Annotated in this window: 58 protein-coding genes (1 of these 58 cut by a window edge); 28 read left to right on the top strand and 30 right to left on the bottom strand. The window is 72.5% G+C overall.

Features of this window, described 5'->3' with window-relative positions:
• Positions 1–644, bottom strand: partial view of a GNAT family N-acetyltransferase gene (locus tag K933_RS09305; protein WP_023394471.1) — the 5' portion only. Its footprint begins 577 nt before the window's first position; the window shows 644 of its 1,221 coding nt (coding positions 1–644); its start codon is at positions 642–644; its stop codon lies beyond the left edge, outside the window.
• Between the two features lie 135 nt (positions 645–779).
• Between K933_RS09305 and K933_RS19475 the strand changes: the two genes are divergently transcribed.
• The 3 genes from K933_RS19475 (at position 780) to K933_RS09290 (ending at position 2,474) form a co-directional block, all read left to right on the top strand.
• Complete coding sequence (locus K933_RS19475) at positions 780–1,229, top strand: hypothetical protein (RefSeq protein WP_023394470.1); 450 nt, start codon at positions 780–782, stop codon at positions 1,227–1,229.
• 30 nt (positions 1,230–1,259) lie between these two features.
• Positions 1,260–1,505, top strand: coding sequence for a hypothetical protein (locus K933_RS09295; protein ID WP_023394469.1), 246 nt, complete (start codon positions 1,260–1,262; stop codon positions 1,503–1,505).
• A 93-nt stretch (positions 1,506–1,598) separates the two neighbouring features.
• The gene (locus K933_RS09290) at positions 1,599–2,474 is read left to right on the top strand and encodes a homoserine kinase (protein WP_023394468.1); all 876 of its coding nucleotides are present in this window, start codon (positions 1,599–1,601) and stop codon (positions 2,472–2,474) included.
• 2 nt (positions 2,475–2,476) lie between these two features.
• Here the strand turns inward: K933_RS09290 and K933_RS09285 are convergent, their stop codons facing one another.
• From K933_RS09285 to K933_RS09270, 4 genes are all read right to left on the bottom strand, one after another.
• Positions 2,477–2,977: a thiol-disulfide oxidoreductase DCC family protein gene (locus K933_RS09285; protein WP_235063438.1), complete on the bottom strand. Its 501-nt coding sequence runs from the start codon at positions 2,975–2,977 to the stop codon at positions 2,477–2,479.
• An 83-nt stretch (positions 2,978–3,060) separates the two neighbouring features.
• Entirely contained in the window at positions 3,061–3,354 is a 294-nt protein-coding gene (locus K933_RS09280) for a hypothetical protein (RefSeq protein WP_023394466.1), read from the bottom strand.
• 73 nt (positions 3,355–3,427) lie between these two features.
• Positions 3,428–4,345, bottom strand: a complete 918-nt coding sequence (pdxS, locus tag K933_RS09275) for a pyridoxal 5'-phosphate synthase lyase subunit PdxS (RefSeq protein WP_049947738.1) — start codon at positions 4,343–4,345, stop codon at positions 3,428–3,430.
• Between the two features lie 120 nt (positions 4,346–4,465).
• The gene (locus tag K933_RS09270; RefSeq protein WP_152529791.1) at positions 4,466–6,697 is read right to left on the bottom strand and encodes a hypothetical protein; all 2,232 of its coding nucleotides are present in this window, start codon (positions 6,695–6,697) and stop codon (positions 4,466–4,468) included.
• A 141-nt stretch (positions 6,698–6,838) separates the two neighbouring features.
• On the opposite strand from K933_RS09270, the gene gpmI reads away from it, so the two are divergent.
• On the top strand, positions 6,839–8,386 hold the full coding sequence (gpmI, locus tag K933_RS09265; protein ID WP_023394463.1) for a 2,3-bisphosphoglycerate-independent phosphoglycerate mutase: 1,548 nt from the start codon (positions 6,839–6,841) through the stop codon (positions 8,384–8,386).
• A 148-nt stretch (positions 8,387–8,534) separates the two neighbouring features.
• Here gpmI and dnaG read toward each other — a convergent pair whose 3' ends face one another.
• On the bottom strand, positions 8,535–9,953 hold the full coding sequence (dnaG, locus tag K933_RS09260; protein WP_023394462.1) for a DNA primase DnaG: 1,419 nt from the start codon (positions 9,951–9,953) through the stop codon (positions 8,535–8,537).
• A gap of 185 nt (positions 9,954–10,138) precedes the next feature.
• Between dnaG and K933_RS09255 the strand changes: the two genes are divergently transcribed.
• The 7 genes from K933_RS09255 to K933_RS09225 all read left to right on the top strand — a co-directional run bounded on the left by K933_RS09255 (position 10,139) and on the right by K933_RS09225 (position 16,665).
• Entirely contained in the window at positions 10,139–10,948 is an 810-nt protein-coding gene (locus K933_RS09255; protein WP_023394461.1) for a YqcI/YcgG family protein, read from the top strand.
• On the top strand, positions 10,948–11,631 hold the full coding sequence (locus K933_RS09250) for a cysteine hydrolase family protein (protein ID WP_023394460.1): 684 nt from the start codon (positions 10,948–10,950) through the stop codon (positions 11,629–11,631). The genes K933_RS09255 and K933_RS09250 overlap by 1 nt, the downstream gene beginning before the upstream one ends.
• 200 nt (positions 11,632–11,831) lie before the next feature.
• A complete protein-coding gene (pyk, locus tag K933_RS09245; RefSeq protein ID WP_023394459.1) occupies positions 11,832–13,592 on the top strand; it encodes a pyruvate kinase in 1,761 nt (586 codons plus the stop codon).
• A 180-nt stretch (positions 13,593–13,772) separates the two neighbouring features.
• A complete protein-coding gene (locus K933_RS09240; RefSeq protein WP_023394458.1) occupies positions 13,773–13,985 on the top strand; it encodes a DUF7312 domain-containing protein in 213 nt (70 codons plus the stop codon).
• Between the two features lie 23 nt (positions 13,986–14,008).
• Entirely contained in the window at positions 14,009–14,605 is a 597-nt protein-coding gene (locus K933_RS09235) for an NfeD family protein (protein ID WP_023394457.1), read from the top strand.
• A 130-nt stretch (positions 14,606–14,735) separates the two neighbouring features.
• A complete protein-coding gene (locus tag K933_RS09230) occupies positions 14,736–15,932 on the top strand; it encodes an SPFH domain-containing protein (RefSeq protein ID WP_023394456.1) in 1,197 nt (398 codons plus the stop codon).
• A 115-nt stretch (positions 15,933–16,047) separates the two neighbouring features.
• Positions 16,048–16,665: a winged helix-turn-helix transcriptional regulator gene (locus tag K933_RS09225; protein WP_023394455.1), complete on the top strand. Its 618-nt coding sequence runs from the start codon at positions 16,048–16,050 to the stop codon at positions 16,663–16,665.
• An 18-nt stretch (positions 16,666–16,683) separates the two neighbouring features.
• Here the strand turns inward: K933_RS09225 and K933_RS19010 are convergent, their stop codons facing one another.
• Positions 16,684–17,010, bottom strand: coding sequence for a DUF7123 family protein (locus tag K933_RS19010; protein WP_023394454.1), 327 nt, complete (start codon positions 17,008–17,010; stop codon positions 16,684–16,686).
• A gap of 195 nt (positions 17,011–17,205) precedes the next feature.
• Here K933_RS19010 and K933_RS09215 point away from each other — a divergent pair, with 195 nt between their 5' ends.
• Entirely contained in the window at positions 17,206–19,107 is a 1,902-nt protein-coding gene (locus K933_RS09215) for a flippase-like domain-containing protein (RefSeq protein WP_023394453.1), read from the top strand.
• Here the strand turns inward: K933_RS09215 and K933_RS09210 are convergent.
• Complete coding sequence (locus K933_RS09210) at positions 19,104–19,763, bottom strand: DUF84 family protein (RefSeq protein ID WP_023394452.1); 660 nt, start codon at positions 19,761–19,763, stop codon at positions 19,104–19,106. The genes K933_RS09215 and K933_RS09210 overlap by 4 nt on opposite strands.
• 79 nt (positions 19,764–19,842) lie before the next feature.
• Positions 19,843–20,640, bottom strand: a complete 798-nt coding sequence (locus K933_RS09205; RefSeq protein WP_023394451.1) for a helical backbone metal receptor — start codon at positions 20,638–20,640, stop codon at positions 19,843–19,845.
• A gap of 190 nt (positions 20,641–20,830) precedes the next feature.
• On the opposite strand from K933_RS09205, the gene K933_RS09200 reads away from it, so the two are divergent.
• Together K933_RS09200 and K933_RS09195 are read left to right on the top strand one after the other, a co-directional pair.
• The gene (locus K933_RS09200; RefSeq protein ID WP_023394450.1) at positions 20,831–21,811 is read left to right on the top strand and encodes a transcription initiation factor IIB; all 981 of its coding nucleotides are present in this window, start codon (positions 20,831–20,833) and stop codon (positions 21,809–21,811) included.
• Positions 21,812–22,133: 322 nt separating this feature from the next.
• Positions 22,134–22,823 carry a type I 3-dehydroquinate dehydratase gene (locus K933_RS09195; RefSeq protein ID WP_049947750.1) on the top strand — a complete coding sequence of 230 codons (690 nt, stop codon included), beginning with the start codon at positions 22,134–22,136 and terminating at the stop codon, positions 22,821–22,823.
• 74 nt (positions 22,824–22,897) lie between these two features.
• On the opposite strand, the gene K933_RS09190 is transcribed toward K933_RS09195, so the two are convergent.
• Complete coding sequence (locus K933_RS09190; RefSeq protein ID WP_023394448.1) at positions 22,898–24,088, bottom strand: 3-dehydroquinate synthase II; 1,191 nt, start codon at positions 24,086–24,088, stop codon at positions 22,898–22,900.
• 123 nt (positions 24,089–24,211) lie between these two features.
• Between K933_RS09190 and K933_RS09185 the strand changes: the two genes are divergently transcribed.
• Entirely contained in the window at positions 24,212–25,567 is a 1,356-nt protein-coding gene (locus K933_RS09185) for an MFS transporter (RefSeq protein ID WP_023394447.1), read from the top strand.
• Positions 25,568–25,663: 96 nt separating this feature from the next.
• Here the strand turns inward: K933_RS09185 and K933_RS18355 are convergent, their stop codons facing one another.
• The 6 genes from K933_RS18355 to trpC are packed head-to-tail and all read right to left on the bottom strand — an operon-like array spanning position 25,664 to position 30,020.
• A complete protein-coding gene (locus K933_RS18355) occupies positions 25,664–25,849 on the bottom strand; it encodes a hypothetical protein (RefSeq protein WP_161631414.1) in 186 nt (61 codons plus the stop codon).
• Positions 25,842–26,249 carry a type II toxin-antitoxin system death-on-curing family toxin gene (locus tag K933_RS09180; RefSeq protein ID WP_023394445.1) on the bottom strand — a complete coding sequence of 136 codons (408 nt, stop codon included), beginning with the start codon at positions 26,247–26,249 and terminating at the stop codon, positions 25,842–25,844. Before K933_RS09180 ends, K933_RS18355 begins: the two co-directional genes overlap by 8 nt.
• 24 nt (positions 26,250–26,273) lie before the next feature.
• Positions 26,274–27,086 (bottom strand): 2-amino-3,7-dideoxy-D-threo-hept-6-ulosonate synthase, encoded by an 813-nt coding sequence (locus K933_RS09175; RefSeq protein ID WP_023394444.1) that lies wholly within the window; start codon positions 27,084–27,086, stop codon positions 26,274–26,276.
• Between the two features lie 50 nt (positions 27,087–27,136).
• Positions 27,137–27,973: a tryptophan synthase subunit alpha gene (trpA, locus tag K933_RS09170; RefSeq protein ID WP_023394443.1), complete on the bottom strand. Its 837-nt coding sequence runs from the start codon at positions 27,971–27,973 to the stop codon at positions 27,137–27,139.
• Positions 27,970–29,238, bottom strand: a complete 1,269-nt coding sequence (gene trpB / locus K933_RS09165; protein WP_023394442.1) for a tryptophan synthase subunit beta — start codon at positions 29,236–29,238, stop codon at positions 27,970–27,972. Before trpB ends, trpA begins: the two co-directional genes overlap by 4 nt.
• A complete protein-coding gene (gene trpC / locus K933_RS09160; RefSeq protein ID WP_023394441.1) occupies positions 29,235–30,020 on the bottom strand; it encodes an indole-3-glycerol phosphate synthase in 786 nt (261 codons plus the stop codon). Before trpC ends, trpB begins: the two co-directional genes overlap by 4 nt.
• Positions 30,021–30,165: 145 nt before the next feature.
• Between trpC and K933_RS09155 the strand changes: the two genes are divergently transcribed.
• Positions 30,166–30,657 carry an MGMT family protein gene (locus K933_RS09155; protein ID WP_023394440.1) on the top strand — a complete coding sequence of 164 codons (492 nt, stop codon included), beginning with the start codon at positions 30,166–30,168 and terminating at the stop codon, positions 30,655–30,657.
• A gap of 9 nt (positions 30,658–30,666) precedes the next feature.
• Here K933_RS09155 and K933_RS09150 read toward each other — a convergent pair whose 3' ends face one another.
• Positions 30,667–31,017 (bottom strand): hypothetical protein, encoded by a 351-nt coding sequence (locus K933_RS09150; protein WP_023394439.1) that lies wholly within the window; start codon positions 31,015–31,017, stop codon positions 30,667–30,669.
• 197 nt (positions 31,018–31,214) lie between these two features.
• Here K933_RS09150 and K933_RS09145 point away from each other — a divergent pair, with 197 nt between their 5' ends.
• Entirely contained in the window at positions 31,215–31,409 is a 195-nt protein-coding gene (locus K933_RS09145) for a cold-shock protein (RefSeq protein WP_023394438.1), read from the top strand.
• 224 nt (positions 31,410–31,633) lie between these two features.
• On the opposite strand, the gene K933_RS09140 is transcribed toward K933_RS09145, so the two are convergent.
• On the bottom strand, positions 31,634–33,442 hold the full coding sequence (locus K933_RS09140) for an SLC13 family permease (protein WP_023394437.1): 1,809 nt from the start codon (positions 33,440–33,442) through the stop codon (positions 31,634–31,636).
• A gap of 172 nt (positions 33,443–33,614) precedes the next feature.
• On the opposite strand from K933_RS09140, the gene K933_RS18705 reads away from it, so the two are divergent.
• The 3 genes from K933_RS18705 to K933_RS09130 all read left to right on the top strand — a co-directional run bounded on the left by K933_RS18705 (position 33,615) and on the right by K933_RS09130 (position 36,601).
• Positions 33,615–33,788: a hypothetical protein gene (locus K933_RS18705; RefSeq protein ID WP_023394436.1), complete on the top strand. Its 174-nt coding sequence runs from the start codon at positions 33,615–33,617 to the stop codon at positions 33,786–33,788.
• Positions 33,789–34,110: 322 nt separating this feature from the next.
• Entirely contained in the window at positions 34,111–34,884 is a 774-nt protein-coding gene (locus K933_RS09135) for a sulfite exporter TauE/SafE family protein (protein ID WP_023394435.1), read from the top strand.
• A gap of 442 nt (positions 34,885–35,326) precedes the next feature.
• Positions 35,327–36,601: an NRAMP family divalent metal transporter gene (locus tag K933_RS09130; protein WP_023394434.1), complete on the top strand. Its 1,275-nt coding sequence runs from the start codon at positions 35,327–35,329 to the stop codon at positions 36,599–36,601.
• Between the two features lie 64 nt (positions 36,602–36,665).
• Here K933_RS09130 and K933_RS09125 read toward each other — a convergent pair whose 3' ends face one another.
• Both K933_RS09125 and lonB read right to left on the bottom strand, forming a co-directional pair.
• Positions 36,666–37,559, bottom strand: coding sequence for a CPBP family intramembrane glutamic endopeptidase (locus tag K933_RS09125; protein WP_023394433.1), 894 nt, complete (start codon positions 37,557–37,559; stop codon positions 36,666–36,668).
• A gap of 19 nt (positions 37,560–37,578) precedes the next feature.
• Positions 37,579–39,693, bottom strand: coding sequence for an ATP-dependent protease LonB (gene lonB, locus K933_RS09120; RefSeq protein ID WP_023394432.1), 2,115 nt, complete (start codon positions 39,691–39,693; stop codon positions 37,579–37,581).
• Between the two features lie 166 nt (positions 39,694–39,859).
• On the opposite strand from lonB, the gene K933_RS09115 reads away from it, so the two are divergent.
• The 3 genes from K933_RS09115 to K933_RS09105 are packed head-to-tail and all read left to right on the top strand — an operon-like array spanning position 39,860 to position 41,875.
• Positions 39,860–40,417, top strand: coding sequence for a nicotinamide-nucleotide adenylyltransferase (locus K933_RS09115; RefSeq protein ID WP_023394431.1), 558 nt, complete (start codon positions 39,860–39,862; stop codon positions 40,415–40,417).
• 16 nt (positions 40,418–40,433) lie between these two features.
• The gene (locus K933_RS09110; protein ID WP_023394430.1) at positions 40,434–41,261 is read left to right on the top strand and encodes an SAM hydrolase/SAM-dependent halogenase family protein; all 828 of its coding nucleotides are present in this window, start codon (positions 40,434–40,436) and stop codon (positions 41,259–41,261) included.
• Positions 41,258–41,875, top strand: coding sequence for a trimeric intracellular cation channel family protein (locus K933_RS09105; protein WP_023394429.1), 618 nt, complete (start codon positions 41,258–41,260; stop codon positions 41,873–41,875). Before K933_RS09110 ends, K933_RS09105 begins: the two co-directional genes overlap by 4 nt.
• Before the next feature lie 312 nt (positions 41,876–42,187).
• On the opposite strand, the gene K933_RS09100 is transcribed toward K933_RS09105, so the two are convergent.
• Together K933_RS09100 and K933_RS09095 are read right to left on the bottom strand one after the other, a co-directional pair.
• Positions 42,188–43,099, bottom strand: coding sequence for a glycosyltransferase family 2 protein (locus K933_RS09100; protein WP_023394428.1), 912 nt, complete (start codon positions 43,097–43,099; stop codon positions 42,188–42,190).
• A gap of 93 nt (positions 43,100–43,192) precedes the next feature.
• Positions 43,193–43,465, bottom strand: coding sequence for a helix-turn-helix domain-containing protein (locus K933_RS09095; RefSeq protein ID WP_023394427.1), 273 nt, complete (start codon positions 43,463–43,465; stop codon positions 43,193–43,195).
• 126 nt (positions 43,466–43,591) lie between these two features.
• On the opposite strand from K933_RS09095, the gene K933_RS09090 reads away from it, so the two are divergent.
• Positions 43,592–43,984 (top strand): PPOX class F420-dependent oxidoreductase, encoded by a 393-nt coding sequence (locus K933_RS09090; RefSeq protein ID WP_023394426.1) that lies wholly within the window; start codon positions 43,592–43,594, stop codon positions 43,982–43,984.
• 82 nt (positions 43,985–44,066) lie between these two features.
• Here the strand turns inward: K933_RS09090 and K933_RS18350 are convergent, their stop codons facing one another.
• The gene (locus K933_RS18350) at positions 44,067–45,731 is read right to left on the bottom strand and encodes a hypothetical protein (protein WP_023394425.1); all 1,665 of its coding nucleotides are present in this window, start codon (positions 45,729–45,731) and stop codon (positions 44,067–44,069) included.
• 193 nt (positions 45,732–45,924) lie between these two features.
• Here K933_RS18350 and K933_RS09080 point away from each other — a divergent pair, with 193 nt between their 5' ends.
• Positions 45,925–46,629 carry a class I SAM-dependent methyltransferase gene (locus K933_RS09080; protein ID WP_023394424.1) on the top strand — a complete coding sequence of 235 codons (705 nt, stop codon included), beginning with the start codon at positions 45,925–45,927 and terminating at the stop codon, positions 46,627–46,629.
• Positions 46,630–46,885: 256 nt separating this feature from the next.
• Here the strand turns inward: K933_RS09080 and K933_RS09075 are convergent, their stop codons facing one another.
• Both K933_RS09075 and K933_RS09070 read right to left on the bottom strand, forming a co-directional pair.
• The gene (locus K933_RS09075; protein ID WP_023394423.1) at positions 46,886–47,290 is read right to left on the bottom strand and encodes a TRAM domain-containing protein; all 405 of its coding nucleotides are present in this window, start codon (positions 47,288–47,290) and stop codon (positions 46,886–46,888) included.
• A 96-nt stretch (positions 47,291–47,386) separates the two neighbouring features.
• On the bottom strand, positions 47,387–48,193 hold the full coding sequence (locus K933_RS09070; protein WP_023394422.1) for a YkgJ family cysteine cluster protein: 807 nt from the start codon (positions 48,191–48,193) through the stop codon (positions 47,387–47,389).
• Positions 48,194–48,381: 188 nt separating this feature from the next.
• Between K933_RS09070 and K933_RS09065 the strand changes: the two genes are divergently transcribed.
• Positions 48,382–48,594: a DUF7511 domain-containing protein gene (locus tag K933_RS09065; RefSeq protein WP_152529790.1), complete on the top strand. Its 213-nt coding sequence runs from the start codon at positions 48,382–48,384 to the stop codon at positions 48,592–48,594.
• Positions 48,595–48,718: 124 nt separating this feature from the next.
• Here the strand turns inward: K933_RS09065 and K933_RS09060 are convergent, their stop codons facing one another.
• Positions 48,719–49,495, bottom strand: coding sequence for an MBL fold metallo-hydrolase (locus tag K933_RS09060; RefSeq protein WP_049947749.1), 777 nt, complete (start codon positions 49,493–49,495; stop codon positions 48,719–48,721).
• Positions 49,496–49,527: 32 nt separating this feature from the next.
• Positions 49,528–51,333 (bottom strand): radical SAM protein, encoded by a 1,806-nt coding sequence (locus K933_RS09055; protein WP_023394419.1) that lies wholly within the window; start codon positions 51,331–51,333, stop codon positions 49,528–49,530.
• Between the two features lie 344 nt (positions 51,334–51,677).
• Between K933_RS09055 and K933_RS18700 the strand changes: the two genes are divergently transcribed.
• Complete coding sequence (locus K933_RS18700) at positions 51,678–51,836, top strand: DUF7559 family protein (RefSeq protein ID WP_023394418.1); 159 nt, start codon at positions 51,678–51,680, stop codon at positions 51,834–51,836.
• On the top strand, positions 51,833–52,477 hold the full coding sequence (locus tag K933_RS09050) for an Hsp20/alpha crystallin family protein (protein WP_023394417.1): 645 nt from the start codon (positions 51,833–51,835) through the stop codon (positions 52,475–52,477). The genes K933_RS18700 and K933_RS09050 overlap by 4 nt, the downstream gene beginning before the upstream one ends.
• A gap of 45 nt (positions 52,478–52,522) precedes the next feature.
• Here the strand turns inward: K933_RS09050 and K933_RS09045 are convergent, their stop codons facing one another.
• From K933_RS09045 to K933_RS09035, 3 genes are all read right to left on the bottom strand, one after another.
• Positions 52,523–53,755, bottom strand: coding sequence for an NAD(P)/FAD-dependent oxidoreductase (locus K933_RS09045; protein ID WP_023394416.1), 1,233 nt, complete (start codon positions 53,753–53,755; stop codon positions 52,523–52,525).
• Positions 53,752–54,516 carry a creatininase family protein gene (locus K933_RS09040; RefSeq protein ID WP_023394415.1) on the bottom strand — a complete coding sequence of 255 codons (765 nt, stop codon included), beginning with the start codon at positions 54,514–54,516 and terminating at the stop codon, positions 53,752–53,754. Before K933_RS09040 ends, K933_RS09045 begins: the two co-directional genes overlap by 4 nt.
• A gap of 156 nt (positions 54,517–54,672) precedes the next feature.
• Positions 54,673–55,333, bottom strand: a 661-nt coding sequence (locus tag K933_RS09035; protein WP_023394414.1) for a phosphotransferase family protein, incomplete at its 5' end; no start/stop codon positions are given.

The raw sequence follows: 55,333 nt of genomic DNA, 5'->3' as shown, positions 1-55,333 counted from the left end.
TCCTCCCGCTCCCAGCCGTACGCGAACGGGTCGGTCTCCCACCCCTGGAACACGCGCGTGCGCCACCACTCTTCGGTGCGGTCGAGCGCGAGCGCCTCCGTCGCCGCCTCGGCGTGGACCGCGTCGAGCCGTTCCCAGTCGTCGGGCGCGAGGCGGACGAACTCGCCGGCCGCGGGCGGACACGCAGGGCCGAGGTCGCTCGGTGGGACGTCGACCCGGGCGTAGTCGTTCGCGCGCGCGTAGCCCAGTCGCGCGTAGAACGGGTACTCGAACGGCCACAGCGCCGCGAACGCGACGCCGTCGTCGCGGAGTTCGGCGTGGAGCGCCGAGAGCATCTCCCGGACGAGCCCCCGCCGGCGGAACTCGGGCGGCGAGGCGACCGCGGAGACACCGCCCACGGGACGGAACCCGCCGCGGATCCGCGCGGAGAAGTCGTGGTAGCCGCAGACGACCGCCAGGTCGGCCGCGTCGAGGTCCGCCTCGGGCGTCCCCGGCGGGACGTCGTAGAGGCCGCGCCGGGCGTAGCCGGCCGGGCGGTCGGGGGCGTCGCGGTCCGGGTCGGGACCCCGCTGGGGGGCGAACGCGTACGAGAGGGCCGCGCGATACGTCTCCTCGTGGTCGTCGGGGACCGGTCGGTACTCCATGCAGTGGGTGGCGCGAGCGGGGGCAAAACGGTTGCGCGTCCGTCCGGCGGGGCGACGCCCGTCGCGGGCGCGGGCGGCGGCGGGCCGACGGGGTCGGACCGAGGGGTTGACGGCGCTGGGCGGCCGAGCGGACGTATGGGCGAGACCGACGAGCCGACCGACTCCGGCGGGGACGACGGCCTGTTCACGCGCGGCAACCTCCTGCTCGCGCTCGTGCTGTTCGTCGGCGTCGCCGGGACGGGTGTGGTCCGGCGGGAACTGGGCGTGCTCGGCTACAACGAACTCGGGCGGATCGTCTTCATCCTCGGATACGGCGGGACGGTGCTGGTCGTCTGGCTCGGCTGGATCCGCCCGCTCGACATCACGGGCCCGACCGGGAACGTGGGGAGCGACGAGGTGGACGGTCCGTACGGGGCGGCCGACGACGGCGGGGCGGCCGGGGAGTCGGAGTCGAACGCGGACGCGAATGCGGGTGCTGACGCGAATACGGGTACTGACGCGGACGCGGGGACGGACGGAGGGACGGCCGAGGGTGCGGGAACCGCGGGAGCGGAGCGCGACGCGACCGGGAGAACGGAACGTTAATGCGAATCCCGGAGCCACGTCGGTGTACGAATGCTCCCGCTCCAGGTCATCGACACGTTCCTGGTCAACTACAACGTCGGGCAGGCCGTCCTGCTGCTGTTCGCCCTGACGACGGTGGCGACGCTGATGATCTCGAAGAAGATCTTCGCGCTCAACACCGTCCTGTTCGGCGTCCTCTTCGTCCTGCTCCCGCAGACGCTCGTGCCGGTCCACTACCTCTTCCTCGGCGTCACCCTGCTCGTGGTCGGTCCCCTCGCGTTCACCGTCACCGACTGAGGCGGTGACCGACGCGATGGACGGCGGAGGCGGGCGGGGCAAGCGTCGGGACGAGCGCCACCCTTTTGCCGGCCGCAGTCGGAGGGGAGCCGCATGGTGACCGCCCGCGCGCCGGCGACGAGTGCGAACCTGGGGAGCGGGTTCGACACGTTCGGCGTCGCGCTCGACCGACCGGCCGACACGGTCACGGCCGAGCGGGCCGACGAGACCACCATCGAGGTGACCGGCGCGGGCGCGCAGTTCATCCCGGAGGAGCCGGAGAAGAACACCGTCGGCGCGGTGGTCGACGCGCTCGACGCCCCCGCGCACCTCCACATCGACAAGGGGATCCGTCCGTCGTCGGGGCTGGGGTCGTCGGCCGCCTCGGCCGCCGCCGCGGCGGTCGCGCTCAACGAACTGTACGACCGGGGGTACAGCCGCGAGGAACTCGTCCCGGTCGCCGCCGAGGGCGAGGCGGTCGTCTCGGGCGACGCCCACGCCGACAACGTCGCGCCGTCGCTACTCGGCGGGTTCACCGTCGTCCGCGACGAGGGCGTCACCCGGATCCGCGCGGACGTGCCGCTCGTGGTCTGTCTGCCGGAGATCGCCGTCTCGACCCGCGACGCCCGCGGGGCGGTGCCCGACTCGCTGTCGATGGACGACCACGTCGAGACGGTGGGCAACGCCGCGACGCTGACCGCGGGGATGTGCCGGTCGGACCCCGAACTCGTGGGCGCGGGGATGGACGACCCCGTGGTGACGCCCGCCCGCGCGGAACTCATCACGGGGTACGCGGCGGTCCACGACGCCGCGACCGATGCGGGCGCGACGGGCGTCACCGTCAGCGGCGCCGGTCCCGCGGTGCTTGCGACCTGTCCGCCCGACCGCCGGCGCGCGGTCGCCGGCGCGATGGTCGAGGCGTTCGAGACGAGCGGCGTCGGCGCGCGCGCCTACCAGGGCGGCGTCGGCGACGGCGCGACGCTGCTGTAGCGTCAGACCCCGTCGAGCGACCGCTCGGCGAACCGCTCGCGGAGCTCCGGCGGCGGGATCTGACACTCGTCGGACCGGCCGAACACGCGGTAGCGGTTGGCCGCGACGACGTCGTAGGCGGCGTCGCGGAGTCGGCGGGGCAGGAGCGTGAGGGGGTACGCCAGCGGCCACGGGCCGTCGAGTCGCCGGGCGACCCGGAGTACGGCGTCCGACTTCTCGTAGGCGACGCCGTCCTCGACCAACACCACCGAGTCGAGCGCGTCGCCCGACAGCGAGCGGCCGTACCGGTCGAGCAACGCTTGCCCCACGTCGGACTGCAGCGGCGCGAACCGGAACGTCCCGGCGTCGTCGAACCGGACGACGAACCGCACCGCGCCGTTACACAGGTTGCACACCCCGTCGAACAGGAGGACCGGGTGGTCGTCGAGGTCCACGCCCGCGAGCGGGTCCGCCGGGTCGTCGGCGCCGTCGGGGTCGCTCGCGCCGTCGGTGTGGTCGCTCACGCCCGACCGTACGTCCGCCGCGGCCATCAACCCACCGCGGTGCGGAGGCGCCGGACGCCGACGGGGCGGCGCGTCACGGGGAGTTACAGGCCGCCCGACGACGCCCGCTCGCGTTCGTACTCCTCGTACATCCCCCACGCGAGGAGGGCGAGGCCGACCGCCAACAGCAGCCAGAGCAGGAGCCGCGTGCCGAGGAAGATGCGCACCGTCTCGGGGTCGGCGTACCGACCCGGGTCGAAGCTCCCCGTCCACTCCAGCGCCTCGCCGCGCGCGACGTGGAACGCCGCGAAGAAGAAGTGGCGCGCCCACGCGTTCACGACGGCGGCGAGCAGACACAGCCCCGAGAGGACGCTCCCGGCGACGAGTTTCGCGTTCACGACGGCGGGAGGTCGTCGGCCCGGATACGGGTTACGCCCCGGAGGCTCGCGGTCGCGTCCGGCCGTGTGGACCTCAGACGCCGCGGCCCTGGAGCTTCTCCTCTTCGGGCATCGTCTCGTTCGCCTGGCCCTTCATCCCCTTGCCGATGTCCTTGGCTATCTCCTTGAGCGTCTCGGGGTCGTCGTAGTTGTTGACCGCGCTGACGATCGCCTCGCCCATCTCCTGTGGGTCCTCCGCGCCGAAGATGCCCGAGCCGACGAAGATGCCGTCACAGCCGTGCTGCATCATGAGCGCGGCGTCGGCGGGCGTGGCGATGCCGCCCGCGGCGAAGTTCACGACGGGGAGCCGCTCCATCTCAGCGGTCTCGTGGACCAACTCGCGCGGCGCCTCGTGTTCGCGCGCCCACTCGTCGCGCTCCTCGTAGTTCATCCCCGACAGCTTCCGGATGGAACGCTGGATCGCGCGCTGGTGGGTGACCGCCTGGTTCACGTCGCCCGTGCCCGCCTCGCCCTTGGTGCGGATCATCGCCGCGCCCTCGTCGATCCGGCGGAGCGCCTCGCCGAGGTTGCGCGCGCCGCAGACGAACGGCGCGGTGAACTCGCGTTTGTCGACGTGGTAGCGCTCGTCCGCCGTCGTGAGCACCTCCGACTCGTCGATCATGTCCGCGCCCGTCGCTTCGAGGATCTGGGCTTCGGCGGTGTGGCCGATCCGGCACTTGCCCATCACCGGGATCGACACCTCGTCGATGATCCCTTCGAGTAGCCCGGGGTCGGCCATGCGCGCGACGCCGCCGCGCTTGCGGATGTCGGCCGGAACCGCCTCCAGCGACATGACCGCGACCGCACCCGCGTCCTCTGCGACGCGGGCCTGTTCGCGGGTCACCACGTCCATGATGACGCCACCCTTCTGCATCCGGGCGAACCCCCGCTTCACCAGGTCGGTCCCCCGCTTGAGTCCCTCGAGGTCGGTCTCGCTCTCGCTGTCGCTCATATCCTCGCTTGCGCCCGTGTCCACTTAACGGGTATCCTTCCGGCGGTCGGGCCGTCGGACCCGCCGCGCTCCGACCGGGAGACCGGTCCCGCCCGACGGGTCCGAGCGGGCGTCGCGCGGCTACAGTTCGGTATCGATGGCCGCCTCGGCGCGCGTGCGTGCGGTCGACAGCCGCGCCGAGACGAGCGTCCGGAACGCCGCCCGGGGCTGGCTGCCGGCGGCCGCGAGCGCCTCGCGGGCCGACGCCACGTCCGCGAGCGCCCCCCGGAGCGCGTCGTTCGCGGCCGCCGCGTCGCCCGTCGCGGCCGCCTCGCGGGCGGTCCGCGCGGCCTCGACGGCGTCGGCGACGGGACCCAGCGTGCGGACGTAGACGCCCTCCTCCTTCAGCCGCGCCGGGAACCGGCCGGCGGCCGCCCCGTCGACCAGGTCGTCGACCGTGGTGCGCGCGCCGTCGACCGCCTGGTCGTCGCCGTCCGCCGTGTCGGTCCCGTCTACCTCCCCCTCGCCGTCGCGTTCCCGTCCGCTCTCGGCCGTGTCGTCCGGGAGCTGTAGGGCGTCGAGGTCGACCCCGAGCGCGAGCGCGAGCCCCTGCTCGAACGTCTCCGCCAGCAGCGTCGCGAGGAAGCGCGCGGCCGCCGCCTTCCCCGTCTCGACGTTCGCGACCGTCGCGGTGGTCTGGTCCGGGGCCGGGTTCACCCGGTAGGTGCCCGTCCGGCCTTCCCCGTCGGTCACCTCCGCGGTGTACGCGCCCGCCCGGTGGACGTAGACGCCGACCCGGTCGCCGTCCGCCGGCCGGCCGTCGTACACCGTGCCGCCGAAGTCGTCGGTCACGGCGAGGGAGGCGACCGACGGCGCCTCGGGGTCGCTCGCGTCGAACCGGAGCTTCACCGCGTCCTCGTTGGCGCTCACGACCACGTCGCCGTCCGCGCCCGCGGTGGTCGTCCCCGCGCCGTCGTGGTCGAGACGCTGGGCGTACGGCGCGACGCCGGCGGCGTTGACCGTGAGGCGGTGTTCGCCAGCGGCCACCCCCCGGAGCGCGACGACGCCGTTGAACGTCGGGACCGCCGTCGGCTCCGATTCGAGCAGCGCGACCCCCTCGGCTCTCGACTCGCGCGTCTCGATGCCGTTGCCCTCGGGGGCGTCGGCGGCCGGACGGGCCTCCCGGACCGCCGCGACCACGAGGTCGGTCGGCCCGTCGCCGGCGTCGAGTCCGAACCGGTCGACCATCGCCCGCCGGTGGTCGAGGTCGGTCACGTCCGCCAGCGGGTCCGAAAAGCGGGGCTGGTCGAACGGGAGCGACGACGCCGTGATGTGCGACGCGATGGCGTCCTCGGCGAACGAGGGGACGGAGAACTCGAAGCTGAGGCGTGGCCCGGTGGTGTCGTCGAGGTCGGCCGCCACGTCCGCCATCGGCGCGAGCGCGTACGTGTGGTCGGCGTCGCCCGCGCCGTCGCCCCCCTCGAACGCGAACTGGCGGCCGGGTTCACGCGCCGGCAGGTCGACCGGCGGCGAGGGGAGCCCCGCGAACGAGCGGACGGTGAGTTCGTCCGGCAGGAGGTCCTCCCGGTCGACGTTGGGCAGCCGCGGGTGGTCGTACATCGGCGCGCCGTCGAGTTCCGGCAGGGCGAACGGGAGCGCGAACCCCTCGTCGCGCGGCAGGCCGTACGCCGCCGGCAGGTCGACGAGGTCGAGCAGTCCGTTGTTCACGTCCGCGATGTCGGCCGCCCCGGGGAGCCGTTCGAACGCGTCGCGGGTCCGGTTGACCCCGAGCGCCGACGAGTGGCTCCCCACCTCGCTGATGACGCTCGCGCGGTCCGTCTCGGGGTTGATGAACTCGTTGTTCGGCACCGACCGCGAGTGCGCGCTCGCGACGAACAGCGCCGGCGCGCCCACCTCGCCGTCGGCCGAGAGGTCGACGAACACCTGCAGCAGTTCCCAGTCGTGCCAGTGGAAGTTGCTGGTGAACTGGTCGAACACCGAGTAGAACCAGAACTGCACCACCGCCAACTCCGTCCCCCGGTAGCGCCGGACGTTGTAGAAGACGGTCGGCGCCGGCGGCTCGCCGGTCGCCTCGAACTCGGCGGTGTAGCCGTCGAGCGCGTCGAACCCGTCGACGACCGTCTCCCCGCCGCGCTCGCTCGCGTACCGCCGGGGGTCGGTCGGGTACCACCGCTCGCCGACCCCGAAGTAGAGGTCGGGGGCGTACGCCTCCGCGAGCCGCCTCGCGTCCGCCGCGTCGGGCTGGCCGGTCGGCGGCCGCTCGTCGGCGCTCGTGACGAACGCTCCCGCTCCGAGCGCCGCGACGCTCGCGCCGACGCCGCCGAGCAGAGCCTGCCTCCGTGTCACTCCCATGCTGTGATCCCCGCGTTGGCGGAGAGTCCCCGCCGTCGCGCATATAGCTGCGGCCCCGATTATCACTCGATGTGACTGGAGGCGGGCCACGCGGCCGCCGGAACCGACGGAGTGATGCCGACGGCCCGGGTGGGTTCGCACATGCGAGCGGCACTCGTTATCCTCGACGGGTGGGGTCTCGGCGACCACGACCGGCGCGACGCGGTGAAGGCCGCCGACACGCCGACGTTCGACCGCCTCCGGGCGACCGGAGCGTTCGGGACGCTCACCGCCTACGGCCGAGATGTGGGGCTGCCGAACGACCAGATGGGCAACAGCGAGGTGGGCCACGTCAACATCGGCGCCGGCCGGACGGTGTACCAGGAGTACACCCGGATCAACGACGCCATCGAGTCGGGTGCGTTCGCGGCCAACGAGGCGATAGCGCGGGCGTTCGACCACGCCGAGGAGACGGGCGGGCGGGTCCACTTCCTCGGCCTGGTGAGCGACGGCGGCGTCCACTCCGACCAGCGGCACCTCCACGCGCTGATCGACGGTGCCGCCGAACGGGGACTCGATGCGGTCACCCACGCGTTCACCGACGGCCGCGACACCGCCCCGCGGTCGGGGGTCGACTTCCTCGGCGAGTTGGAGGCGCACGCCGCCGAGCGCGGGACGGGCGGCGTCGCGACCGTCTCGGGCCGCTACTACGCGATGGACAGGGACCAAAACTGGGAGCGGACGAGGCGGGCGTACGACGCCGTCGTGAACCGCGAGGCCGAGTACGAGGCCGGGTCGGCCGTGGCGGCGGTCGAAGCGAGCTACGAGCGCGGCGACACCGACGAGTTCGTCGAGCCCACGCTGGTCGCGGGCGGTCCCGCGCTCGAAGACGGCGACGCCGCGGTGTTCTTCAACTTCCGGTCGGACCGCGCGCGCCAGTTGACCCGGATGCTCGCGGACATCCGCTCGGACGGCTGGGAGCGCGAGGGCGTCGAGACCCACGCTCCGGAGGTCGAACTCGTGACGATGACCGAGTACGACGCGACGTTCAACCTGCCCGTCGCGTTCGAGCCTCACCAGCCCGAGGACACGCTGGGGGAGGTGCTGTCGGCGGCCGGGCTGACCCAACTCCGGGTCGCGGAGTCGGAGAAGTACGCCCACGTGACGTACTTCCTCAACGGCGGCCGCGAGGTCGAGTTCGACGGCGAGATGCGGCGCATCGTCGAGAGCCCCGACGTGCCGACGTACGACGAGACGCCCGAGATGAGCGCCGCCGAGGTGACCGACACCGCGGTCGACCTGATCGAGTCGGACGACCCCGACGTGCTCGTCCTCAACTACGCCAACCCCGACATGGTGGGCCACACCGGCGACTACGACGCCGCCGTCGCGGCCGTCGAGGCGGTCGACACGCAGTTGGCGCGGCTCGCGGAGGCGGTACAGGGGGCGGGCGGGCACCTGCTCGTGACCGCCGACCACGGCAACGCCGACGACATGGGGACGCCCGCGGAGCCGCACACGGCCCACACGTTCGCGCCCGTCCCGTTCGTCTACGTCGCCCCCGACGGCACCGACGGCGGCCGGCGGGTCCGCTCGGGCGGGTCGCTGGTCGACATCGCGCCAACCATCCTCGGACTGGTCGGGGTGGACCGACCGGAGGCGATGACCGGCGTCCCGCTCTTGGAGGCGGCCGACGACGCCGAGGAGTGAGGCGAGCGACCGGCTAGAACCCGTCGAACCGGTAGAATCCGGCCGCCCCCGTCGAACCGGTCGACCCCGTCGAACCTATCGGACCGAGCCGCCGGTCAGTTTCCCGAGGGCGCCGACCCCGACCCGCGCTCGTGAGCCCGTGTGGCGATCACGCCGACAGCATGCGGTCGGCCGTGAGCACGCGGACCGAGGTGGGGCGTTTGACGAACTCCCCCTCGCGGGCGGCGACGACCTGTTCGACGCCCCGCTGGGCCGCCACGTCGAGCAGTTTCTGGGAGAGTTCGCCGTCGACGACGAGCGCGACCGGCGAGCCGTCGTACTCCGCCGCCGAGAGCGCGTCGAACGCCCCGGCGGCGGGCACCTCCGCGAGCACGGCGTAGTCGGCGTCGAGCACCCGCGCGCGGTTCGTCGACGACTCGACGACCGCCCGGACGTGCCCGCGGAGCGTGGCGGGTTCGCCGTCCCCGTCGGTCCCCTCCGCCTCGGCGTCGACGGCTGCGTCGGGGGCCGCCTCGTCGTCGGCCGGGTCGGTCGACTCCGGGGGCGCGGACGGCTCCGCCGAGTCCGACCGGTCGGGCGACCCGACCGTCGGGGCGTCCGCGGAGCCCGAGGACCCCGAGGAGCCGGGGGAGTCGGGCGCCTCCGTCGACTCCGGTCCGTCGGTCCCGGCGGGGTCCGCCGCGTCGGGGGCGGGACGCGTGCTCCCGTCGGTGGCGGCGACCGGCCCGGACGACGCCTCGTCGGCCCCGGCGGCCGAGCCGTCGACGTCGACCGCCTCGAACGGCGCCTTCTCGCGGAGCGCCGCGAGCAGGCTGCTACGGGAGAGGTCCTCCACCGACTCCCCCTCGGGCGCGAACGCGACGTAGTCGACGTCGCCGACCTGCGCGAGTTCGCGCAGGATGAGCCGACCGCCCCGGTCGCCGTCGAGGAACGCGGTGACCGTCCGCTCGCTGGTGAGGTCCGCCACCGCGTCGGGGACGTTCGTCCCCTCGACCGCGACGCCGTTCTTGATGCCGTACCTGAGCAGCGTCAGCACGTCCGCACGCCCCTCGACGACGATGACGGCGTCGGAGTCGTGGACCCGCGGACCCGCGGGCAGCCCGTCGTACTCGTCGATGCGTTCGACCCGGTGGGCCTCGCGCACCTCCTCGAGGATCCCGGTCGACTCCATGACCGGCTCGTCGAACGACGTCGAGAGCAGTTCCTTCGCGCGCTCGACCACCTCGCGGCGCTGTGCGGCGCGCATGTCCTCGATGTCGGTCACCTCGACGCGGGCCTCACAGGGGCCGACGCGGGTGATCGCTTCGAGGCTGGCCGCGAGGATCGACGTCTCGACCTTGTCGAGGCTCGACGCGATCGTGATCCGGCCGAAGCTCTGGCCGTTCTCGGAGTCGACGCCCACGTCGATCCGTCCGATCTTCGAACTCTGCTGGAGGTCGCGGAGGTCGAGTTCGTCGCCGAGCAGTCCTTCCGTCTGTCCGAACACCGCGCCGACGACGTCGCTCCGTTCGACGACGCCGTCCGCGGTGAGCCGGGCGTGAATGAGATATTTCGCAGTGTCGTCCATTGAGATCCCCTCCTTGGGGTGTGATGGTGATGAGGTGAAGGTGGACCGTACCACCGTTCCATATATAAGTCCCTCAGCCCGGATATACCTATCGTACCGTCGGCGTCGCCGCGGATCACCGATCGCACGTCGACTCGACCGGGCGCGACGAAAGACACATCCTCGCTCGGTCCGACCCCCCGACCATGAACGAGTCGGGGACCGGATCGCTTCTCGACCACGGGACGATGGCCGCCCGCGTCGACGCCGGCGAGGCGCCCGGGTGGGCGGCGCGCCACTTCGAGACGTTCGTCGACGGCCTGACCGGCGAGCGGAACGGGACGCCGTTCCCCTGTCACTTCGGGACGTACGCCGTCGAGAACGGCCACCTGCTGTACACGTCGGTGCCGTCGTTGACCGACCCCGAGGCGCTGTTCGACCTGCGGGACGCGACGCTGGAGTACCTCGACGCGTACCGCGAACACGCCGACCGCGCGCCGTTCGTCGTCTTCTTCGCACCGCCCGACGACGAGTTCGCGGAGGCGGACTGGCACGAGGCGATGTGGCACGTCCTCCAGTTCCTCCACGTCAACGACCCCGAACCGTGGCCCGACGACATCCCCACGGACCCCGACGACCCGTACTTCGAGTTCTGCTTCGGCGGGACGCCGATGTTCCCGACGTGCCGCGCCCCCTTCTACGAGGACCGGGCGAGTCGCTACTCCCCGGTAGGGCTGGAGATCACGTTCCAGCCGCGCGACCTGTTCGACGGGCTGACCCACGACACGGACGCGGGGCGGGCCGCCCGCGAGACCATCCAGGGGCGGCTCGAACCGTACGACGGCGTCGCCCCCCACGACGACCTGGGCGACTGGGGCGTCGAGGGCGACCGGGAGTGGCGGCAGTACCTCTTCGCGCGCGACGAGTCGCAGTTCCCCGACGAGTGCCCGCTGTACGTCACGCCGGAGGTCACCGCGCCCGACGCCGAGGCGGCGCGACAGGCGGGGGCGGACTGATGGGCGGGGCGGACGACGGCGCGGCGGACCGCGCGACCGGCGCGGATGCGGGCGTCGGCGCGGGCGGCGACGCGGCACCCGACGCGAACGCCGAGAGCCGACTTCCGGCGCTCGTGCTCGTCGACTTCCAGGCGGGGTTCGACGACCCCTCGTGGGGCACCCGGAACAACCCGAACGCGGAGTCGAACGCCCGACGCCTGCTCGCGGCGTGGCGCGAGCGCGGCGGCGACGTGTTTCACGTCAGACACGACTCGACGGAGCCGGACTCGCCGCTCCGGGGCGACCGGCCGGGGTTCGCGTTCGCCGACGGTCTCGAACCCGCCGACGGCGAGGCCGAACTCGTCAAGTCGGTCAACTCGGGGTTCGTCGGAACCGACCTCGAAGCGCGGCTCCGCGAGGCGGGCCACGAACGGCTGGTGGTCGCGGGGCTGACCACTGACCACTGCGTCTCCACGACGGTCCGGATGGCGGAGAACCTCGGGTTCGCGCCGACCGTCGTCGCCGACGCGACGGCGACCCACGAGCGCGCGTACGGCGGCGAGACGTTCGACGCCGAGACGGTCCACCGGACCGCGCTCGCGGGGTTGGAAGGGGAGTTCGCGGCGGTGGCGACGACGACCGAACTCCTGTCGGGCCTCGGCGCGCCCGACCCGGCCCGCACCCGGACCGCGGACGCCGAGTGAGCCGAACGGGCCGAGCGAGTGAGCCGAACGGGCCGAGCGAGGGGGCCGGGCGGGTCGAGCGAGGTGCGCCCCCCGACGGCCCGCCGTCGAGACCGGACGTGACCCGGTGACAACGTACCACTACGGAGCGGGCGGGATTCACTCGTACCCGACTCCATCGTCGTACCTTTATCCCGGCCGAGCGAGAAGCACCGACAAGAATGCGACGCGCGAAGATCGTCTGTACGCTGGGGCCCGCCTCCGACGACCGGGGGACGATACGGGGGTTGTCGGACGCGGGGATGGCCGTGGCGCGACTCAACGCCAGCCACGGCGACACCGACCACCGGGGGAACGTCATCGACCGCATCCGCACCGTCGACGGCGCGACCGACCGACCGCTGGCGGCGATGCTCGACCTCCAGGGACCGGAGGTCAGGACCGCCGAGACCGACGAGTCGGTCCGACTCGAAACCGGGTCGGAGGTGCGGTTCGTCGAGGGCGACACCACCACCCCCGAGGAGGTGGGGGTGAGCTACCCGATCGCGGCCGCCGAGGCGGGCGACGTGGTGTTGCTCGACGACGGCCGGATCGAGGCGACCGTCGAGCGCGTGACCGACGACGGCGCGGTGGTCGCGCACGTCGTGTCGGGCGGCGAACTCGGCTCGCGGAAGGGGGTGAACGTCCCCGGGGTGGACCTGGGGCTGGACACGATCACCGAACGCGACGAGCGGGAACTCGACCTGGCGGCCGAGAAGGGGGTCGACTTCGTCGCGGCGTCGTTCATCCGCGACGCCGACGACGTGTACGCGGTGTCGGACGCGCTCGAAGAGCGCGGCGCCGGCGAGATCCCGATCGTCGCCAAGATCGAACGCGCGGGCGCCGTCGAGAACCTCGAAGGCATCGTCGAGGCGGCGTACGGCGTGATGGTCGCGCGCGGCGACCTCGGGGTGGAGTGCCCGCTGGAGGACGTCCCGATGATCCAAAAGCGGATCATCCGTCGGTGTGTCAACACCGGGACGCCCGTCATCACGGCGACCGAGATGCTCGACTCGATGGTCCACGCGCGCCGGCCGACCCGCGCGGAGGCGTCGGACGTGGCGAACGCGGTGCTCGACGGCACCGACGCGGTGATGCTGTCGGGCGAGACCGCGATCGGCGACCACCCCGTGCGGGTGGTCGAGACGATGGACCGGATCGTCCGGCAGGTCGAGACCAGCACCGAGTACGACGAGACCCGCGAGGAGCGCGTCCCCTTCGCCGACGGCGACTCGCGGACGGAGGCGCTCGCGCGGTCGGCGCGCTACCTCGCGCGCGACACCGACGCCGCGAGCGTCGTCGCCGCCACCGAGTCGGGGTACACCGCGCGGAAGGCGGCGAAGTTCCGCCCGGGCGTCCCCGTCATCGCGACGACGCCCGACAACCGTGTGCGCCGCCAACTCGTGCTCTCGTGGGGCGTGCGGCCGATGTACACCGACTACTCGCCGGGCATCGAGGGCGTGATGGACTCCGCCGTCTCCGCCGCCCTCGACGCGGGCGTCGCGTCGTCGGGCGACACGCTGGTCGTCCTCTCGGGGATGATGACCGAACTGGAGGGGACGAGCACGACCAACACGCTCAAACTCCACGTCGCCGCCGAGACGGTCGCCACCGGCCGGAGCGTGGTCGCCGGACGGGCCGCCGGCCCGGTCTACCGCGTGCGCGACGGCGACCTCACCGACCTGCCCGCGGGCAGCATCGTCTACCTGCCCGCCGACTTCGACGGCGAGTTCGACGGCGACACCGCGTCGATCGGCGGCATCGTCGACGCGCGCGCCGGGATGACCGGCTACCCCGCGCTGGTCGCCCGCGAGGTGGGCGTGCCGATGGTGTCGGGCGCGCCGCTCCCCGACGACCTCCGAGACGGGACGACGGTGACGCTCGACGGCGAACGCGGCGTCGTCTACGAGGGCGACGTGGTGTCGCCCGCCCGCGAACACTGAGGCGCCGGGGACGAGGACCCGATCCGTCGGATCACCCGCACCCGGGGCCCGGCAGCGTGACGCCCCGACGGCCACAGACGTCCCGGCGGCCGCGAGACGCTCCGCCCCGGCGGGGACGCGACGGTCCGGGACCACCGTCACCCGACACCCCTTTATCGCGGACGGGCGTACGCTACGGGTATGAGTGACCGGTCAGACGCCGACCGCGTGACGGCCGACGACGACGGCCGGGACGACGAGTGGCGGTTCGGTCTCGACGACGTCGACGAGAACGGCGTGGTCGGCCCGGAGCCGACGCCGATCGAACCCGAGTCGGTGTCGACCGAGAACGCGCTGTTCGTCGTGCTCGGAGCGCTCGGGACCCTCGCGGTGTTGCTCTCGGCTACGCTTTAGTAGCCGCCGACCGACCACCTCCCATGCTCCAGACCGACCTCCTCGGTCCCGACACCCTCCCGCTGCTGTTGATCGCGTCGGGGCTGGTCGTCTCGCTGCTCGAAGCGCTCGCGCCGGGTGCCCACCTGGTGGTCCTCGGGGTCGCGCTGCTCGCCGCGGGGCTGGTCGGACTCCTCGGCGGACCGCTCGCGACGCCGTTCGTGCTCGGATTCCTGGTGCTGTTGTTCGGCGCGCTCGCCTTCTACGGCTACCGGGAACTCGACATCTACGGCGGCAAGGGCCAGGCGCAGACCTCCGACTCGGGGTCGCTCCGCGGGGCGACCGGCCACGTCACCGAGACCGTGACGCCGCGGGGCGGCGAGATCAAACTCGACGAGGGTGGGTTCAGCCCCCACTACTCCGCGCGCTCGGTCGACGGCGAGATCGCCGTGGGGACGGACGTGATGGTGGTCGACCCCGGCGGCGGCAACGTGCTCACCGTCGAGTCGCTCTCCGGCGGCGTCGACGACATCGACCGCGAACTCGCCCGCGAACGCCAGCGGCGCGAGGCGACCGACCGGGGGGAGCGCGAGCGCGAGACCGACCCCGGGGAGGACGGACGGGAGCGCGAACTGGAGTGAGACCGCGGCGCCCCGACCACCCGGGGGACCCGCCCGGCGGGAACGCGAACCGGGCGGGGTGACGGCGCGAAAACCGGCCGCCCGCGGCGGTGCGAACCATTAAGACCGGAGGGAGCGAACTCGCTAGGGAATGGTCCTCATACTCCAGACAGCCGGCCTCGCCGCGGCCGTCGTGGGACTGCTGTTCCTGCTCGTGGTGGTGGTGGCGGTCTACCAGGCGATCGTCATCGTCGACGCCTACGAGAAGAAGGCGCTCACGGTGTTCGGCGAGTACCGCAAACTGCTCGAACCGGGTATCAATATCGTCCCGCCGTTCGTCTCGCGGACGTACACGTTCGACATGCGGACCCAGACGCTGGACGTGCCCAGACAGGAGGCGATCACCCGGGACAACTCCCCGGTGACCGCCGACGCCGTCGTCTACATCAAGGTGATGGACGCCAAGAAGGCGTTCCTCGAAGTCGAGGACTACAAGACCGCGGTCTCGAACCTCGCCCAGACCACGCTCCGCGCCGTGTTGGGCGACATGGAACTCGACGACACGCTCAACAAGCGCCAGGAGATCAACGCCCGGATCCGGAAGGAACTCGACGAGCCCACCGACGAGTGGGGGATCCGCGTCGAGTCGGTCGAGGTGCGCGAGGTCAACCCCTCCCAGGACGTCCAGCAGGCGATGGAGCAGCAGACGTCGGCTGAACGCCGCCGCCGCGCGATGATCCTCGAAGCGCAGGGTGAACGGCGCTCCGCCGTCGAGAGCGCGGAGGGTGAAAAGCAGTCGAACATCATCCGCGCACAGGGGGAGAAACAGAGCCAGATCCTCGAAGCGCAGGGTGACGCCGTCTCGACCGTCCTCCGCGCGAAGTCGGCGGAGTCGATGGGCGAACGGGCGATCATCGACAAGGGGATGGAGACGCTCGAGAGCATCGGGCAGGGCGAGTCGACGACGTTCGTCCTCCCGCAGGAGCTCACCAGCCTCGTCGGCCGGTACGGCAAGCAGTTGACCGACAGCGACGTACAGGAGTCCGCGGGGCTCGACTCGCTGGAGTTCGACGAGGAGACGCGCGAACTCATCGGTCTCGACGACATCGACGAGATCCTCGGTCAGATCGACGAGGCCGCCGAGATGGACACCGAGCAGCTCGAACAGGAGGCGGAGGCGGTGAAGTCGGGCGACATGCCCGACATCAAGTCGGCCGACGAGGTGATCGAGGAGGCCAACGAGGACGACGAGATCAGGCCGGCCGACGAGGTGGTCGACGAGGCCGACGTCGGCGACGGCGCGCCGGCGGACGACCGCGAACGGGAGCCGGAGCCGGAGAGCGAGTAACGACGGGCCCGGCCGGGGCGGCGCGTAGCCCTCCAGCGGTCCGACCGCCCCCCGGGGTATCGGTCCCGATACCGGCTGCGATACCCTTTTGCCCGCCGTCCGAGTACGGTGGTTCGTGACGCGCGAGGTCGACCCCGACAAGCGGGCGACGCTCCGGCGGTTCGCCGCGCTCGGGACCGCGACGCCGCTGGTGGCCAGCGGTCGCGCCGCGGCGGACGACGGCGACGAGGACAGCTCCGACGTCCGCGACGCCATCCGCGGCTACCTGGCGACGACGCCGGGCGCACACTTCTCGAAGCTCCGGGACGACCTCAAACTCGGCACCGGCGAGACCCAACACCACCTCCGGCGGCTGGAGCGTGACGGCGCGGTCGTCTCGGTGAAGGACGGCGACTACCGGCGCTTCTACCCCGCCGGGCGGTTCTCGCCGTTCGAGCGGCGCGCGCTCGGCTACCTCCGCCGGTCGACGCCGCGCGGGATGTTGCTCGCGCTGTTGCGCGACCCCGAGGCGACCGGTGCGGACGTGGCGCGCGCGCTCGACGTCTCGCGAGCGACCGTGAGCAACTACGCGGGCGAACTCGACGACGCGGGCCTGCTCGACCGCTCGGACGGCTACCGGGTGGCGCGCCCGGAGGCGGTCATCACGCTCGTCGTCCGGTACGCCGACTCGTTCGGTCCCGACGCCGTCGCGTTCGCCGACGAGGCGGCGTCGTACATCAGCTACGACGGCTGACCGCCCGACCCGCTCGGGTCAGGCCGTGACCATCCACGTCGTGCCCGAACTGTACCCCCACTTCTCGACCGTGAGGTCGAACTCCCCATCGCAGATGGGTCCCATGTTCGCGCCCACCTCCTTCGCGCTCATGTCGAGGTCCTCCGCGATCAGCCGCGACTTGAAGTAGGTCTGGGTCGCAGAGCGGTCGCGGAGGTACGCGAGGATCCGCGCCTGCTTGTCGGTCAGGTCGACGGCCGCCGGGGCGTCGGCCGACTCCGCCCGTTCGGTCGTCCCGGTCGCCTCCGTCGCCTCGGTCGTGTCCGCCGCGGCCGCCTCCGCCGTCGTGGTCTCGGTCGCGCTCATACCCGGACGGATGGGTCGCCGTCCCATAGGGGGTTTGGTACACGGGGTTAACGCGCCGCAGTCCGGCGATTACGCCGCTCGAACCCCGTGTCGACCACCCCCCGCACCCCCGCGGGCGGTACGGTCGTCAAACACCGCGTCGCCGGTCCACGAAGACAGAAGCTACTTACCCGTCGACGGCCCACGTGCGGCGTAATGAGTGGCGTCGGCGACGGGGGAGCGGGCCCCGGGGCGGCCGTCGACCGGACCCGCGACCGCGAGGCGTCGGTCGAGGTGAGCGTCGTCCTCCCCGCGTACAACGAGGAGGAGAGCCTCGAGTCGACGGTTCGGACGACCATCGAGGCGCTCGAACGGTTCCTCCCGGCCGACGCCTTCGAGGTGGTCGTCGCCGAGGACGGCTGCGACGACCGCACCCCGGAGATCGCGGACCGACTCGCCGCCGCCGACGCCCGGGTGCGTCACCTCCACAGCGACAGCCGCCTCGGGCGCGGCGGCGCGCTCTCGTTCGCGTTCGAGCGGGCGGCGGGCGACACCCTCGTCTACTTCGACACCGACATGGCGACCGACGTCCGCCACCTGGAGTCGCTCGTCGAGCGGGTCCGTTCGGGCGGGTACGACGTCGCGACCGGGTCGCGGTGGATGCCCGGCGCGCGCGTCGACCGGCCGACAAAGCGGAGCGTGCCGAGCCGGGGGTTCAACGCCATCGTGCGGACGCTCCTCCGGTCGGACGTCCGCGACCACCAGTGCGGGTTCAAGGCCGTCTCCCGGGAGGCGTTCGAGGCGCTCGCGGACGACATCGAGGACGACCACTGGTTTTGGGACACGGAACTGCTGGTGCGCGCCCAGCGGGCGGGGCTCCGGGTCGACGAGTTCGCGGTCGACTGGGAGCCGAAGGACGACTCGAAGGTCGACCTGGTGCGGGACGTGTTCGGCATGGGGAGCCAGGTGGTGCGGCTGTTCTGGCAGCTGTCGGTGTCGCCGCACATCACCCGCGGGCGCACCGTCGGCGCCGGGGTGGTCCTCACGCTGGCCGCGCTCGCGCTGATGACGGTGTATCTCGACCCGAGCGCGGTCGTCGAGGCGTTCACCGAGGCCGACCCCCGGCCGGTCGCGCTCGCGGCGGTGGTGTACGCGCTGTCGTGGCCGCTCCGCGGGATGCGCTACCGGGACATCCTCTCGGAGTTGGGGTACGACGAGTCGGTCGGCTTCCTGACCGGCGCGGTGTTCATCAGCCAGACGGGGAACCTGGTGTTCCCCGCGCGCGCGGGCGACGCCGTCCGGGCGTACGTCGTGAAGGCGCGGCGGGCCATCCCGTACCCCACGGGCGTCGCCTCGCTGGCCGCCGAGCGGGTGTTCGACCTGCTCACCATCACCGCGATGGCCGGGACGGTGCTGTTGGGCCTGTTGGTCACCGGGAACACGGCCGACATCGCGGCCGCCGTCTCGGGCAACGTCGGCGGCGAGTTCGTCACGCCCGGCGCGGTCCGCACCGCGGTTCGGGTGGCCGCGGTCGTGGGTGTGGTCGCGGCCGCGGGCCTGCTGGCCATCGTCGCCTCCGCGCGGACCGACCGGAACTACATCCGCGCGGTGGTCTCGCGGTTCTCGTCGGACTCGTACGTCGACTACGTCGTCGGCGTCGTCGAGGAGTTCGTCGCGGGCGTCCAGACGGTCGCGGGGCGGCGGTCGTCGTTCCTCCGGGTGGGCGCCGCCTCGGTCGCGGTGTGGACGCTCGACGTGGTGACCGCGCTGCTCGTACTCGGGGCGTTCCCCGACGCGCTGGCGTCGATGGCGCCCGTCCAGTTCCTCGCGGTCGGCTTCTTCGCCGTCTCCGTCGGCAACCTCGCGAAGGTGCTCCCGCTGTCGCCCGGCGGCATCGGACTGTACGAGGCGGCGTTCACCGCGTTCGTCGTCGGTCTCGGCGGCGCGCCCCCCGCCGTCGCGTTCGCCGCGGCGGTGCTCGACCACGCGGTCAAGAACGTCGTCACGGTGGTCGGCGGCGTCGGCTCGATGCTCGGGCTGAACGTCTCGCTGACGGCGGCCGTCGACGGCAGCGAGGAACTCGACGCCGACGCGGACGTGACGCCCGTCGACGACTAGTCGTACAGGTCGGTCACGAACGGCCCGAGCGCACCCGCCACCGCCGTCGCGAGCGCGTCGGCCCGGTCGACGCGCCCGCCGGTGAGCGCGCCCGCCGCACCCTGCCGGCGGGCCACGTCCTCTTCGCCCAGCAGGTCGTCCATCACCGGGCCGAGTTCCGCGCCGTCGCGGACGCGCCGGGTCACGGCTCCCGGGAGCGGGAGGCTCGGTCCCGCGGCCGCGCCCCACCGCTCGCCGTCGGTGACCGCCGCCCACATCACGAGCAGGAGCGAGCCGTCGCCCCCGGCCGGCGCGCGCGTTCGCTCGCTCGCGTCGCCGTCCGCGCCGGCGTCCGCACCCGCGCCGGCGCCGGCGGCGGGGTCCGTCGGCTCGGCCACGCCGCCCTCGATACCCACCCCGAGGTCGTACCCCTCGTCGAACGCCCGCGCCGCGCGGTTCTCGGCGCCGCGGCGCGTCTCGGCGCGCCCCCGCGGCTGTTCGGGGACGCCCGAGGGGACGGGACACGCCTCGACGGTCGCGCCGCGGAACCGCTCGGCGCCGGCGACGCCGACGGCCTCCGCGTCGGCCGCGTCGCCCGCGTCGTCGGTCCCGACCGCGAGCGCACGTTCGGTCGCGTCGACCTTCACCGGGTTGCCGGATCCGACGCCTACGCGCATCTGTGGGCGGTCGGGCGGCCCGAGCGGCCGAGAAGCTGTCGGTCCGCGGTCGACGCGGCGCGTGGGTCGCCGCCGGCGCTCAGTCGGACTCGACGCGCGCCGCCCCGCCCGCGTCGACGCCGTGAAACAGGGACGCGAGCGTCTCGATACCCTCCACCAGCGGCGGGCCGGGCCGGTTGAGCAGGTCGTCGTCGACGGTGTGGACCGCGGCGTCTAGGTCCCACCCGCGGCCGTCGAGCGCCGCGGGGTCCGAGCGCTCGCCGCGCCCGCAGACGTGGAGGACGACGTGGTCGGGGTCGGCGGCGGGCACCTCCCCGTCCTCGACCGGGCGGGAGCGCTCGCCGCTCCCGACGAACGGGTAGCGGCCGCCCGCCGCCCGGACCGCGTCGGGCACCCAGTTGCCCGCGGCCATCGGCGGGTCGGACCACTCCTCGCAGTAGACGACCGGCCGCTCGGCGGGGTCGTCGGGGACGGCCGCGCGGACCCGGTCGACGCGGCGGCGGCAGTCGGCCGCGAGCCGTTCGCCCGCGGCCGGACGGCCGACGGCGTCCGCGAGCGTCCGGAGGGAGTCGAACGCGCCGTCGAGCGTCGCGGGTTCGACGTGGGTCACCGGGAGTCCCCGCTCGCGGAGCGCCTCGGCGGTCTCCCGCTGGAGCGGGTCGCAGGTCAACACCGCGTCGGGGTCGAGTTCGACCACCCGGTCGCGGTCGGGGTCGGGCCACCCGCCGACGACGGCGGGACCGGCGCCCGCGTCGGCCGCGCCGCCGGGGTCGCAGTGGTGGGTGACGCCGACGAGCGCGTCGGCCGCGTCCACCGCGCGGACCGCCCCGGTGGCGCTCGGTGCGAGCGAGACGACGCGGCGGGGTTCGACCGTCACACGCACCCGTGGGTCGCGGGCGCACAAATAGCTCCCGTCCGGGCGTTCGCCCCGCCGACCGGAGGTGAGACCCGGTCGCACTACACCGCCGGATTTAAACGTTACGCCCCCATCTACTGTTCTCACGGAAACACCGCCCAGGCGTTTTTAACCGAAGCCACCTGGGAGCACCCGCCCTCACGATTCACGAATGAGCGAGAAAACCCACACCAGAGACCGAATTGGAACCAGCGAGACGGAGACGGAGACACAGACGGAGACGACGGCCGACGAGGGGCTGTCGTGCCCCGAGTGCGGCGGCCACGTCGTCACGGACGAGGAACACGGCGAGACGGTCTGTGCGGACTGCGGGCTGGTCGTCGAGGAGGACTCGGTCGACCGCGGGCCGGAGTGGCGCGCGTTCGACGCCGCCGAGAAGGACGAGAAGAGCCGGGTCGGCGCCCCGACGACGAACACGATGCACGACAAGGGGCTGTCGACCAACATCGACTGGCGCGACCAGGACGCGTACGGCCGGTCGCTGTCGAGCAACCAGCGCCAGAAGATGCGCCGGCTGCGCAAGTGGAACGAGCGGTTCCGCACCCGCGACTCGAAGGAGCGCAACCTCAAGCAGGCGCTCGGCGAGATCGACCGCATGGCCTCCGCGCTCGGCCTGCCGGACAACGTCCGCGAGACCGCGAGCGTCATCTACCGGCGAGCGCTCGACGAGGACCTCCTGCCCGGCCGCTCCATCGAGGGCGTCTCGACGGCGTGTACGTACGCCGCCGCCCGGATGGCGGGCGTCCCCCGGTCGCTCGACGAGATCGCCGACGTCTCCCGCGTCAGCAAAGACGAGGTGGCGCGGACGTACCGCTACGTCGTGCGCGAACTGAAACTGGAGGTGAAACCCGCCGACCCCGAGCAGTACGTCCCGCGGTTCGCCTCCTCGCTCGGCCTGTCGGACGAGGCGGAACTCCGCGCGAAACAACTGCTGCGGAACGCCAAAGAGCAGGGCGTCCACTCGGGTAAGTCGCCGGTCGGGCTGGCCGCGGCCGCGGTGTACGCCGCCGCGCTGCTCACCAACGAGAAGACCACGCAGGCGGCCGTCTCGGAGGTGGCCGACATCTCCGAGGTCACGATCCGCAACCGGTATCACGAACTGCTCGAAGCCGAGGAAGGCCTCGCGGCCTGAGCCGGAGCGGAGTACGGCCGGAGTCGGAGACGACCGCCGCGACTCGGCGCGGGTCGACGCCGGCCGACCACACCCGTATCGCGTCGCCTCCCCAACCGGCGAGCGATGGGTCCCCGCTACGACCTCGCACACGGCGTCCCGATGGTCGCCCTCGCGGCGCCGCTCTCGGGGCCGTCGGCGTCCAGTCCGACCCGCTGTCGGCCGCGAGTTGGACGCTGTTCGGCGTCGACATCCCGCTCCGCCGGCCGACGTTCGTCCCCGAGATGCGGGGCGCGTGAGCGGGCGAGTTTTCACCCCCGGGGGCGCAACCCCGGTCGTGAACCTGGAGTTCGACGAGTTCCGGCTGGCGGCGTCGACCGCCGACCTCTCGGAGGAGCCGGCCGCCCGCGAGCACGCTGACTGCGTGGAGTTCCGGATGGACCTCGCGGACGCGCCGCTGGACGCGCTCGCGGCGTACGACGGCAGCCTCCCGCTGCTCGTCACGAACCGACCGCGGTGGGAGGGCGGCGAGACCCGGCCGGACGGCCGGCTGGACGCGCTCGCGGCCGCCGTCGACCACAAGGCGGTCGCGGCCGTCGACGTGGAACTCGCGACGCTGCGCGGCCGGCCGACCGGCGAGAACGACGCCTCGGTCGCGGACCTCGTCGGGCGGGCGCGCGAGGCCGGCGTGACCGTCGTCGCGTCGGTCCACGACTTCGCGGCGACGCCCGACCCGCGGACGCTCGACGCGCTGTCGGCGGCGGCCGCCCGCGCGGGCGACGTGGGCAAACTCGCCGTGACCGCCTCCGACCGCGACGACGCGCTGGCGCTGCTGTCTGCGACCCACCGCGCGACCCGCCGGGGCGAGCGGGTGGCGACGATGGCGATGGGCGAGGCCGGGCGACACACCCGCGCGGTCGCACCCGTCTACGGCTCGCGCATCGGCTACGCGCCCGTCCGGCCGGAGGCGGCGACCGCGCCCGGCCAGTACGACCTGGCGACGCTGCGGGAGTTGGTCGAGTCGCTGGCGTAGCGGCGGTCGCCGCCGACCGCGAGCGGTGAGCGGAGCGGGAAGACGGACACCCCGACCGCGGCCGGGTGCGCCCGTTACTGTTCGATGATGCTCTCCTCGACCGCCTCGCCGAAGTGGCGCGCGACGTCCTCGTAGTAGACGACCGTCTCGTCGCCCGCCTCCAGGTCCGTGACGGCCTTGCGTCCCTCGCTCGTCGCCACCTTCACGGTCTCGGCGTTCTGGACCAGCGTGGCGATGCGGTCGACGCCGTCGTCGGTGTCAACCTCCGCGGTCACCCGGAACATGGGGCGCTTCTCTATCTTGACGCGGCCGACGATGGCCTCGCGGGTCTTCCCGTTGGTGTCGACGACCTGGACCGTATCCCCCGAGCGGAGTTCGCTGAGGTACTTGGTGCCGCCGTCGGGCGTGCGGACGTACGCGTGGACCGCGCCCGCGTTCACCCGGAACGGCCGGGAGGCGACGTACGGCGACTCCGCGGTCTCCGCGTGGACGAAGAACAGCCCCCGCGACATCGACCCCACGAGCATCCCCTCGTCGTGGTCCATGATGCTCCCGGTGTCGACGCAGACCCGGTCGGCCGACCCCGCGCGCTCTATCTCCGTTATCGTCGCGGTCGTGAGGTCGAGCGACTCGCGGGCCGCCTCGTCGCGCACCTCCACCGTCCGTCTGATCTCGTCGGGGTCGTCGGCGTCGAGGAGCACCGCGTCCGCGCCGAGTTCGAGCGTCTCGAAGGCGGTCCGCGCCTCGTCGGCGGCCGTGACGCCCGCGACCAGCGTGGTCTCGTCGCCGATGCGCGCGATCAGGTTCTCCAGCGGGATGATCTTCCAGTTCTCGCCCACCGTGATGAGGTACTCCGCGTCGCGGGCGGCCGCCTCCGCGAACGCCTCGTACTCCTCGTCGAAGATCCGGACGTACGCCCCCTGCGCGCGGTCGTCCGACCGGCGGAGCGTCGTGAGGTCCGCCGACCCCGACAGGTCCGCGGGCAGGTCGACGGTGCCGTCGCCCTCGCCGTCCTTGCCGACGACGTACGCGTCCGCGACCGCCCCATCCCCGCCGTCCGTCTCGCCGAGGACGTCCACGTCCGCGTCCGAGCGGAACGCCGCCACGTTCACGTCGCCGAGTTCGCGCACCCGCTCGACGTCGCGTTCGTCGACGAGCACCCAGTCGACGCCCGCCTCCAGTCCGGCCGTGATCCGTCGCTTCCGCCGGTCCCAGTCGCCGACGCCGTCGTCGGCGCGAAGCCAGACGCTCCGCTTTCGTTCCATTGTAGCGTCCTCTCAGTGGCGGCCCGCTTGAACCTGGCGGATGGACGACCGGGAGAGGGGACCGGATCGGCGATACTGTCAGCGCGGAGAAAGTATATCACGGCGGCCGTTCCCGGAGGTGACGTGCACCTCGCGCCTCTCGGGGGGCTCCGACGACACCCCCTCGCGGACCTGTTCTCGAACCGGGCGTTCCGGCTGCTGTTCGGCGGCCGGGCGGTGAGCCTCGCTGGCGACGCGCTGTACGCGGTGGCGGCGACGTGGCTCGTCTACGAACTCACGGGGTCGACGGCGTACGCGGGGCTGGCGAGCGCGCTCGCGTCGGCGCCGGGCGCGCTGCGGGCGTTCGTCGGCCCGCTGGTCGACCGGTCGCGGCTGGACCGCGTGCTGGTCGGCGCGGAACTCGCGCAGGCGCTCGTCGTCGTGGTCGTCCCGCTTGCGGCGTGGGCGGGCGCGCTCTCGGTCGGCGTCGTGCTGGTCACCATTCCGCTGGTCGCGTTGGCCGGGCAGGCCGGCCCGCCCGCCCAGAACGCCGCGCTCCCCCGGGTCGTCGACGGCGACCGTCTCGCGCGGGCGAACACCGCGTTCCAGGTCGCCTCGCGGGGGGTCGGCTCGCTCGGGCGGGCCGCCGGCGGCGCCGCCGTCGCGGCGGTCGGCGCCGTCCCGCTCTACCTCGCGGACGCGGTGACGTTCCTCGTCGCCGCGGCCGCGTTCCGGGCGCTGGTCGTGCCCGCGGCCGCCGAGGCGGGCGGCGCGGGCGAACCGGGGTCCGACGGCGACGGGGCCGCCGACGACTCGTCCGGGCTCCCGTCGCTCGGCGCGTACGTCGCGGAACTCCGGGAGGGCGTCGCGGTCGTCCGCGAGTCGGCGGTGGGCGCGATGGTCGCGGCGGTCGCGGTGACGACGTTCGCGGGGGGCGCGTCGGTGGGGGTGCTCCCGGGGTACGCCGACGCCCTCGGCGCGCCGTCGCTCCCGCTGGTCGGCGCCGGCGACGCGGGCACGTACGGCCTGCTCGTCGCCGCCAACGGCGCGGGCGCGTTCGTCGGGTCGCTCGTCGCCACGCGGTTTGAGGGCGTCCCGTTCGGTCGCATGACCGCCGCGGGGTTCGGCCTCAGCGCGGCGTGTTGGGCCGCGGGCGTCGCCGTCTCCGCGCCGCTTCCGACCGCGGCGCTGTTCGCGCTCGCGTACGTCCCCGCCGGGGTGTACAACGTGCTGGTGCTCACGGTGGTCCAGACGGGCGTCCCCGACGGCCTCCTCGGCCGGGTCACCGCGGTCGTCGGGGCGGTGTCGAGCGTCGTCGGACCGGTCGGGACGCTCCTCGGCGGCGCGGCCGGCGAGGCGGTCGGCGCGGGCCGGGTCGTCGCCGCCGCGGCGGTCGGGTTCGTCGGCGTCGCGGCCGCGTGGGTGGTCGTCCCCGCGCTCCGGCGGTTCCCCGCGGCGAGCGAGGTGGAACCGGGGCGGTTCGGGCCGGGAGCAGCCTGAAGAACGAACGGGTCTCCCACAGTGGCCGTCGCAGTCGGCGAACGGCGACGAGCCGACTCACGAGCTGTCGTTTCGGACTCTCACGTGAGAACGAACCTACTCGTTCGCCAGCTTCTCGTACGTCTCGCGGTGCCGGTCGATGTTCCGCTTGGCGAGTGCTCGCACCGCCTCACGACGCTCTTCGGGTGTTTTCGCGGAGCGGATCTGCTCTACGAGCCGTTCTCGCTCGGCGGAGTCGTCAGCCGATTCGGCCATGTTCTCGCCCACACGTAGGTCACTCACGAGTATAGTGCTTTGCCCATCCCTCGAAGCGTCGGACGATAGCGGCCATTTCGAGTTCCGAACCTTCTGTCGCAAAGTCCCGGAGGATGTACCGCATCCAGCGGTCCTCCCAGTCGAACTCGTATCCGTTGAGGTTGTACAGCATCGTTGCGGCCGCGAGCGCAGTCCGCTTGTTACCGTCCACGTACGGGTGTTCAGTGGCGAGGAGGCGCGCGAGATGCGCTGCCTTCTCGTGAATCGTCTCGGGGACTTCACCGAAGTACCCTTCCGAGACGTACACTAACGCCGACCCGACAGCGTCGGGGTTCCGGGTACCGGCGTCGGTATCGCGGTTCTCCGCCACGATAGTATCATGAAGCGCGTGGACGTCGTCAGCGGTGGGGTACTCGATATCGGTCATCTCCCGGGGGCGAACTCGACCGCGCTACTCGGCTTCCTCGCCCAGTCCGGACTCCGCGAGCGCGTCCGCCGCCGGCGCGTCGTCGTGGACGACGGCCGAGACGGCGCGCGTCATCGCCCCCGGGTCCCGGTGTTGGAAGATGGTCCGCCCCATCGAGACGCCCGCGGCGCCCGCGTCCATCGCGCCGCGGACGGCGTCGAGGGTGGCCTCGTCGCCGACGGGCGACCCGCCCGCGATGATCACCGGCAGCCGGGTGGAGCCGACGACGCTCTCGAAACTGTCGGCGTCGCCGGAGTAGGCCGTCTTGACGAGGTCCGCGCCGCACTCCTCGGCGAGCCTGACCGCGTGGCCGAGGTACTCGGGGTCGTGTTCGGGGTCGTCGCCCTCCAGGTTCGCCCCGCGGGCGTACGCCATCGCGAGCGTCGGCAGGCCGTAGTCGCTCGCCGTCTCGGTCACGTCGGTGAGGAACTCGACCTGTTCGGGTTCGTAGTCGGAGCCGACGTTGACGTGGACGGAGACGGCGTCCGCGCCCGCGCGGATGGCCGCCTTCACGGTGCCGGTCCGGCGTTTGTCGTTCGCCTCCGGGCCGACGACGGTCGAGGCGTTGAGGTGGACGAGGTAGCCCGCGTCGTTCTTGTTCGGGTGGACCCGGGGCGCGATACCTTTCTGTGTGAGCACGGCGTCGGCGCCGCCGCGGGTCACGGCGTCGATGGTCGACTCGATGTCGCGCAACCCGTCGACGGCGCCGAGCGTGATGCCGTGGTCCATCGGCACCATCAGCACGCGGCCGTCCGTCGAGATGCGGTCGAGTCGGGCGTCGAGTCCTGCGTGTTCCATCGTGCGAACGTCTGGCAATCGGCGTAAAAGCGTTTCCGAACCGCTCGGCCTCAAGAGCCTTCGGTTCGCGGCGGGCGTCGCGAGAACCCGCGCTCGACGCCCTCCTTCAGCTCACGGGCGAGCGATTCGAGTCGGACGGCCACCTCCTCCGTGGGGTCGCCGTTCTCGTGGCCCTCGGCGACGATGTCGACGAGCGCCGAGCCGACGATGACGCCGTCGGCGCCCGACGCCACCACCTCCGCGGCCTGCTCGCCCGAGGAGATGCCGAACCCGACGGCCTTCGGCAGGTCGACGCCCGACAGGCGGTCGAGCGACGCCGCGGTGTCGCTCGACACGTCCGACCGTGCGCCCGTCACCCCAAGCCGCGCCTGCACGTAGAGGTAGCCCGACGACACCGCGACCAGTTTCTCCAGCCGCTCGTCGTCGGTCGTCGGCGCGACGATGGAGACGAGGTCGAGTCCGAACTCGTCGCACGCCTCCCGGAGCGGTCCCGCCTCCTCGGCGGGCAGGTCGGGGACGACGAACCCCGACAGCCCCGCGTCGGCCGCCCGTTCGACGAACGGCCGCGGACCGGGCCGCTCACCGTACTGGTAGACGAGGTTGTAGTACGTCATACAGACCAACGGCGTGTCGGTGTCGAGTTCCTCGACGAACTCGAAGAAGCGGGTCGGCGTCATTCCCCCCTCCAGCGCGCGCACCACGGCGCCCTGAATCGTGGGTCCCTCCGCGACCGGTTCCGAGAAGGGGAGACCGAGTTCGATGGCGTCGGCGCCGCCCCGGTCGAGCGCGCGGACGTACTCGAGCGACGACTCGTAGTCGGGGTCGCCGACCGCGAGGTAGGGGACGAACGCCGGGCCGTCGGCGAACGCCTCGCGCAACCGGCTCACAGCCCGCCCTCCCGTTCGAGGACGTCCATGTCGGGCGCGTTCGACAGGTCGCGCCTGTCGGTCTCCTCGATGACGGATTCGAGGTCCTTGTCGCCCCGTCCGGAGACGTTCACCACGACCACCTCGCCCAGGTCGTCGGCCGCCGAGTGGAGGTACGCCAGCGCGTGGGCGGACTCGAGCGCGGGGATGATCCCCTCCTCCTGTGAGAGCCGGTGGAACGCTTCGAGCGCGGCGTCGTCGTCCTCGTTGACGGGCGTGACGCGCCCCTCGTCGACGAGCGCCGCGAGTTCCGGGCCGACGCCCGCGTAGTCGAGCCCCGACGACACCGAGTGCGACTCGACGATCTGACCGTCGCGGTCCTGGAGGAGTTTGGTGCGCGCGCCGTGGAGCACCCCCTCACTGCCCGTCGACAGCGACGCCGAGTTGGGCGCGACGCCGGTCTCCTGGTCGACGTCGAGGGAACTCCCGCCGGCCTCCACCGCGTACAGGTCCACGTCGTCGTCGCCGACGAACTCGTGGAACGTCCCCATCGTGTTCGACCCGCCGCCCGCACAGGCGAGCACCGCGTCAGGGAGCCGCCCCGCCTTCTCCCGTATCTGCCCGCGCGCCTCCTCGGAGATGACCGCCTGGAAGTCCCGCACCATCGTCGGGAACGGGTGGGGACCGACGACCGACCCGATGACGTAGTGGGTGTCCTCGACGTTGGTCGCCCACTCGCGCATCGTCTCCGAGATGGCCTCCTTCAGCGTCCCCCGACCCGCGGTCACGGGCACCACGTCCGCGCCGTTGAGCCGCATCCGGAACACGTTGGGCCGCTGGCGGTTGATGTCGCGTTCGCCCATGTACACCTCACACGGCATGTCGAGGTGGGCCGCCGCCATCGCCGTCGCGGTGCCGTGCTGGCCCGCGCCCGTCTCGGCGATGATCCGCTCTTTCCCCATGTACTTCGCGAGCAGCACCTGCCCGAGCGCGTTGTTCAGTTTGTGCGCGCCGCCGTGGAGCAGGTCCTCGCGCTTGAGATACACCTCGGTGCCGTACCGCTCGGAGAGCCTGTCCGCGCGCTGGAGCGGAGTGGGCCGCCCGCCGAAGTCGGCGAGTCGCTCGCGGAACTCGTCGACGAACCCCTCCTCGTTGTCGAGGACGTACCGCTCGTAGGCGTCCGTGAGTTCCTCGATGGCGGGCATCAGCACCTCGGGGACGTACTGGCCGCCGTACGGACCGAACTTCCCGTCGCCGGCGCCGGCGCCTCGGTCGCTGTCGCTCATGTCGCGTCCTCCGTCCCGGCGGTAGTAAAACGCCGCGTGTTCGCGGCCACGTCGCCCGCCGCCCCCTCGGTGTCCATGATCGCGGAACCGATCAGGAGGCCGTCCGCGCCCGCCGTACGCATCCGCCGGGCGTCCGCGCGGGTGGTGATCCCCGACTCGGCTATCAGCGTGGCGTCGTCGGGAACCTCCGGCGCGACCGTCTCGAACGTCGAGAGGTCCACCTCCAGTTCCGCGAGGTCGCGGTTGTTCACGCCGACGATTTCGGCGCCCGCGTCGACCGCTCGCCGTACCTCCGCCGCGTCGTGAACCTCGACGAGCGGCTGGAACCCCCGGTCGCGCGCCGCCGCGACCATCCGCGGGAGGTCGTCGAGGAAGCGCGCGATCAGCAGCACGGCGTCCGCCTCGACTACGTCGAGGTGCTCCTCCCGGAGGAGGAAGTCCTTCCGGAGCACCGGCACGTCCACCGCGGCGCGGACCCGTTCGAGCGCCTCGGGCGACCCGCCGAAGTGGCTCGGCTCCGTGAGCACCGACAGCGCGGCCGCGCCGCCGTCGACCATCGCGCGCGCGAGGTCGACCGGGTCGTCCGCGCGCGTCCCCTCGGTGGTGGGGCTGGTCGGCTTCACCTCGGCGATCACCGGGACGCGCCCGTCCGCCTCCGCGGCGGCGAACGCGTCGGGGAGCGACCGGGCGTCGACCGAGAGCCGTCGGTCGCCCCCCTCGCGCGTGCCGGCCGCGTCGAGGATGGCGCGCACCGCGGGCGCGACCTCGTCCTGTGTGTTCATCTGTGTTCACTAATGCGCATATCCGTACAAAAGAGTTGCGTCGGCGGGGGCGGGCTGACGGGTCGACCGTCGGCCGCCGGCCCGCCGGGCCGCCGGACCGCGGGCCGACCGTCGCGTTGAAACCGCGCTCGCGCCACGACGGGGTATGGACACGAACGCAGGCGACGTCGGCGACGCGGGCGTGTACGCCCGCGAGTCGCCGCGGCTGGGGCGGGCGGTCGAACTCGGCGCCGCGGCGGGGCGGACCCTCTCGGTGTCGTTCCCCGCGGCGGTGCCGGACGACGCCGCGGCCGACCACCCCGTCCTCGACCGGCTGTTCGACTACCTCGACGGCGCGGAGGACGACTTCGCCGACGTGACGCTCGGACTCACCGTGCCGACGGTCCAGCGGAGCGTGCTCGAATCGACGCGGAACGTGCCGTACGGCGAGTCGGTGACGCTCGACCGCGTGGTGGCGATGACCGCCGAACTCGACCCCGACGACGGGGGTGACGTCGACGCCGCGCGGACCGCGCTCGCGAACAACCCGACCCCGATACTCGTCCCCGACCACCGCGTCCGCGACGCGCCGGGCGCGACGCCGGGCGACGTGAGCGAGACGCTGCGCGACGTCGAGGGCGTCGAGACGTACTCCTGACCGCACCGGTCAGGCGTCGTCGGCGCGCGCGAGGAAGAACACGACCGCGAGCGCGAACAGCGCCTCCGCGGCCGTCTCCAGCGGCGCGACCCCGACGAGGACGCCGCCGAGTTTCGTCGCGCCCGCCAGCAGGAACATCGCCGCGTTCGTCACCGCGCCCGCCTCGGTCGGCCCGGTGTGGACCCACATGGTCCGCTGGGCGGCGAGCAGGCCGACGCCCACCATCGCACAGCCCGCGACGAACGCGGGCGGGTACCACCCCCGGTACCACCCCCCGACGCCGTAGACGACGACGACGACCGCGAGCAGCCCCGCGACGACGGCCGGGAGGGTCGACCGGCCGTCGGTGCCCAGTTGCATACCGCGCGGGTCGCGTCCGGTCGGCGTAAGCGTGACGGAAACCGCAGACGGCCGTCGGACGCACCCGCACAGCCGTCGCGCTCCCGCCGGGCGAGCGGGACTCCCGGCCCGGTTCGGTCGACACCTGTCCAGCGGAGGCCCGTGGTACCGCGACTCTCGCAACCGTTATCCCCGGACGGGCGGTACGTATGGTTGCAATGGCACACGGTACGGTTGACTTCTTCAACGACACGGGCGGCTACGGTTTCATCTCCACCGAGGATTCGGACGACGACGTGTTCTTCCACATGGAGGACGTCGGCGGCGAGGACCTCACGGAAGGCACCGAGATCGACTTCGACATCGAACAGGCCCCCAAGGGCCCCCGCGCGACGAACGTCGTCCGCGACTGAACTGAGACCGACGTCGCCCGACGGCGACGACCGGCTCGTTTCGATTCTTCCGACGCTGCGACTCACCCCTGAGCCGCGCGTACGTTCCTACGTCTGGCGTCCGTCCGGCATCGAGAGCGCGCCTCGCGCTTCCGTCCGGCATCGACAGTCCACCTCCGAGCGAGGCCACCCGTCATCGAGGGGCCGCCTCGATCGGGGCGGCGCGTGTTCGGCGGGACGGTCCGTCACCCCCCGACCCCCCAGAAGAACGCGATCCCGAGGACGGTCACGACCGACAGCAGCAACTGCAACGGTCCGCCGACCCGGAGGAAGTCCGAGAAGCGGTACCCCCCGGGACCGTAGACGAACAGGTTCGTCTGGTAGCCGACCGGCGTCATGAACGCCGTCGAGGCGGCGAACGTCACCGCGAGCACGAACGCGAACGCGTTCGCGTCGATCGACTGTGCGGCGCTGGCGGCGACGGGGATCATCAACACGACGCTCGCGTTGTTGGAGATGACGCTCGTCAACAGCCCGGTCGCGAGGTAGAACACCCACAGGACGCCGAGCACCGGGAGGACCGTCGCCGTCGAGGCGACGGCCGCGCCCAACAGCGCGGCGGCGCCGGTCTGCTGGAGCGCGGTCCCCAGCGGGATGACGCCCGCGAGCAGGAAGATCACGTTCCACTCGACGGACGTGTACAGTTCGTTCGGCTTGAGCACGCCCGTGAGGATCATCGCGACCACGCCCGCGAGCGACGAGACGACGATCGGGAGGATGTTCAGCGCCGGGAGCGCGACGACGCCGGCGACGATGGCCACCGCGAAGGGGATCTTCCCGCTCCGGTACTCCACGTCGTCGAACTCGTGGGCGACGATGAAGTCCTCGTTCTCGACGAGTCGGGTGAGACTGTCCGGCGGCGCCTGGACGAGGAGCGTGTCGCCGACGCGGATACGGATGCTCTCGAACCGGTCGCGGACGACCTCGCCGCGGCTCCGGAAGGCGAGGACGTTCGCGGTGTAGCGCTGTCGGAACGTCGAACTCGCGAGCGTCTCGCCGACGAGGAACGACCCCGACGGGACGACCACCTCGACGAACACCGGTTCCTCCTCGTCGGGGTCGAGGTCGTCCTCCGTCCGCGGGCCGCCCGCGAACGTCAGCCCCTCGGCGTTCATGATCCGTTCGAGCGTCCCCCGGCTCGTCCGCAGACGGAGCGTGTCGTTCTCGTGGATCTCCTTGCGGGCGAGCGGATCGGAGAACCGTTCGCCGTACCGGATCAGCTGTAACACGTCGATGTCGAGGTCGTCGTCCCCCAGCGCCTCGCCGACGGTCTGTCCGATCAACGGTGACCCCGCGGGGACCACGACGTCCGCGAGATACTCCTGGAGGGCGTACTCCTCGACGAGGTCCTCGTCGGCCGGCACCCGCTCGGGGATGAGTCGCACGCCGACCGTCACGAGATAGAGCGCCCCGACCGCGAAGACGACCGCGCCCAGTTTCGTGAACTCGAACATCCCGAACGCGTGCAAGCCGAGTTCCGGCGACTCGGCGCCGAGTTGGGCCGCGATGTCGCTCGCGAGGATGTTCGTCGACGTGCCGATGAGCGTGAGCGTCCCCCCGAGCATGGAGGCGAACGACAGCGGCATCAACAACTTCGACGGCGACGTCTTCCCGTTGTGGGCGAGATCGGAGATGACGGGGACGAGGATCGCGACGACGGGCGTGTTGTTGACGAGTCCGGACACCGGACCGGTGATGCCGATCGTCGCCGCGAGTTGCTTGCGTCGGTCGGTCCCGGCGAACGAGGCCATCCGCCGACCGAGTAGCTGGACGAGTCCGGTTCGGTTGATCCCCGTACTCAAGATGAGCATCGCCAGGACGGTGATCGTGGCCGGACTGGCGAACCCCGATATCCCCTCCCGCGGGGAGATCTGCGTCCACGGTTCGAGCACCATCAGCAGGACCATCACCGAGATGGCAGTGACGTCGATGGGGAGCCACTCGGTCGCGAACAGGACGAGCGCGAGGAGGATGAGCGCGAAGACGACGAGCATGTCGGCCGTCAGAGCCCCACCCTGCACTAGGGGGGTGGGGGCGAAGAAGGACATACGTAGAGGAGGGTCGACGGCGGGAAAAGGACTCGTATCCGCCGCCGGTCCGGCGACCCCGCACCGGTTGCCCGTTCCGGCGAACGCTTATCCTCCTCGCGGGTCTCCGTTCGTGGTGATGGGCGTGTTCAGGGAACTCGGCCGACGGGTCGAACAGTTCAAAGCCGACGCGGAGACCGCGGCCGAGGAGAACGCCCCGTTCCGGTGTGAGGCGTGCGGCGCGCGCTTCGACGAGGACCACGAGCGGTGCCCCGACTGCGGCGCCGAGGGGACGGTCGCGCTCGACGACTGACCGGCTTCGCTTCGCCTCAACCGGAGCCGTCCGGCCGGGGGCGCTCGTGGACGAGAAACGCCAGCGCGTTCGCCGGGTAGTGGGCGACGACCGCGGGACGCCTCGTGTAGACGAACCCCGCCGCGAGACCCCGAAGACCCCCGTGACCGCTCTCCCGGCGCGTCCCTGCGCGCCATCCCCTAGCGTGGCCGACGAGCCGGCGGCGAGGTGACCCTCGGTGCATCCACCCGGGCTGGCTATGTCGGGTCCGACCCACGGGACGCCGCCGCGGCCGGTGCCGACGGATCATCAGTCCCTTCCCCGACGCGCGCCGAGTGGGAGCATGTTCTTCGGGCTCGGCCCGCCCGCGCTGGTCGCGCTCGCGGTCGTCGGGTTCCTCGCCGGCGTCGGCATCACCGCCATCGGCCCGGGCGGGGTGTTCGTCACCGTCGCGCTCGCGCTGACGGCCGCTCCGCCGGCGGTCGTCGCGGGCACCGGCGGCGCGACCAACATCGCGGCGGGCCTGCTCGGGACGGTCGCGTACATCCACTCGGGCGAACTCCGGACCGACCGCGGCCTGCACACCGCCGCCGCGCTCGCCGGCCCCGGCGTCGTCGGGGCGCTCGTCGGTGCGCGGGTGAACGCCACCATCTCGGCGGCCGTGTTCTCCGTCGTCCTCGGCGTCGTCGTGGTTCTCGCTGGGGGCCTGACGTACTACCGCGAGTGGGACGACACGAGGGCCGACGGGTCGATCGACCCGTCCTCGCGGTTGGGCGCGCTCGTGGTCGGTGCCGTCGGGTTCGCCGTCGGCGTCCCCGGCGGCCTGCTCGGCGTCGGCGGGCCGGTGCTGGCGGTGCCGCTTCTGGTTGCGCTCGGCGTCCCGTTGCTGCCCGCCGTCGCCGCCGCGCAGGTGGGGTCGGTGTTCGTCGCCGTGCCGGCGACGGCCGCCTACCTCCAGGCAGGGGCCGTCTCGCTCCCGCTGGTCGCCGTCGTCGGCGGGCCGGAACTCCTCGGCATCCTCGTCGGCTGGTGGGTCGCCCGCCGCGTCGATCCCGGAGCGCTCAAACGCGTGCTCGCGGTCGTACTCGTCGGCCTCGGCGTCTACCTGATCGCGTGACCCGGTCGGTACCCGTCGGGCCCGTCCGGCGGGAGGCCGGTTCGATCGAACCGGCCGGGCGGGTGGACCATCCGCATCCCGAGACGCGCGCGTAACCCCCGCGGAGCACCACGCGGACCCACGGTCGCCCCAGTCGTCAAGCGAGTCGCATCGTCGGCCGACCGCGGGGACGGCCGGCGGATGAACCTGCTGTCCGAGGATCCAGGCCGACCCCACGACAACAGCCATCAATACGGGACCACATAGCGGATCGGCGGATCGCTGTCCCCGGATTTAACCGTCTCACGCCAAGAATGTATCTTCGAAGTGGCTCTATTAGAGACCCGATCGTTAGCGAGCAGTAGCACCGGCCACAGGTGTCGTCGGCCGCCGCCCGGGACGCGACGAACGGGCGGGCCGACGGGTACGCGCCGAACCCGTCGGCGAGCGGGGGGGAGCTGAGATGTCGACATCGAGTGGGAGCGGGCTGCGCGACGCGGTGAGCGGCTTCTTCCAAGAGTACGGGCTCGCGTTCGTCATGGTCGCGAGCTACTTCGGCTCGGGGTCGGTGTTCATCGCGTCCTCGGCGGGCGTCCGCTACGGGTACGCGCTGTTGTGGGCAGTCGTTGGCGCCGCCCTCCTCGGGTTCATGGGACAGGACATGAGCGCGCGCCTCGGCATCTTCGGCGAGTCGCTCATGACGTTCATCCGGGGGAAACTCGGCGAGACCGGCGCACTCGTCGTCTCCCTGCTGTTGTCGGTCGGCTGCGTCGCGTGGGCACTCGAACTCACCGCCGCCGTCGGCAAGGGGATCTCCATCCTCCTCGGCGGCGCCGTCGGCTGGATGCCACTCGCAGTACTGACGGGACTCGCGGCCGTCGTCACGGGCGTTCTCAACTACGAGGGGATCGAGCGGGTGATGACGGTGATGATGCTCACGCTGCTGGTGATCTACCTGGTCGTCGCCGGCGCCAGCGCCCCCGACCTCGGCGCGTTCGCGGCCGGATTCGTCCCCTCGACCGACACGTTCGGCGACCCAAGCGCGCTCACGTTCGCGGCCGGCATCGTCGGGACGACCGCGCTGTGGCCCAACTTCTTCCTCGAATCCAACCTCGTTTCCGAGAAGGGGTGGACCGACGCGGACGACGTCTCGACGATGCGGCGCGACCTCGGCATCGGCTACGCCGTCGGCGCGATCACCACTGTCGCCATCGTCATCGCCGCGGCGGCGGTGCTACGGCCGGCCGGCTACACGTCGCTGGAGACGTTCATCACGCCCGGCCGGGCGCTCGCGGACGTGCTCGGCCAGTGGGCGATGACCCTCTTCCTCCTCGGTGCGGTCGCGGCCGCGTTCAACAGCATCGTCCCGATCATGTGGGCGCCCGCATACATGATCCAGAACGCCCGCGGGAAGGAGGCCGACAGCGGCACCCGCGAGTTCAAGCTGATCTACGCCGTCGGGGCCGGGATCGGCTGTCTCTCGCCGCTCGTTACGATCCTCTTCGGGCTGAGCGTCGTCGACATGATACTCCTGTTCCCGGCGTACAACGGTATCGTGGGGCTCCCGATAACGGTCGTCTTCCTCTTCTGGGCGCTCAACGACTCCGAGACGATGGGCGAGTGGACCAACGGCGCCGCCTTGACCGCCGCGAACCTCGTCCTCGTCGTTCTCGCGCTGTTCCTTTCGGCGACGTCGGCACCGAGCTTCTTCGAGACGGTCACCACCGGCGGGTTCTGACACGACCCCCCGTCGGCGTCGAGCCGCTCCGGTCCGGGCCGACCCACCGGCCCCACACCGGGACTCACCCCTCGCCGGCGCTCGGCCGCTCGTGGACGACGAACTCCAGCGCGTTCACCAGGTAGTGGGCGACGACGACGACCGCCAGGCTCCCCGTGAGGACGAACCCCGCCGCGAGCGCGAACCCGAGGACGCCCGTGACCGCCATCCCGACCCGTCCCTGCGCGCCGTGGCCCAGCGCGAACGCCACCGACGAGCCGACCGCGAGGAGCCACGGCGACACCGGAAACCCCGCCGAGAGCGCGCCGACGAGCGCCGCGCGGAAGAGGAACTCCTCGAACAGCGCCACCAGCGGGAGCACGGCGAACAGCAGCAGCGCCCACTCGCGCGCCGAGTCGGGCGCGAGCGCGGCGCGGAACCCCTCGGCGGCGTCCACGCCGGCCCGCTCGCCCAGCCGGCCCGCGAGGTAGTTGCCGACCCACAGCGCGACGCCGAGACCGACGCCGGCCGCGAGCAGGCGCGGCGAGACGGCCGGGTCGAGCCCCAGCGCCGTCGCCGGTAGCCGGGTCCACCACGCCGCGAAGACGAGTAGCGTGGCGAACAGCCCCTGCGAGAGTAGCACGTTGAGCAGGAGCGCGCCCGGCGGGAGGTCGGCGGGCGCGTACGCGTCCTCCGTGGGGACCGCGCGAGCGCCGACCCCGACCGCCGGGTCGGGGGGTGGGTTCCGCGCCGACTCCCGTTGGGCCGCCGACTCCGACCCGGCGGCGTCGCTCGTAGGACGGCGAGTCCCGTCCGCGCGGCGACCGCCGGGGTCGACGTCGGAGGTGGCCTCGGCGTCGATATCGGCGGCGGCGTCGCTCGCGGTCGGTGTGGAAGTGGACGTCGAGAGCCGCGCGAGCGCGAGAAGCAGTGCGAGGACGACGCCCGTGATCGCCGCGAACGCCGTCCAGTCGGTCACTCGTACTCGTCCGCGACGGCTACTGCGGGCTGGGGCTGGAGGGACCGCGGGCGCCGCCTTGGCCCTCGCTCGCCTTCAGCGCGGACCCGGTGATGTTCTTGAGGCGGTCGACCAGCGAGTCCTTCTCGGGCTCGCCTTCGAGCGCCACGTCGAGCACCTCCGAGATGTGCGACACCGGGATGATCTCGATCATCTCCTTGTACTCGTCTTCGATCATCACGTCCTGCTCGTTCGCCTTCGGGATGATGACCCGGTCGCAGCCGGACTTGGCGGCCGCCTCGATCTTGTGGGTGACCCCGCCGACCGGGAGCACGTCACCCCGCACGGAGAGCGAGCCCGTCATCGCGAGGCTCTGGTCGACGCCCATCCCCTCTAGGGCGGAGATGACCGCCGTCGCCACCGTGATCGACGCCGAGTCGCCGTCGACGCCCTGCTGGCCCGCCTGGACGAACTGGATGTGGATGTCCTGGTTCGAGATGTCCTCGTCGGAGAACTTCTTGATGATCGCCGAGACGTTCTTCACCGACTCCTCGGCCATCTCCTGGAGCTTCCCGGTGGCGATCACCTGCCCGCCCATCCCCTGGGAGGGCGTGATCTCCGCCATGACCGGGAGCATGATCCCCGAGTCCTCGCCCATCACGGCGAGACCGTTGACGCGGCCGACCTGGTAGCCGTCCGAGACGTGGAGCTCGTAGTCCTTCCGGCGCTCGATGTAGTCGTCCGCGAGCTGCTGTTCGATCGACCGGCTCCGGCCCTTCGCCTGGAGCACGTGCTCGCGGGTGACCATCTCGGCGTCCTCGCCGCGAGCGATGTCGCCCGAGACGCGGACCAGCCCGCCGAGGTTCCGGAGTTCGAGCGTGAGGTGACCCTTCCGACCCGCGCGCCGCCGCGCTTCGAGGATGACCTCCTCGACCGCCTCGCGGTCGAACTGCGGGAGCCGCCCGTCCTTGGCGACCTCCTGGGCGACGAACCGGGCGTACTTCCGGCGCATCTCCGGGGTGTCGTCGAGGGTGTCGTCCATGTACACCTCGTAGCCGTACCCCTTGATCCGCGAGCGGAGCGCGGGGTGCATGTTCTCCATCGCGTCGAGGTTCCCCGCCGCGACCATCACGAAGTCCGTCGGGACGGGCTCCGTCTGGACCATCGCACCCGAGGAGCGCTCGGACTGGCCGGTGATGCCGAACTCCCCCTCCTGGATCGCGGTCATCAGCTTCTGCTGTGACCGGATGTCGAGGGTGTTGATCTCGTCGAGGAACAGCACGCCCTTGTTCGAGGTGTGGATCGCGCCCGCCTCGACGCGGTCGTGGCTGGGCGTCTCCATCCCGCCCGACTGGAACGGGTCGTGCCGGACGTCGCCGAGCAGCGCACCCGCGTGCGCGCCGGTGGCGTCCTCGAACGGCGCGGACTTGGTGTCCGCGTTGTTCACGAGGAGGTTCGGGATCATCGCGTCGGAGCCGCGCGAACCGTAGCGGAACGCGAGGTAGATGACCCCGGCCGCGAGGATCCCCAGGAGGATGTTCCCGTGGACGAGGAACGCGTAGCCGAGCACCACCGCGATGATGATCCACATGAGGAAGCTCCGCATCTGGTTGCGCTTGCGCGCCTCCTCCTTGTGGGCCTCGACGATCTGTTCGCCCTTCCCCGCGGGGACGGTGCGAACCTTCGGGTTGTTGCCGTCGTCGGGGTTGTGGTAGACCAGGACGTCCTGAAGCTCCTCCTTCGGGAGGAGTTCGGACATCGCCTTCGCGAGCATCGACTTACCCGTCCCGGGCGAGCCGATCATCATCACGTGGCGGCGCTGTTTGGCCGCCTTCATCACCACGTCGCGGGCGTGTTCCTGCCCGATGACCTGGTCGACGAGTCGTTCGGGGACGTCGATCTCGTCCGTCGAGTCGATCTGGAGGCCGCCGAGGAGGTCGTCCTCGGCGTTCTCCTCGTCGATCTCGGCGTCGATCTCCACGTCGCTCCCGAGGTCGTCGATGTCGGCGTCCTGGTCCGACGGCTCGTTGGACGTGCCGACGGTCCCCCCGCCCGCAGTACCGTTTGACTCGGGGTCGTCGACGACGGTGTACTCCCGCTCCTCGTCGGAGCGATCGGAGCCGTCGCGACGACTGTCGTTCGGATCGTTGCTCATAGAATCGTTACTACCAGAATTGACGGCCCAGGAACTGATATACTTTCTCCCCCGTCGCGCCGCCGCCGCCCGAGCAGAGACCCCGCGTAGACCGCTCGTATCCCGCCGTTCTGGCGGTCTACGGCGTCCCGCCGTGCTTATAAACTGTCGGTCGAATACTCCGCACATGCGGGGGTTCTACATCGGGCGGTTCCAGCCGTACCACGACGGCCACCACCACATGGTCGAAGAGATAGCGTCGGAGGTGGACGAACTCGTCTTGGGGGTCGGCTCGGCGGGCGACTCACACACCAAACACGACCCGTTCACCGCCGGCGAGCGGCTGATGATGGTGAACAACGCCGTCGCCGACATCGACGTGCCGACGTACGTCGTCCCCATCGAGGACCTCGAACGCAACTCGGTGTGGGTCAGCCACGTCCAGTCGATGTGTCCCAAGTTCGACGTCGCCTACTCGAACAACCCGCTCGTGATCCAACTGTTCTCGGAGGCGGGCGTGCAGGTGCGGCAGTCGCCCATGTTCCGCCGCGAGGAGTTGGAGGGGGCGGAACTCCGCGAGCGGATGGTCGCGGGCGACGCCTGGCGCGACCTGGTGCCCGACGCCGTCGTCGAGGTCATCGAGGAGGTCGACGGCGTCGAGCGCATCGGCCGGGTCGCCGACACGGACGCCAACGGCGACGACGACGCGGGCGCGACGACCGGAACCGCCCCCGACCCCGAGTGAGGGAGGTCGAGCCGCGATGATCACCCTCGCGTCCGACTTCGGCTCGCCGTACCCCGCCGCGATGAAGGGCGTCCTGCTGTCGCGGGCGGACGACCCCCGCCTCGTCGACGTGGCGCACGACCTGCCGCGTGGCGACCCCCGCTCGGCCGCGTTCTGGCTCCGGTTCGTCCTCCCCGAGTTCCCCCCGGCGGTCCACCTCGCCGTGGTCGACCCCGGCGTCGGCACCGACCGCGCCGCGGTCGCCGTCCGCGCGGGCGACCACGCGCTCGTCGGCCCGGACAACGGCTCGCTCGTCCCGCCCGCGCGGGCGCTCGCGGAGGCGAGCGCGGACGCCGGAGCGGACCCCGAAATCGAGGTGTTCGCGGTCCGGACGGACGACCCCCGGTCGAGCACGTTCCACGGCCGCGACGTGTTCGCGCCGGCCGCCGCCGCGGTCCACGAGGCGGGCGTCGAGCGGATGGACGCGCTCGACTCGCTCGACCCCGTCGACGAGTACGAGTCGGTCCTGTTCTCCGACGCGCGCGTCGAGACGGGCCGGGCGGTCGGCGAGGTGCTCGTCGTCGACGACTTCGGCAACGCGGTGACGAACGTCCCCGGGTCGTTCCTCGACGGCCACCGCGGCGGGTCGGTGACGGTGCGCACCTCCGGCGGCGAGGCGTCCGTCCCCGTCGTCGAGACGTTCGCGGACGCCCCCGCGGGCGACCCGCTGGTGACCGTCGGCAGCCACGGCTACGTGGAGTGTGACGTCAACCGGGGGCGCGGCGACGAGGCGTTCGACCTCGCGCCCGGCCGGTCGGTCGTCCTCTCGTTCGACGAGGAGGAGACGCAGTTGCTGCCGACGTGAGCGCCGCGACCGACGCGGTGGCGGCGACGAACGTCGTCGGCCTGGTGGCGTTCGCCGTCGCGGGCACGCTGAAGGGCTCGGACGCCGGTCTCGACTCGTTCGGCGTCGCGGTGCTCGGCACGCTGACGGCGCTCGGCGGCGGGATCGTACGGGACGTCCTCGTCGGCCGCGTCCCGGCGGCGCTCCGGTCGACCGGCGACGTCGTCGTGGTCGTCGTGGGTGTCGCGGTCGGGTTCGGACTCGCGCGCCGGGTCGACGGGCGGGTCCGCGACCGGGCGGCGTTCCTGCTGGCCGACGCCGCGGGTCTCGCGGCGTTCGCCGCGACGGGTGCGGCCGTCGGGGTCGAGGCGGGCCTCTCGCCGTTCGGCGTGGTCGTGACGGCGACGCTGACCGGTGTGGGCGGGGGGAGCCTCTCGGACCTCCTGCTCACGCGGGTGCCGGTCGTCCTCCGCGAGGACTTCTACGCGACGCCGGCCGCCCTCGGCGGCGTCGCCGTCGCGGTCGGGGACGCCCTCGGACTCCCGGCGGCGCTCGTGACGCTGTCGTGTGCGGCGGGCGTGTTCACGCTCCGCCTGCTCGCGGTCCGACGGGAGTGGCGGCTGCCGTCGCCGTGACCCCCGCCGTCGCCGCCGCTCGGCGGTGACGCGGAGACGCGGACGGAAAAACGGACCCCCGGGAGTCGCGACGGACCGCTCAGTTCGCGGCGATCACGTCGTCGATGCGGAGGGTCACTGTCGCCGCCGCGCGTTCGCCGGCTGTCGTCCGCGAGACTGGAGAGGGGGTGCCGCATGTACGCCCCGATACTCGAAGGGGGAGACGGTCGCCGCTCTGTGTGATCGTGTCTCCCGTAATCGTCCGAAAACTGCTACGAAGTGGGGTGGGACGGCGGTTCACACCGATCGGGGTGGAGCGCGTCCGAGGGGTCGCTACCGCCGGTCGTACGTCGCCACCGCGCGGTCGGTGCGCGTGCTCAGCCCGTTGGGGTTCCGGGTGGACGACCGGTCGCGCACCCGCGCGGCCAGGCCGTCTGCGACCCCCCGAACCGTCCCGAGGCCCACGTCCCGGCCGTTGGCGGCCCACGCCGTCGGGGTGACCGTCCCGTCGAACACCCCGCGGAGGGTGTCGCGCGCGTCGCCGACCGCGTGCGAGAGCGTCCGGCGGACCACCGTGGGGCGGACGCCGTAGTTCTTCACCAGTCGGTAGGCGAGCGCGCGGTACTTCCAGTCCCACCGCCGGCGCTCGCGCCCGCCGTCGGCCGCCGGGTCGACGTCGCGGCGCGCCGCCATCTCGGGCAGCCAGGTCACGTCGACGTCCATCCCCGCGAGGCGGTGGGCGGTGTCGCGCGCGCCGCCGGTTTCGAGGTACTCGTCGAAGCCGTCGAGCGACTCCAGGACGTGCGAGCGGAACGCGACGTTCCGGCCGTTGAAGTACGTCACCTCGCGGTCGGCGATGGTGCGGCGTTCGGCCTCCTCGCTGGTCGCCCCGCCCCGAACCGTCCGGCGGAGCGGGCCGGTCACCACCTCCGCGCCCGCGGCGAGCGACTCGCGGGCGGCCGCGAGCCACCCCTCCTCGACGCGGTGGTCGTACCCCAACAGGGCGACGGCGTCGCCGGCCGCGGCGTCGATGCCGGCGTTGCGCGCGACGTTGACGTTGCGCGCGGATATCTCCACGAGCACGTCGACGTCGTCGCGGTCGCGGATCATGCCGGTGGTGCCGTCGGCCGAGGGTCCGTTGACGACGACCACCTCGGCGTCCGGGGCGTGCCCGGCGAGCGAGTCCAGACTCGCCGCCAACCGGTCCCGTCCGTTGAGGGTTGGGACCACCACCGTGAACTCCATACCCGTCGGTAGACCGTCGAGAACTTAAATGAGGGGATTCCCGCCGTTCGGCCGGGCTTGCACGGCGCAACCCGGTCTCGGACGATCGGCCGGTCAGACGTTCAGGTAGTAGACCTGCTTGCGCGCGTCCTTGAACGAGTAGCGCGAGCCGACCAGCCCGCACTCCTCCAGGCGATTCAGCGCGTACCGTACCGTCCGGTCGGGGAGCAGCGACTCCTCGGCGAGTTGTCCCTGCGAGAGGGGGGCGTCCCCCTCCAGTACCTTGGCGACGAGTTTCGCGCTCGGGGGGAGTTCGCGGAGGCGCTCGCGGTACTCCGACTCCGACAGCAGGTCCGCGCCGTCCGCGTCCGCAGTACTAGTGCTCATACGTCCAGCGAACCCGAGGTCAATGGTAAAGGTTACCTCGATACAGAGGGGTGCCGAGCATATTATATATACACCTAATATGCTCCCCGGCGGGAACGTGAAGTGCGCGCCCGTCGGTGGTCCGGTGTGATTCCCGAGTCCTACCGCGGCATCTTCGAGTCCGAGGCGTTCGCCCAGTTCGCGACCGTCATGCCCGACGGCGGCCCGCACGTCACCCCCGTGTGGGTCGACCACGAGGACGGCGAGTACGTGCTCGTCAACACCGCCCGCGGGCGGCAGAAGGAGCGCAACGTCGCCCGGAACCCGAAGGTCGGCATCTCGGTGCTCGACCCCGACGACCCCTACCGGTACGTCTCGGTGCGCGGCGAGGCCGAACTGACCGAGGAGGGCGCGGACGAACACATCGACGAACTCGCGCGGCGGTACCTGGACGTCGACGAGTACCCCGGCCGCGACGAGGAGACGGGCGCGCGCGTCGTCGTCCGGATCCCCGCCGACCACGTCGTCACGAGCGAGTGAGGTAAGGTGGTGGTGCGGTGAGGCGGGCGGGTGAAGCGAGGTGGAGGGGCGGCGAGGCGAGCGGGGCGACCCCCGGCGCGTCTCACTCCCGGTCGAGGACCGCCGCCATCCGCTCGGTCTCGCGGCGGCGCGTCGCGGCGACGAGCGCCCCCCGGTCGACCGGGACGCCGTCGACCGTGACCGCGGCCCCGCCGGAGAACGTCGCCGAGACGAGCGCCCCGCGGAGGCGGTACACCGCGCGGTCGCCCGCGGCGACCTCCCCCGCGGCGGTCCAGTCGGCCGCCGTCGTGTCCTCGACTGTCCCGTCGGCGGCTTCGAGCGTCGCACCCGTGGCGGCGACGAGCCGGTAGGCGGCCGGGTCCCCGTCGGCGACGATGGCGATTCGGGCCGGGTCGCGGCGGTCGTCGTCCGCGCGGTCGGCGAGCAGCGCGGCCCACGTCGCCGCGTCCGTCCGGGTGGAGACGTTCCGGCGGACGAGCCGCGGGTTGACGGTCGGGGGTTCGCCCGGCACGTGCCGGTTCGACACCTCGACGACCGCCGGCTGGCCGCCGACGCCGACGTGACAGTCCATCAGCGTGCAGTTGCCGTCGGTGACGCGGACGCCGTCGCGGTCGTCGTCGAACGTCACGAGCGTCCGTCGGGCGGCGACGTCGCGGCCGGCCGCGGTCACCGCGGCGGCGGCCGACCCGCTCCCCGAGAGCCGGACGGTGTCGAGCGCGAGGTCGTACGGCGGGTCGGGCGGTCGGTGTCGCCGGGAGCCGGGACCGACCGTGCTGGGTCGCTTCGCCTCGATAGCCGGGGAGGGGCCTCCCCGTACGTCGATGATCGTCCCCTCGCGGACCGAGAGCGCGCCCGCGTTCGGGCGGACGATCACCGCCGCGCGGGTGGTCGGCGCGTCCCGGACGACGAGCGTGGAGTCGGCGACCCGCACCCGGCCGGGCGCGTCGAGCGCCGCCTGTTTGGCCTCGACCCAGACGCCGCGGAGGTAGAAGTCGTCCGCCTCGAACCGGGATTCCCGCGGCCCGGTGTAGCGCTCGACGTCGATGCCGACGGTCGTGTTGCGCATCTCGCAGCCGTCCGAGCCGAACCGGACCGAGGCGACGTTGTTGTTCCAGAACGCCGAGTCCTCGACGACGATCCGGCCCGCCGCGGCCGACCCGTACACGCCGTTGTTGCCGAACTCGCTCACCCGGCAGTTCCGGACGCGGAGCGTCCCGACGTGCTCGGGACCGACCCACATGAACGCCCGGCCGTTACCGTTCTTGTAGCGCGCCCACCCCGACCCACGCAGCGCCGTGACGTTCCGGACGGTTCCCTCGCCCTGCGGGTCCGTCACGTGCAGACTGAAGCAGTTCGTGACCGACCAGTTCGGGTGCGTGCCGCGGCCGCGGAACGTCACGTCCGTCACGTCGAACGAGTCCGCCTTGACGCGCATCCCCGTCACGCCGCCCGAGACGTCGACGTCTATCCCCTCGAAGGCGAAGTAGTCGCAGTTCACGCTGGCGAGGAACTCGTTGTGTCCCTCCGGCGGGCGCAACACGGGGGAGGCGTCGGGCGCCGCGCGGAAGCGGAGCGCCCCCGACTCGGTGGTCGCCCGGCCGGTGAACGCGAACGCGCCGTCCGGGAGGACCACCTCCGTGTTCGGGCCGATGCGGTCGTCGTCCAGCCGGAGGGGGACCGACCCGTCGGGGGTCGCGCCGAGGTGGTCGACGGCGTCGAGCGTCGTGTCGTACGTCGGACTGCTCATGAGGGGACGGGGCGTCGGCGTGCGTCTCGCGGGAGGGCGAGCGGTGCTGGGACCATCACGGGATCACTTGGCGGAAGCGTCGGAGCCATATGGGTTTTCTGCCGGCCCGCTCGCGACGGCGGCCCGCGGCGGCGGCGCGTGCGGGGCTATTCCAGCACGGTTTTACCCCTCGGGTGAGGACTCCGTGACAGTCGTGAAAGGGCAGGAGTGGTACCAGGCCGACGCGGTGGCCGAAGAGTACGACGCCAAGCGGTTCTCGAAGGGCGGCCGCCTCATCGACCGGCGCGAGAAGGAGGCGGTGTTGAACGCGCTCGGTCCCGTAGAGGGCGACGACGTGCTCGAGATCGCCTGCGGGACCGGCCGGTTCACCGCCCTGCTCGCCGAGCGCGGTGCCGACATCGTCGGACTCGACATCTCCGAGGCGATGCTCGCACAGGGACGCGAGAAGGCCCGCCGCGCGGGCGTCGGCGAGCGGATCGAGTTCATCCGGGGCGACGCCGCGCGGCTCCCGTTCCCGGACGACCACTTCGACACCGTCTTCGCCATGCGCTTTTTCCACCTCGCGGAGACGCCCGCGAAGTTCCTCGCCGAGATGGCGCGCGTCTCGAAGCGGACCGTCTTCTTCGACACGTTCAACGACGGGTCGCTCCGGGTGCTGTACAACTGGGCGCTCCCGATGGGGTCGCACCTCTACTCCCGCGGCGACGTCGAACGGCTGGTCCGCGACGCGGGTCTCGGTCTCGCGGAGGAGGCGCACGACTTCGTCTTCCCGTACGGCTTCTACCGGGAGATACCCAACGCCGTCGCCGACCCGATCCGCGACGTCGACACCACCATCGGCGACAACCCGGTGGGCCGCCGGCTGGCCTCGGTCTCCTACTGGACCGCCGAGGTGTAGCGGCGGCGCGACGGCTCACGGCCGCCAAGCCGGGTCGTCGCCCCGCCGCCCGTCGACGGACGCCGCGACGGGTACCGTCACCGCATCCGGAGCGCCAGCGCCGCCGACGGACCGCCGTCCGCACGCACCAGCCGTCGGGCACCGACCGCTCCGGGAGCGTCGCCGTCGCGCCGGTACCGGCGGGCCGGGTTGTGGGCGGAGCGACCGGCGAACCCGTCGGTGTCGCGCGGCTCGAACCGGCGGGAGCGCGGCGGCGTTACAGGTCCTCCTCGATGACCTCGCCGACCGCGAAGTTGGACTTGACCTCCGCCACCTCGATCTTGACCCGCTCGCCCACCTCGGCGCCGGGGACGATGATCACGTAGCCGCGCTCCACGCGGGCGATACCGTCGCCCTGCTTGCCCAGGTCCTCGATCTCGACGTAGCGGATCTCGCCGGGTTCGACCGGCGGCTGCGGCCCGTCGGCCGTCGTCTCCGGGGTTCCCGTGTCCCCGTCGGCGTCGTCGCCCGCGGCTCGGGAGATGAGCGCGACCCGGTAGACGTCGCCGGGGGTCAACCCGCCCGACTCGACCTCCCGGCGGGGCACCTCCAGGACGTACCGGTCGTCCTCTTCTCGCACCTCGGCGCTGAACAGACAGAGGAGTTCGTCGGAGATTTCCACGAATATAGACCTCTATCGACCACGTTTGTGCGGCACCCCGAAATACCTACCGCCGGACCGCCCCGCCCGCCCCCGATCGGCCGCTTTCGCGCCGGCTCACTCGCCGCCGGTCGCGTCGACGGCCGTCCCGTCGGGGCGCTTCGCCCCCTCGGAGTCGTGGACGACGACCTCCCCCGGTCCCGTCTCCACGGGCCGGTAGGCGTCGCGGACGCCGACGGCCTCCTCCAGTTCCCGGACCGCGCGCTCCTTGAGCGCCCGCGCGAGTTCCTCCGCGTCCTCGCGGGAGATGTCGCGTCCGAGCCCCTCACACTCGTGGGCGCGGACCATCCCCGCGTCGTCGGCCTCGCCGTCCTCCCGTTGGCCCGCCAGGGCGACGCTGTCGACCGGTTCGCCCATCGGCTGGCTCGTCCCCTCCAGCGCGACCGAGAAGGGGTACGTCTCGCAGATCAGCGGCCGGTCGTCGTGGACCGTACACGCGCCGACGCCGTCGTCGTCCTCGGCGTAGAAGGCGCAGTCGCCGCAGGCGTCGGTCTGTAACGCCCACTCGAACGTCTCGCCCTCCGGGCCGTCGTCGCCCTCCGTCAGCCCGTACGGCATCGGGCGCGCGACGTCCCGCCACTCTCGTGAGCGATCAGTCGAACGAGAGTTCCGAGGAGCATCGCTCCGAGGTAACTCACGCGAGCCGTCTGGCGAGTGCGAACCGTCGGCCGCGCCTTCGAGCGTCCGCACCTCGTCGGGGAACACCGTCGCGGTGTGGGGTTCGGTCCCGCCGTCGGCGGCCGTCTCCCCCGTACAGCAGGCGCCACACCGGGTGCACTCGAACCCCATCGACTCGACGGCGTCGGCCACCGCCCCCACGTCGAGGTCGCGTGCGCGTTCGAGTTCGGCTTCGAGCGACTCCATAGTGGCCCGTCGGCGACCCACGGCCAAAACCGCTCGGGTCCGTCTCGATAGACGGACCGGGGCGTACAGGCCCCGACGGACCCGTACTTCGGGTCCGCCGCCGGCGGTATGATCGCTCCCGACGGCTCAATAGCCGCACCCACGCCTCTTAGCGACGGTTAAGTCCCCGCGGGGGAGTGACGTACTCGATGTCGGCAGGCCCCGACTCCCGGACCGGGAGCACACCAGCGCCCGACGCCAGCCGCCCCGCGCCGACCGACCTCCGCGCGACCGTCGTCCGCTACGAGGGCGAACCGGACCGGTGTACCGTCTTCCCGGACGACGCCGACGACGCCGCGATCACGACCCACTGGCTCAGCGCGAACGCGGACTGTTTCGTCCCGCTCGACGACCTCCGGTGAGTCGGTAGTCGGCACGTCGGCGGAGCGGCGGGACCGGGCCGGCCGCACACTCCTCGACCGGACCGGGTCGGTGCGGCGCGTCGCCCGCTCACGCCGGGTCGGCGGACTCCGCGGGGTCGGCGGGCTACGCGAGGTCGACCCGCTCCGCGTCGGCGTCCCACCGCAGGTCCCCATCCCGCACCAGTTTCTCGACGTGCGCGCGGACGGTCGCCCGCGCTAAGTCGCGCACGCCGGTCAGGTCCTTCCCGTACGCCGCCGCGAGCACGCCGTCGAGCGACCGCGCACCCCCCTCGACCGCCGCCAGCACCGCCCGCTCGCGCGTCAGCCGGTGGTCGATCAGTCGCTCGCACGTCGCGCGCGGGTCGTCGACCACGGCTCCGTGTCCCGCGAACAGCCGCGGCGGGTCCCGGGCGTGCAGGCGGCGGAGCGCCGTCAGGTACGCCCGCACGTCGCCGTCGGGCGCGCCGACGACGACGCTCCCCTCGGCGACGGCCACGTCGCCACAGACCACGCCCGCGTCCGTCTCGAACCCGACGCCGTCGGGCGCGTGCCCCTGCAGATCGAGCGCGGTCGCCGGCCCGACCCGGTCGCCCTCGACGAACGTCCGGTCGGGCGCGACGCCTGTCGCCGCCTCGAACGCGGTCTCGCGGCCACGGCGCGCCCACACCGTCGCCCCAGTCCGCTCGGCGTACGCCGCGACCGCGCCCACGTGGTCCGGGTGGGTGTGAGTGACGGCGACGTGGTCGACGCCGGGGTCCGCGTCGTCGACCGCCGCGTCGAGGTCGTCGCTCCGGGCGGGCGGGTCGACCAAGAGCGTCGTCCCGCCCGCGACGAGGTAGGCGTTCGTCCGGCCGTCGGGCGCGCGCGTCTCGACGGGCACCGGCACCCGCTCGACGCGCACGTCCGCGGTCGCAGCGGCGGGCGCGTTCCCGCTCACGGGTCGACCCGCCCCGGTTCCGCGTCGGTGTCGTCCGCACCGGGCGCGTCGACGCCCGCGGCGGCGACCCCCGAGAGGTCGGTCCCCGCCACCTCGCTCGCCGCGGCGGCGTCCGCGTACGGCCGGTTCACCACGAGGTCGCCCGCCGTCCCCCTCCCGATCCCCGGGATGGCCGTGAGTTCGTCCATCGACGCCGCGTTCACGTCGAGCGGGTACGGCACCGCGGTCACCGACCGGTAGCCCCAGTCGACCACCGCCACGTCCAGCGTCCGCCCCAGGTCCCGCTCGCCGGGGATGCCGACGAGGATGGGGTAGGTGCCGAGCTGCCGGCCGAACGTCGTCCCCTCGTCGTGGTACTCCAGGTGGACGTCCGGCAGGACGGTGCCGCGGGGCATCACGCGTTCGAGCATCGGCCGGTCGACCGTCTCGCGCACCTCGCGTTTGTACTGCTGGAACTGCGTCTTGTGCTCCTTCGCGAGCTTCGCCCCCGTCTCCGCCATCTCGGTTCCCTCGAACGCCATCACCTGCCGGATGTTCACCCGGCGGAGCAACAGCCCCTCGTCGAGCACGCTGTCGAGGAACGCGCGGTTGTGTTCGAACGTCTCCTCCGTCTCGCCCGTCAGCCCGTGGACGAAGTTGATCCCCGGGAGGAGTTTCGGCAGGCGGCGGGCGGCGTCGTCGCCGTACGTCGGCGCGGCCGCGCGGTCCTCGCCGGGCCGCCAGCCCGCCGCCTCGTTGACGACGCGGACGGCGTCGAGACACTCGTCGGCGCTCACGAGCAGGTTGTTCCGCTCTCTCACCTCGGGGTCGGCGGATTCGAGCCCGAACGCCGCGGTGTCGCCGGGCGTGTTGTGTGCGGCGATCACCTCGATGGCGGCCCGCGACGCCTCGGGGTAGTCGGTGATCGTGACGGGGTTCATGTTGTCGAGGTGGAGCGTGTCGAGGTCGGGCGCCACCTCGCGGATCCCGGCGTACAACTGTTCGAGCGCGTCCGGATTCGGCGCCTCTCCGTCGCCGCCGAACGCGAGGATGTCGGCCTGCCGGCCGAGCCGGAAGTGGCTCACGCCGTGGTCCGAGAGGGCGTCCACCTCCGACACCACGTCGGGCGCCGTCCGGAAGTCGGGGTCGCCGTACATCGGCTCCGTGCAGAACGAACACCGGTAGGCGCAGCCCCGTGAGGTTTCGAGTTCCGCGATCAGGTACTCCGGGTGGTTGGGGTGCTGTTCGACGACGAACGCGCCCATGCTCGACCACCGCGCCACCTCGTCGTACTCGCGGATGCGGTCGCCGTACCCCTCCAATCCGTTGCGTACCAGGTCGTGGGCGGCCGCCTCCACGTCGCCCATCGAGGCGAAGTCGTAGTCGAGGTCGTCGCGCTCCATCTCCTGTGCGCCCGCGTTCTCCTCGCCGACGCCGAAGCGGACCGGCCCGCCGAGCAGGGTGACGCCGTCGGCGGTCCACGCCAACTTCCGCACCTCGTCGGGTTCGGCGGGCGTGCCGCCGACGTACTTCCCGGGGACGGTCATCCCGCCGACGTACACCATGAGGTCCGCGTCGGCGACGTCCGCCCACTTCCGGCGCTCGTCGCGGAGTTCGTCGATGGTGTGGTAGGTGATCGCAGACTCGGGGACGCCGGCGTCGACGAGCGCGCCCGCGGTGAACCGCGGGTACGTCGAGACGTACGGCGGGACGCCGAAGTGCGCCGGTTCGTCCACGTAGCCGTCGACGATGGTGACCGAGAGGTCGGCGGGGTCTGGCGATGGGGACGACGCTCGGCCGCCGTCGGTCTCCGGCACGGTCATTGTTGTGTCGGGGGAGACGGTCGAGCGGTTAAAGACGTGCGGTCGTGCGTGCGGGGCTGGCCCGACGCGGGGACGGATCCGCGGGGGGACGGGTCAGCGGGGGGGACCGCCCCGGACTCGTCGCCGCGGCCGCCGCCCCGAGCGTCGGTCCGCGCGGTCGACCACGCCCCGGCCACCGGGTCACACACCCACGCTCGTGTTGGTCTGCGAGTTAATAATATCTTTCGCTCCACGGAATTTACAGGGGCGGAGGAGTAACGATCGACGAGGCGACGCGGACGGCGCGCCGGCCGGGAGGCGCCGACCCCACGCCGTTTATGACCCGCGCGGCCCTAGCTCCGGGCATGCCCGCGACGAAAGAGATCAAGTGTACGAGCGGCGACTGCGAACTCGACATGTTCGAGAACCACTACACGTACGACATCGCGGACGACCACTCCGTCTCGGACCTGTCGTGTCCGCTCTGCGGGGGGACCGACTGTCTCGAAGAGATCGAGCTATGAACGGCGACGAGGAACGCGCGGGCGGTGACCGCGACCTCGGCGGCCTCCGAGACGCCGGGCGGTCGGCGGTCAACAGCGTCCTCGACCGGGTGGGTCGGGGCGTGAGCAAGATGCAAGAGCGGACGCCGCTCGCGTACGACCTGCTCGAATCCGACGACGCCTACCTGGTCGTCTTCGACGCGCCGGGCGCGACCGACGCCGACCTCCAGGTCCGCTTCCGCCGCGGCGCGGTCGAGGTCCGCGTCGACCGGTTCCGCGACTTCCACGAGGGGTTCGACACGCGGTTCCCCGGGCGCGGTCTCTCGCTCGACGGCCGGGCCACGCTCCCCGACGGCGCCGCGGTCGACGCCGACGGCGCGACCGCCACCCTCTCCGAACACGGCACGCTCAGCGTCCGCGTCCCCAAGTCGGCGGCGGGGCGCGCGGTCGCCGTCGACGAGGGCGCGTCCGCGTCGGCGTCCGCCGGCGCCGACGCGGCCGAGGAGATCAGTCTCGACGAGGACGCCGACGAGGCCGCCCTCTCGGGGGACGAGAGCGGCGAGACCGACGAGTCCGTGCGCTCGGCGTCGACCGACGGCGACGACGCCGACGACGAGGGAGCGGCCCTCTCCGCCGACGGCGACGACGACGACGAGGAGTAGCGTCGCCGCCCACTTCTGTTACCTGCGGACCGGAGCCGACGCACGCTACGGCGGGTCGTCGTCGAACGCCGGGTCGACCGCCATCCCCTCGCGTATCTCGAACGACTCGTCCCCGTCGAACCGCGCGGGGTCGAACGGACCGATCCCGCCCTCGTCACACAGGTTCCGCGCGAGCGCCTCGCCCGTCGCCGGCGCGCGCATGAACCCGTGGCCGTGCCACCCCGCGGCGACGTACACCCCCGGGCGGAGTTCACCCAACAGCGGGTCGCCGTCCGGCGTCGCGGTACAGACCCCGGCCCACGCGCGGTCAACGGCGGGGTCGTGAGCCGTCCGATGGCGGAGCGTCCCCGAGAGACCGGCGACGAACGCCTCGTCCGCCTCGGGGTCCCACGCCTCGGGGTCGACCGCACCCGGACTCACGCCGTCGCCGCCGAGCAGTCCCGCGGGGTGCGGGCGGGCGTACGCCTCCGCGGAGGCGTCGTACCACATCGGCCCGTCGTACGACCCGCGGCTCACGAGCGCCTGCGCCCGGTACGCCTTCAGCGGCACGTCGACGCCCGCGTCCGCGAGCAGCCGCCCCGTCGACGCGCCCGCCGCGACCGCCACCGCGTCGAACGCCTCGACGCTCGCGTCGGGGTCGTCCGACTCCGAGCGCGGAACGACCCCGGGCGGGTCGACGGAGACGGCGACCGGCGCGTCCTCGCGAATCTCCCCGCCCGCGCGCCGCAGCCGGGTCGCCAGCAGGTCGACGTACGCCGACGGGTCCGCGTGGCCGGCGTTCGACGCCGCCGCCGCCGCGGCCACGTCGTCCGTCCGGAGCGCGGGGAACCGGTCGCCGAGCGCGTCGGCGTCGAGCGTCTCCACCGGTCGCCCCCGCTCGCGCATCCGCCCGGCCGCCCCCTCGATGGCCTCCGCGAGCGTCGGGTCCCCCTCGCGGGCGAGCATCACGTACGGACACGGCTCGAACGCGAACCCGCCCGACCCCGACAGCTCCCGAAAGCGCTCCATCGCGCGGGCGGCCACCCGGGCGTCGACGGCCTCCGCGTACGCGTCGTAGAGGACGCCCGCCGCCCGGCCCGACGCCCCGGCGCCGACCGACGACCGCTCGAAGACGGTCACGTCCACCCCGCGGTCGCGGAGGTCGACTGCGGCGGTCAGTCCCACCGCGCCCCCGCCGACGACCGCCACCCGCTCGGGGCGGCCGTCGGACGGCGACGAGCGAGCGGACGCGTCGGCCGCGTCCGGCGACGCCGAGGGCGGGCCGTCGGGCGGCGTCATCGGTGCGGCTCGGGCGTCAGCGCGTCGAACGGCCGCTCGGAGAGCCAGCCGACGAGCGCGTCGAGTTCGTCCGTCGCCCGCTCGTAGAGCCTCCGCCCGGCCTCGGCGCTCGCCTCGGTCGGGGCGCCCGTCACACCCGACGCCGAGAACTCCGCGGTGTCGAAGCCGACGCTCGCGCCGTGGACGGACTCCCCCCACGAGTCGGCCGCGCCCGCCTCGGCGTCGTCGAGTGCCGCCTCCCGCACCAGGTCGGCGGCGACGTGTCGGACCATGCTCGTCTCCATCGCGTCGCCGTGACCGATCCCCGACCGGTCGAACAGTTCCTCGTCGAGACCGTCGAGGCTCGACCACCAGGTCCACTGGGGCGCGAACGCTACCCCGTCGTCCCTGAGCCGACGGGCCATCCGCGAGAGCGCGTCGCGGTTGCCGCCGTGGCCGTTGGCGACCACCACCTTCCGGACGCCGTGGGCCGCGACGCTCGCGACTATCTCGCCGACGTACGCCTCGAACGTCTCCGGCTCCGCCCAGAGCGTGCCGTCGAACTGGCGGTGGTGCGCGCTCACGCCCACCGGAACCGTCGGAAGCAACACCGCGTCGTCGCGGTCGACGCCGCGCGCGACGGCCTCCGCCGCGAGGAGGTCGGTGCCGAGCGGGAGCGCCGGGCCGTGCTGTTCGACCGCGCCGGTCGGCAACACAGCGACCTCACAGTCGTCGAACAGGTCGCCCACCTCGGTCGTCGTGAGTTCGTGTAGGAGTCGCACACGGGTCGCTCCGCTCGCGCGACCGTAGGTATTCGGGTGACGGCCGACAGCGGCCGAACTGCGGTGGTGCGGTGCGACGAACTGCGGTGGTACGGCGACGACGCGGCGGTAGTGCGGCGACGCGGTACGGTAGGAGGCGACGGCGCGGCGGTCGGGCTACGCGACCCGCGCCAGCCGCCGGTCCATCTCGGCGTCGACCCACGCGGCGAACTCGTCGAGCGGTTCGTCGCGGAACTCGGCGAGTCGGTCGACGTACCCCGAGACGCCGAGGAACGTGACCGCCTCGTACACCGGGCGCCGCCGCTCGAACCCGTCGGGGAGCGACCCGGCCCGCTCGCGGTAGCCGTCGTGAAGCGCCGCGACCAACCGCTCGTCGGCCGCCCCGTCCGCGCCGCCGAGGAGTTGCCGCCGCGCGCGGACGAGTTCGCGCGCCGGGTCGCCGACGTGGACGAGTTCCCAGTCGAGGAGGCCGACTCGCCCGCCGGTGTCGGCGCCGTCGTCCGCGAGGAAGCCGTTCGGGGCCGCCGGGTCGCCGTGGACCAGCGCCGCGGGCGCGTCGTCCAACAGGTCGCGGTTGGCCGCGACGGCGTCCGCCACCGCGTCGAAGTGGTCGTCGAACCGCTCGCTGGTCGCCAGCCCTCGGAGCGTCCCGACCCGGTCGCGGAGCACGTCGGTCCACGGCCCGCGGTCGACGTCGAGACCGTTCGCGCCGCCGCCGACGACGCGTCCGTGGGCGTCGAACCGGTCGGCGTGGACCGCCGCCAGCGCCCGACCGGCCGCGCGGGTCAGGGCCGCCCGCCCCGTCGCGTCCGCCTCC

Origin of the sequence: Candidatus Halobonum tyrrellensis G22 (assembly GCF_000495475.1) — an archaeon.
GTDB classification, from domain to species: Archaea; Halobacteriota; Halobacteria; order Halobacteriales; family Haloferacaceae; genus Halobonum; species Halobonum tyrrellense.
The sequence above is the reverse complement of the archived record's forward strand: the minus strand, read 5'-3'. Positions and strand labels throughout refer to the sequence as shown.

Bases quoted from the DNA above. Each gene is read 5' to 3' on its own strand.
- K933_RS09175 (WP_023394444.1), bottom strand. From the start codon at position 27,086: ATGGAACACGCAGGACTCGACGCCCGACTCGACCGCATCTCGACGGAC.
- K933_RS09180 (WP_023394445.1), bottom strand. From the start codon at position 26,249: ATGACCGATATCGAGTACCCCACCGCTGACGACGTCCACGCGCTTCAT.
- dnaG (WP_023394462.1), bottom strand. From the start codon at position 9,953: ATGGACGACACTGCGAAATATCTCATTCACGCCCGGCTCACCGCGGAC.
- K933_RS09295 (WP_023394469.1), top strand. From the start codon at position 1,260: ATGCTCCCGCTCCAGGTCATCGACACGTTCCTGGTCAACTACAACGTC.
- K933_RS19475 (WP_023394470.1), top strand. From the start codon at position 780: ATGGGCGAGACCGACGAGCCGACCGACTCCGGCGGGGACGACGGCCTG.
- K933_RS09270 (WP_152529791.1), bottom strand. From the start codon at position 6,697: ATGGGAGTGACACGGAGGCAGGCTCTGCTCGGCGGCGTCGGCGCGAGC.
- gpmI (WP_023394463.1), top strand. From the start codon at position 6,839: ATGCGAGCGGCACTCGTTATCCTCGACGGGTGGGGTCTCGGCGACCAC.
- K933_RS09145 (WP_023394438.1), top strand. From the start codon at position 31,215: ATGGCACACGGTACGGTTGACTTCTTCAACGACACGGGCGGCTACGGT.
- K933_RS09065 (WP_152529790.1), top strand. From the start codon at position 48,382: ATGTCGGCAGGCCCCGACTCCCGGACCGGGAGCACACCAGCGCCCGAC.
- K933_RS18350 (WP_023394425.1), bottom strand. From the start codon at position 45,731: ATGAGCAGTCCGACGTACGACACGACGCTCGACGCCGTCGACCACCTC.
- K933_RS09045 (WP_023394416.1), bottom strand. From the start codon at position 53,755: ATGACGCCGCCCGACGGCCCGCCCTCGGCGTCGCCGGACGCGGCCGAC.
- K933_RS09135 (WP_023394435.1), top strand. From the start codon at position 34,111: ATGTTCTTCGGGCTCGGCCCGCCCGCGCTGGTCGCGCTCGCGGTCGTC.
- trpB (WP_023394442.1), bottom strand. From the start codon at position 29,238: ATGAGCGACAGCGACCGAGGCGCCGGCGCCGGCGACGGGAAGTTCGGT.
- K933_RS09235 (WP_023394457.1), top strand. From the start codon at position 14,009: ATGCTCCAGACCGACCTCCTCGGTCCCGACACCCTCCCGCTGCTGTTG.
- K933_RS09200 (WP_023394450.1), top strand. From the start codon at position 20,831: ATGAGCGAGAAAACCCACACCAGAGACCGAATTGGAACCAGCGAGACG.
- K933_RS09240 (WP_023394458.1), top strand. From the start codon at position 13,773: ATGAGTGACCGGTCAGACGCCGACCGCGTGACGGCCGACGACGACGGC.
- K933_RS09250 (WP_023394460.1), top strand. From the start codon at position 10,948: ATGGGCGGGGCGGACGACGGCGCGGCGGACCGCGCGACCGGCGCGGAT.
- pyk (WP_023394459.1), top strand. From the start codon at position 11,832: ATGCGACGCGCGAAGATCGTCTGTACGCTGGGGCCCGCCTCCGACGAC.
- K933_RS09155 (WP_023394440.1), top strand. From the start codon at position 30,166: ATGGACACGAACGCAGGCGACGTCGGCGACGCGGGCGTGTACGCCCGC.
- K933_RS09290 (WP_023394468.1), top strand. From the start codon at position 1,599: ATGGTGACCGCCCGCGCGCCGGCGACGAGTGCGAACCTGGGGAGCGGG.
- K933_RS09095 (WP_023394427.1), bottom strand. From the start codon at position 43,465: ATGAGCACTAGTACTGCGGACGCGGACGGCGCGGACCTGCTGTCGGAG.
- K933_RS09050 (WP_023394417.1), top strand. From the start codon at position 51,833: ATGAACGGCGACGAGGAACGCGCGGGCGGTGACCGCGACCTCGGCGGC.
- K933_RS09215 (WP_023394453.1), top strand. From the start codon at position 17,206: ATGAGTGGCGTCGGCGACGGGGGAGCGGGCCCCGGGGCGGCCGTCGAC.
- trpC (WP_023394441.1), bottom strand. From the start codon at position 30,020: ATGAACACACAGGACGAGGTCGCGCCCGCGGTGCGCGCCATCCTCGAC.
- K933_RS19010 (WP_023394454.1), bottom strand. From the start codon at position 17,010: ATGAGCGCGACCGAGACCACGACGGCGGAGGCGGCCGCGGCGGACACG.
- K933_RS09140 (WP_023394437.1), bottom strand. From the start codon at position 33,442: ATGCTCGTCGTCTTCGCGCTCATCCTCCTCGCGCTCGTCCTGTTCGCG.
- K933_RS09130 (WP_023394434.1), top strand. From the start codon at position 35,327: ATGTCGACATCGAGTGGGAGCGGGCTGCGCGACGCGGTGAGCGGCTTC.
- K933_RS09100 (WP_023394428.1), bottom strand. From the start codon at position 43,099: ATGGAGTTCACGGTGGTGGTCCCAACCCTCAACGGACGGGACCGGTTG.
- K933_RS09115 (WP_023394431.1), top strand. From the start codon at position 39,860: ATGCGGGGGTTCTACATCGGGCGGTTCCAGCCGTACCACGACGGCCAC.
- K933_RS09055 (WP_023394419.1), bottom strand. From the start codon at position 51,333: ATGACCGTGCCGGAGACCGACGGCGGCCGAGCGTCGTCCCCATCGCCA.
- K933_RS09150 (WP_023394439.1), bottom strand. From the start codon at position 31,017: ATGCAACTGGGCACCGACGGCCGGTCGACCCTCCCGGCCGTCGTCGCG.
- K933_RS18700 (WP_023394418.1), top strand. From the start codon at position 51,678: ATGCCCGCGACGAAAGAGATCAAGTGTACGAGCGGCGACTGCGAACTC.
- K933_RS09255 (WP_023394461.1), top strand. From the start codon at position 10,139: ATGAACGAGTCGGGGACCGGATCGCTTCTCGACCACGGGACGATGGCC.
- K933_RS09190 (WP_023394448.1), bottom strand. From the start codon at position 24,088: ATGGAACGAAAGCGGAGCGTCTGGCTTCGCGCCGACGACGGCGTCGGC.
- K933_RS09210 (WP_023394452.1), bottom strand. From the start codon at position 19,763: ATGCGCGTAGGCGTCGGATCCGGCAACCCGGTGAAGGTCGACGCGACC.
- lonB (WP_023394432.1), bottom strand. From the start codon at position 39,693: ATGAGCAACGATCCGAACGACAGTCGTCGCGACGGCTCCGATCGCTCC.
- K933_RS09110 (WP_023394430.1), top strand. From the start codon at position 40,434: ATGATCACCCTCGCGTCCGACTTCGGCTCGCCGTACCCCGCCGCGATG.
- K933_RS09230 (WP_023394456.1), top strand. From the start codon at position 14,736: ATGGTCCTCATACTCCAGACAGCCGGCCTCGCCGCGGCCGTCGTGGGA.
- pdxS (WP_049947738.1), bottom strand. From the start codon at position 4,345: ATGAGCGACAGCGAGAGCGAGACCGACCTCGAGGGACTCAAGCGGGGG.
- K933_RS09070 (WP_023394422.1), bottom strand. From the start codon at position 48,193: ATGGAGTCGCTCGAAGCCGAACTCGAACGCGCACGCGACCTCGACGTG.
- K933_RS18705 (WP_023394436.1), top strand. From the start codon at position 33,615: ATGGGCGTGTTCAGGGAACTCGGCCGACGGGTCGAACAGTTCAAAGCC.